Annotated in this window: 51 protein-coding genes and 2 pseudogenes (1 of these 53 running past the window's edge); 23 read left to right on the forward strand and 30 right to left on the reverse strand. The window is 71.0% G+C overall.

Features of this window, described 5'->3' with window-relative positions:
• Positions 1-261: 261 nt before the first annotated feature.
• From B4N89_RS00010 to B4N89_RS50580, 4 genes are all read right to left on the reverse strand, one after another.
• The gene (locus B4N89_RS00010; protein WP_235618395.1) at positions 262-474 is read right to left on the reverse strand and encodes a hypothetical protein; all 213 of its coding nucleotides are present in this window, start codon (positions 472-474) and stop codon (positions 262-264) included.
• A gap of 35 nt (positions 475-509) precedes the next feature.
• The gene (locus B4N89_RS00015) at positions 510-866 is read right to left on the reverse strand and encodes a hypothetical protein (protein WP_078973811.1); all 357 of its coding nucleotides are present in this window, start codon (positions 864-866) and stop codon (positions 510-512) included.
• Entirely contained in the window at positions 863-1315 is a 453-nt protein-coding gene (locus B4N89_RS52500; RefSeq protein WP_078973812.1) for a hypothetical protein, read from the reverse strand. The genes B4N89_RS00015 and B4N89_RS52500 overlap by 4 nt, the downstream gene beginning before the upstream one ends.
• Positions 1316-2518: 1203 nt before the next feature.
• Positions 2519-3967, reverse strand: coding sequence for a hypothetical protein (locus B4N89_RS50580; RefSeq protein WP_078973813.1), 1449 nt, complete (start codon positions 3965-3967; stop codon positions 2519-2521).
• A 937-nt stretch (positions 3968-4904) separates the two neighbouring features.
• Here B4N89_RS50580 and B4N89_RS00030 point away from each other — a divergent pair.
• Positions 4905-5870 carry an ATP-binding protein gene (locus B4N89_RS00030; protein ID WP_078973814.1) on the forward strand — a complete coding sequence of 322 codons (966 nt, stop codon included), beginning with the start codon at positions 4905-4907 and terminating at the stop codon, positions 5868-5870.
• 421 nt (positions 5871-6291) lie between these two features.
• Here B4N89_RS00030 and B4N89_RS00035 read toward each other — a convergent pair whose 3' ends face one another.
• The 8 genes from B4N89_RS00035 to speB all read right to left on the reverse strand — a co-directional run bounded on the left by B4N89_RS00035 (position 6292) and on the right by speB (position 13641).
• Positions 6292-6507 carry a GNAT family N-acetyltransferase gene (locus B4N89_RS00035; protein ID WP_321170720.1) on the reverse strand — a complete coding sequence of 72 codons (216 nt, stop codon included), beginning with the start codon at positions 6505-6507 and terminating at the stop codon, positions 6292-6294.
• A gap of 42 nt (positions 6508-6549) precedes the next feature.
• Positions 6550-7128 (reverse strand): SDR family oxidoreductase, encoded by a 579-nt coding sequence (locus B4N89_RS00040; RefSeq protein WP_078973815.1) that lies wholly within the window; start codon positions 7126-7128, stop codon positions 6550-6552.
• Positions 7128-7847, reverse strand: a complete 720-nt coding sequence (locus B4N89_RS00045) for an SDR family NAD(P)-dependent oxidoreductase (protein ID WP_078973816.1) — start codon at positions 7845-7847, stop codon at positions 7128-7130. Before B4N89_RS00045 ends, B4N89_RS00040 begins: the two co-directional genes overlap by 1 nt.
• Positions 7844-8620 (reverse strand): creatininase, encoded by a 777-nt coding sequence (locus tag B4N89_RS00050; protein WP_078973817.1) that lies wholly within the window; start codon positions 8618-8620, stop codon positions 7844-7846. Before B4N89_RS00050 ends, B4N89_RS00045 begins: the two co-directional genes overlap by 4 nt.
• Positions 8617-9513, reverse strand: coding sequence for an NAD-dependent epimerase/dehydratase family protein (locus tag B4N89_RS00055; protein ID WP_078973818.1), 897 nt, complete (start codon positions 9511-9513; stop codon positions 8617-8619). Before B4N89_RS00055 ends, B4N89_RS00050 begins: the two co-directional genes overlap by 4 nt.
• A complete protein-coding gene (locus B4N89_RS00060) occupies positions 9510-10949 on the reverse strand; it encodes an APC family permease (RefSeq protein WP_161500570.1) in 1440 nt (479 codons plus the stop codon). Before B4N89_RS00060 ends, B4N89_RS00055 begins: the two co-directional genes overlap by 4 nt.
• Positions 10950-11020: 71 nt before the next feature.
• A complete protein-coding gene (locus B4N89_RS00065) occupies positions 11021-12682 on the reverse strand; it encodes a thiamine pyrophosphate-binding protein (RefSeq protein WP_078973820.1) in 1662 nt (553 codons plus the stop codon).
• The gene (gene speB / locus B4N89_RS00070) at positions 12679-13641 is read right to left on the reverse strand and encodes an agmatinase (protein WP_078973821.1); all 963 of its coding nucleotides are present in this window, start codon (positions 13639-13641) and stop codon (positions 12679-12681) included. Before speB ends, B4N89_RS00065 begins: the two co-directional genes overlap by 4 nt.
• 262 nt (positions 13642-13903) lie before the next feature.
• Between speB and B4N89_RS00075 the strand changes: the two genes are divergently transcribed.
• The 3 genes from B4N89_RS00075 to B4N89_RS00090 all read left to right on the forward strand — a co-directional run bounded on the left by B4N89_RS00075 (position 13904) and on the right by B4N89_RS00090 (position 18287).
• Positions 13904-15571 carry a PucR family transcriptional regulator gene (locus B4N89_RS00075; RefSeq protein ID WP_078973822.1) on the forward strand — a complete coding sequence of 556 codons (1668 nt, stop codon included), beginning with the start codon at positions 13904-13906 and terminating at the stop codon, positions 15569-15571.
• A gap of 1244 nt (positions 15572-16815) precedes the next feature.
• Entirely contained in the window at positions 16816-17502 is a 687-nt protein-coding gene (locus B4N89_RS50585; RefSeq protein ID WP_201261027.1) for a hypothetical protein, read from the forward strand.
• 230 nt (positions 17503-17732) lie between these two features.
• Complete coding sequence (locus B4N89_RS00090) at positions 17733-18287, forward strand: hypothetical protein (protein ID WP_235618397.1); 555 nt, start codon at positions 17733-17735, stop codon at positions 18285-18287.
• Between the two features lie 76 nt (positions 18288-18363).
• Here B4N89_RS00090 and B4N89_RS00095 read toward each other — a convergent pair whose 3' ends face one another.
• From B4N89_RS00095 to B4N89_RS00105, 3 genes are read right to left on the reverse strand one after another with little or no spacing between them, the layout of a single operon-like run.
• The gene (locus B4N89_RS00095) at positions 18364-19164 is read right to left on the reverse strand and encodes a hypothetical protein (protein WP_235618398.1); all 801 of its coding nucleotides are present in this window, start codon (positions 19162-19164) and stop codon (positions 18364-18366) included.
• A 2-nt stretch (positions 19165-19166) separates the two neighbouring features.
• Positions 19167-20141 (reverse strand): hypothetical protein, encoded by a 975-nt coding sequence (locus B4N89_RS00100; protein ID WP_078973825.1) that lies wholly within the window; start codon positions 20139-20141, stop codon positions 19167-19169.
• Positions 20141-20356 carry a hypothetical protein gene (locus B4N89_RS00105; RefSeq protein ID WP_078973826.1) on the reverse strand — a complete coding sequence of 72 codons (216 nt, stop codon included), beginning with the start codon at positions 20354-20356 and terminating at the stop codon, positions 20141-20143. The genes B4N89_RS00100 and B4N89_RS00105 overlap by 1 nt, the downstream gene beginning before the upstream one ends.
• A gap of 172 nt (positions 20357-20528) precedes the next feature.
• Here B4N89_RS00105 and B4N89_RS00110 point away from each other — a divergent pair, with 172 nt between their 5' ends.
• The 4 genes and pseudogenes from B4N89_RS00110 (at position 20529) to B4N89_RS00125 (ending at position 23814) form a co-directional block, all read left to right on the forward strand.
• A complete protein-coding gene (locus B4N89_RS00110; RefSeq protein ID WP_235618399.1) occupies positions 20529-21179 on the forward strand; it encodes a hypothetical protein in 651 nt (216 codons plus the stop codon).
• A 550-nt stretch (positions 21180-21729) separates the two neighbouring features.
• A complete protein-coding gene (locus tag B4N89_RS00115) occupies positions 21730-22449 on the forward strand; it encodes a hypothetical protein (RefSeq protein ID WP_143657785.1) in 720 nt (239 codons plus the stop codon).
• Between the two features lie 302 nt (positions 22450-22751).
• Positions 22752-23006, forward strand: a pseudogene (locus B4N89_RS00120) (BRCT domain-containing protein); the annotation flags it as partial.
• Positions 23007-23214: 208 nt separating this feature from the next.
• Positions 23215-23814 carry a hypothetical protein gene (locus B4N89_RS00125; RefSeq protein WP_078973828.1) on the forward strand — a complete coding sequence of 200 codons (600 nt, stop codon included), beginning with the start codon at positions 23215-23217 and terminating at the stop codon, positions 23812-23814.
• Between the two features lie 191 nt (positions 23815-24005).
• Here the strand turns inward: B4N89_RS00125 and B4N89_RS00130 are convergent, their stop codons facing one another.
• The gene (locus tag B4N89_RS00130) at positions 24006-24512 is read right to left on the reverse strand and encodes an NUDIX domain-containing protein (RefSeq protein ID WP_078973829.1); all 507 of its coding nucleotides are present in this window, start codon (positions 24510-24512) and stop codon (positions 24006-24008) included.
• Between the two features lie 370 nt (positions 24513-24882).
• Between B4N89_RS00130 and B4N89_RS00140 the strand changes: the two genes are divergently transcribed.
• Positions 24883-25116 carry a hypothetical protein gene (locus B4N89_RS00140; protein ID WP_414646346.1) on the forward strand — a complete coding sequence of 78 codons (234 nt, stop codon included), beginning with the start codon at positions 24883-24885 and terminating at the stop codon, positions 25114-25116.
• 490 nt (positions 25117-25606) lie between these two features.
• On the opposite strand, the gene B4N89_RS00150 is transcribed toward B4N89_RS00140, so the two are convergent.
• The 3 genes from B4N89_RS00150 to B4N89_RS49495 form a co-directional block, all read right to left on the reverse strand.
• Positions 25607-26482: a S8 family serine peptidase gene (locus B4N89_RS00150; RefSeq protein WP_078973832.1), complete on the reverse strand. Its 876-nt coding sequence runs from the start codon at positions 26480-26482 to the stop codon at positions 25607-25609.
• A 458-nt stretch (positions 26483-26940) separates the two neighbouring features.
• Positions 26941-27978, reverse strand: coding sequence for a hypothetical protein (locus B4N89_RS48830; RefSeq protein WP_143657786.1), 1038 nt, complete (start codon positions 27976-27978; stop codon positions 26941-26943).
• Between the two features lie 117 nt (positions 27979-28095).
• Complete coding sequence (locus B4N89_RS49495) at positions 28096-29013, reverse strand: hypothetical protein (protein WP_161500572.1); 918 nt, start codon at positions 29011-29013, stop codon at positions 28096-28098.
• A 1974-nt stretch (positions 29014-30987) separates the two neighbouring features.
• Here B4N89_RS49495 and B4N89_RS00165 point away from each other — a divergent pair.
• A complete protein-coding gene (locus tag B4N89_RS00165) occupies positions 30988-31554 on the forward strand; it encodes a hypothetical protein (protein WP_078973835.1) in 567 nt (188 codons plus the stop codon).
• A gap of 315 nt (positions 31555-31869) precedes the next feature.
• Here the strand turns inward: B4N89_RS00165 and B4N89_RS51090 are convergent, their stop codons facing one another.
• Positions 31870-32139, reverse strand: a complete 270-nt coding sequence (locus tag B4N89_RS51090) for a hypothetical protein (protein WP_235618400.1) — start codon at positions 32137-32139, stop codon at positions 31870-31872.
• 309 nt (positions 32140-32448) lie between these two features.
• A pseudogene (locus B4N89_RS53280) lies at positions 32449-32787 on the reverse strand (hypothetical protein); the annotation flags it as partial.
• A 206-nt stretch (positions 32788-32993) separates the two neighbouring features.
• Here B4N89_RS53280 and B4N89_RS00175 point away from each other — a divergent pair.
• Both B4N89_RS00175 and B4N89_RS00180 read left to right on the forward strand, forming a co-directional pair.
• The gene (locus B4N89_RS00175) at positions 32994-33734 is read left to right on the forward strand and encodes a helix-turn-helix transcriptional regulator (protein ID WP_078973837.1); all 741 of its coding nucleotides are present in this window, start codon (positions 32994-32996) and stop codon (positions 33732-33734) included.
• Between the two features lie 260 nt (positions 33735-33994).
• A complete protein-coding gene (locus tag B4N89_RS00180) occupies positions 33995-35005 on the forward strand; it encodes an aldo/keto reductase (RefSeq protein WP_078973838.1) in 1011 nt (336 codons plus the stop codon).
• Positions 35006-36659: 1654 nt separating this feature from the next.
• Here the strand turns inward: B4N89_RS00180 and B4N89_RS00190 are convergent.
• Complete coding sequence (locus tag B4N89_RS00190) at positions 36660-37427, reverse strand: MerR family transcriptional regulator (RefSeq protein ID WP_235618401.1); 768 nt, start codon at positions 37425-37427, stop codon at positions 36660-36662.
• Between the two features lie 644 nt (positions 37428-38071).
• On the opposite strand from B4N89_RS00190, the gene B4N89_RS00195 reads away from it, so the two are divergent.
• Positions 38072-38242 (forward strand): DUF5670 family protein, encoded by a 171-nt coding sequence (locus B4N89_RS00195; protein ID WP_078973839.1) that lies wholly within the window; start codon positions 38072-38074, stop codon positions 38240-38242.
• A gap of 578 nt (positions 38243-38820) precedes the next feature.
• Positions 38821-40104, forward strand: a complete 1284-nt coding sequence (locus B4N89_RS00200; protein ID WP_078973840.1) for a hypothetical protein — start codon at positions 38821-38823, stop codon at positions 40102-40104.
• 359 nt (positions 40105-40463) lie between these two features.
• Here the strand turns inward: B4N89_RS00200 and B4N89_RS00205 are convergent, their stop codons facing one another.
• Positions 40464-41213: a hypothetical protein gene (locus B4N89_RS00205; RefSeq protein WP_143657788.1), complete on the reverse strand. Its 750-nt coding sequence runs from the start codon at positions 41211-41213 to the stop codon at positions 40464-40466.
• A 626-nt stretch (positions 41214-41839) separates the two neighbouring features.
• Here B4N89_RS00205 and B4N89_RS00215 point away from each other — a divergent pair.
• The 3 genes from B4N89_RS00215 to B4N89_RS51095 all read left to right on the forward strand — a co-directional run bounded on the left by B4N89_RS00215 (position 41840) and on the right by B4N89_RS51095 (position 44573).
• Entirely contained in the window at positions 41840-43078 is a 1239-nt protein-coding gene (locus tag B4N89_RS00215) for an ATP-binding protein (RefSeq protein ID WP_078973843.1), read from the forward strand.
• An 85-nt stretch (positions 43079-43163) separates the two neighbouring features.
• Positions 43164-43319 carry a hypothetical protein gene (locus B4N89_RS49500; RefSeq protein ID WP_161500573.1) on the forward strand — a complete coding sequence of 52 codons (156 nt, stop codon included), beginning with the start codon at positions 43164-43166 and terminating at the stop codon, positions 43317-43319.
• Between the two features lie 204 nt (positions 43320-43523).
• Complete coding sequence (locus B4N89_RS51095) at positions 43524-44573, forward strand: tryptophan-rich sensory protein (protein ID WP_235618402.1); 1050 nt, start codon at positions 43524-43526, stop codon at positions 44571-44573.
• A 170-nt stretch (positions 44574-44743) separates the two neighbouring features.
• Here the strand turns inward: B4N89_RS51095 and B4N89_RS00230 are convergent, their stop codons facing one another.
• The 3 genes from B4N89_RS00230 to B4N89_RS00240 all read right to left on the reverse strand — a co-directional run bounded on the left by B4N89_RS00230 (position 44744) and on the right by B4N89_RS00240 (position 49304).
• Entirely contained in the window at positions 44744-46735 is a 1992-nt protein-coding gene (locus B4N89_RS00230; protein WP_143657789.1) for a hypothetical protein, read from the reverse strand.
• 205 nt (positions 46736-46940) lie between these two features.
• The gene (locus tag B4N89_RS00235) at positions 46941-47600 is read right to left on the reverse strand and encodes a hypothetical protein (protein WP_235618403.1); all 660 of its coding nucleotides are present in this window, start codon (positions 47598-47600) and stop codon (positions 46941-46943) included.
• A gap of 483 nt (positions 47601-48083) precedes the next feature.
• On the reverse strand, positions 48084-49304 hold the full coding sequence (locus B4N89_RS00240) for an MFS transporter (RefSeq protein ID WP_235618404.1): 1221 nt from the start codon (positions 49302-49304) through the stop codon (positions 48084-48086).
• A 71-nt stretch (positions 49305-49375) separates the two neighbouring features.
• Here B4N89_RS00240 and B4N89_RS00245 point away from each other — a divergent pair, with 71 nt between their 5' ends.
• On the forward strand, positions 49376-50404 hold the full coding sequence (locus B4N89_RS00245; protein WP_078973848.1) for a helix-turn-helix domain-containing protein: 1029 nt from the start codon (positions 49376-49378) through the stop codon (positions 50402-50404).
• Positions 50405-50636: 232 nt separating this feature from the next.
• On the opposite strand, the gene B4N89_RS00250 is transcribed toward B4N89_RS00245, so the two are convergent.
• A complete protein-coding gene (locus tag B4N89_RS00250; RefSeq protein WP_078973849.1) occupies positions 50637-51590 on the reverse strand; it encodes a LysR family transcriptional regulator in 954 nt (317 codons plus the stop codon).
• A 102-nt stretch (positions 51591-51692) separates the two neighbouring features.
• On the opposite strand from B4N89_RS00250, the gene B4N89_RS00255 reads away from it, so the two are divergent.
• Positions 51693-52721 carry an MDR family NADP-dependent oxidoreductase gene (locus B4N89_RS00255; RefSeq protein WP_078973850.1) on the forward strand — a complete coding sequence of 343 codons (1029 nt, stop codon included), beginning with the start codon at positions 51693-51695 and terminating at the stop codon, positions 52719-52721.
• Positions 52722-53114: 393 nt separating this feature from the next.
• Here B4N89_RS00255 and B4N89_RS00260 read toward each other — a convergent pair whose 3' ends face one another.
• The gene (locus tag B4N89_RS00260; protein ID WP_078979013.1) at positions 53115-53573 is read right to left on the reverse strand and encodes an NUDIX hydrolase; all 459 of its coding nucleotides are present in this window, start codon (positions 53571-53573) and stop codon (positions 53115-53117) included.
• 222 nt (positions 53574-53795) lie between these two features.
• The gene (locus B4N89_RS00265) at positions 53796-54203 is read right to left on the reverse strand and encodes a hypothetical protein (RefSeq protein ID WP_143657790.1); all 408 of its coding nucleotides are present in this window, start codon (positions 54201-54203) and stop codon (positions 53796-53798) included.
• A 279-nt stretch (positions 54204-54482) separates the two neighbouring features.
• Here B4N89_RS00265 and B4N89_RS49505 point away from each other — a divergent pair, with 279 nt between their 5' ends.
• Positions 54483-54638, forward strand: coding sequence for a hypothetical protein (locus B4N89_RS49505; RefSeq protein WP_161500574.1), 156 nt, complete (start codon positions 54483-54485; stop codon positions 54636-54638).
• Entirely contained in the window at positions 54635-54805 is a 171-nt protein-coding gene (locus tag B4N89_RS49510; RefSeq protein WP_161500575.1) for a hypothetical protein, read from the forward strand. The genes B4N89_RS49505 and B4N89_RS49510 overlap by 4 nt, the downstream gene beginning before the upstream one ends.
• A 226-nt stretch (positions 54806-55031) precedes the next feature.
• Here the strand turns inward: B4N89_RS49510 and B4N89_RS00270 are convergent, their stop codons facing one another.
• On the reverse strand, positions 55032-55718 hold the full coding sequence (locus B4N89_RS00270) for a hypothetical protein (RefSeq protein ID WP_078973852.1): 687 nt from the start codon (positions 55716-55718) through the stop codon (positions 55032-55034).
• Positions 55719-56452: 734 nt separating this feature from the next.
• Between B4N89_RS00270 and B4N89_RS00275 the strand changes: the two genes are divergently transcribed.
• Together B4N89_RS00275 and B4N89_RS00280 are read left to right on the forward strand one after the other, a co-directional pair.
• Positions 56453-57286, forward strand: a complete 834-nt coding sequence (locus tag B4N89_RS00275; RefSeq protein ID WP_078973853.1) for a hypothetical protein — start codon at positions 56453-56455, stop codon at positions 57284-57286.
• 325 nt (positions 57287-57611) lie between these two features.
• Positions 57612-57671, forward strand: partial view of a dihydrofolate reductase family protein gene (locus B4N89_RS00280; protein WP_078973854.1) — the 5' portion only. 546 nt of this gene lie beyond the right edge of the window; 60 of the gene's 606 nt are visible here — the first part of the coding sequence; it begins with the start codon at positions 57612-57614; its stop codon lies off the right edge, out of view.

Here is a 57671-nt window from a genome sequence, read left to right on the forward strand (position 1 = left end):
GCGGACGCGCTGCTGGATCCGGTCATGGCGCAGCGGTTGTGGCGCGACGGCGGTGCCGGGCGGCCTGGGATGTTGCGGGCGGACGGAGAGTTTGGCCGCGAGCTCGGGGTACGGGTCGGGCGGCCGTGGCTGGGGTCGGTGATCGCGGTCGAGGACGGCGGGCCCTTGATCGCGTGGATGGGCGCCGTCATCCGCAGGCGGCGTGGGGACGCGGGTGCGGGTCCCGCTCGGTCCGGGTGTGAACTTGAGTGGTGGTGGGTGTTACCAGGAGGTGATTTGGAGGATGTAGACGCGTTCGTGGCGTGGGACGACCTGGTAGACGAACATGCCGTTCGCGACCAGGGCCGTGCCGCCCTGGGGTGATAGTCCCTCGTAGGTCTCGCCGCGGAGGTAGAGCGCTTCGGCGGCGCGGACGAGTTCGGCGGCCTTGTCCTCGACCTGGACGATCAGGACCGGTGGGGCGTCGGCGGTCACGTACGCCTCGTCGGGTTCGTATTCCCAGGCCCAGGTCACGCGGTGGCCTCGCGGGCCTCGGTGAGGACGGCGAGGAGTTCCGCGCGGGCGGCCTGCCAGGCGGGGTCGTGGCGTTGCAGGGTTTGCAGGGTTTGTTCGGCCGTGTGGCGGCGGGTGAGGAGGTCGGGGCGGCGTTCGATCTCGACCTCGCCCGCCCACACCGTCAGCCAGCCCTGGATCGGGCCCAGGTGTGCGGTCTGGGCGGCGAGTTGGAAGGCTTCGTTCTTCTGGCGTTCCATCTCGGGCAGGCGGTGCGGTGCGACGCGTGCGAGGGCTACGCGCAGGGCGTCGGGAGTGCGCTCGGGGCGGGGCAGGCGTGCACCGTTCGGTAGGGGGGTGGTGGGCTCGCTCATGCCGCGTCGTCCTCTCGGTGGGTGCGGGGTACGTGGCCGGTCGCGGTCAGCGTGGTGGTCAGGTGTGCGTCGACGTAGCCGCCGAGGAGCAGTTCGCACAGGACCGGCATGGACTTCACGCCCGCCGCCGCGCGACGGCGGTCGGCGCGCGACCACACCCGGTGGGACAGCGGGCCCGTGCGGCATCCCGTGCGGGGAGTTCCGTCGCGTGTGGGGCCCAGGGAGCGACCCGGGGGTGGGGTCACCGTCACCCGGCCGTCGGCGAAGGCGTCCAGGAGGGCCTCGAGGACCGGGGTCAGGTCCAAGGCGTCGCCGGCCGCGCGGGCGCGGGCCCGGCGCCATACGGCGACGTCCATCCACAGCAGGCGCTCACGCGCACCGTCCGCGGGGTCTTCGACCGTCCTGCGAGGCACATGGGCGTGGGTGGCGGGGTCGGCGGCTTCCGGCATGACATCATCTCCCCTCTCGCGGCGGGCTCCCTCTCGAACCGATCACAATCCTAGATGCGCCACATCAAGCCCCGTAAACCCCTGCGGCATCGACTCTTCCTGTCTCCTGCGGGGGTCATTCGGCCGGAACGCCCCACCTTCCACGGCTGCGAGCTGCCTCGTTCGCGATGTCGACCATCACACGTACGAGATCCGTCCGACTCCTGACGTGAGAGAAGGAGCGTTGCGGAGCGTGCTACGCGCCTGCATCCGACCCGCTCCCGTCCGCAGGGAGTTTGGTACAGGGCGGGCGGGACTCGGCACGGTCCATCATCCACCGCTCCAAAACGGGAGACACACGGCCGACCAACGCCGTGCCGTCCGCGAGGACTTGTATTCCGCACCAGGCGTTCGACCACGACACCCGCGAGTCGCTCACCCCGGTACCACAGATGCAGACCGCGCTCCGGATTCAGGCCCTCCCCGACTGTGTAGACGTTCGCGTCCACCGGACGACTGCGTCTGTACCGCTCGGTTTCCGCCGTGGCCTCGCTCGTCGCGGCCGCCAACTCGTCGGGGTCCATCCCGCAGCGCAGGGGCCCAATCCTTACGAACAGCTCCGGGCATCCGGGTCCGCCGCTCGTCGTCCGCTGACACACGCCATCCCACCCCCCGAACACGATCACGGCTCGTACAGGCTTCCGCGGACACCGCCGCGATGCCGTGGACCCGCCGTCCCCGACGGTTCCAGGATGCGGCTCGCCGACGACCTCCGACTCGGCCTCGAAACCGACCCTGTCGTCCGCCGCCACCGAGGCGTCCCTCCTGTCCGGGCCGGGCGGGCGTGGGCGCGAGGCCCGCCGGTGGGGCCGGTCCGGTCCCGTCGTGGTTTCCGGCGGGCACCCCTTCCGCGCCGCACGCCCGCGTGCGGACAGCCCCCGGGAAACGTCCCCTCGCCGAACCGTCCGGCGCTTGGCGCCGTTCCGGGAGCATCCATGTGCAACACCCGGGGCGGACGCCAACGGGCACGAGGTCGTACTCGTTCGGCTGATGGTGAACCACGCGAATACCGCGACCGACGCCTTGGACCATCTGCACAACCGGCGCGCCCACGTGGCCCCCACCTCGTTCACCGACCGCGATGCCGCCTCGGATGGCCCGTTCATCCCTGACATCGCCCCTGCCGGCCACATCCCGCACCCTCACATCGGCGCTGCGGGGGTCTCAGCGTCGGAAGCCGCGGCCGGGGTCGCGCGCCGGGGTGTTCCCGAAGGGCTCGAACCAGTTGTTCCGGCGAAGGTCTCCGATGCCGAAATGTTGGTTCACCTCGCCCGCAGGATCCTCGATGCCGTCGAAGCGGGCGTTGAAGAGCATGAGGACGTCATGGTCCTGGAAGAACAGGTCCGAGCACATGTCCCAGTCGTAGTCGTCCTCGTGCTCGGGCAAGCGGCCATGAGCGTCGTTCGACTCGTCGATGTCGTCCAGGTAGGAGGGTGCGTCCTCGATCGCGAGATGGAGCGCCATCTCCTCAGCGGTACAGGAGGGTTGAGGCCACGTGCCTCGCTCCAGATCGTCGGCGAGGTCGTCGAAGGCTCGGGCCATGCGGCGACGCCACTCGCGGTTCGCGGCGAAGGTCAACGGGGGCAGGCGCATGAACGTCTCCCAGTTGCCGGTGTCGTGATCGGATACCGGTCGGTCGCCGAGCTCCTCGGCGTCGTCGTACGCCTGATCGGCCAAAACGCTCAGCGCGGTCAGCAGCAAGTCGACCGTACGCGGCGTGAATTGCCAGCAGCCTTCCTCGCAGCCCTCACCACCGCAGTCGCACTCCCTGACGGGGAACAGCGCGACCAGGTCCGGCGTCTCCTCGTCGGGGGTGGGTGTCGACGCCTCGGGATCGATTGCCGCTTCTTCGTGCTCCCGCCCGAGCCGCCACCCGTGGGTGAAGTCGGTGCGGATGGGCCGTGCGCTCCAGTCCGCGAGTTCGTCGCCGTCCTGGACGCGCAGAAGACGCGCGCTGCTCTGATCCGTCAGCGTTTCCGCGCCGGCGATCCAGCTGTCGCTGTCGCTGAGCGTCATCACCGCGCCGACCAGGTCACGGGGATCGTCCTCCGTCAAATCCGACGCGGGGAGCGGTTCCCAACCCTGGCTCATGGCCTCTCGCACGAGTGTGTCCTCGTCCGTGATGTGGAATTCCCGCAGGTGCGCGATACGTACGACGCTGCCGGCGAGGTCCTTCAGTCGTGCCTCGTCGGGCGACGCAGCCGCCGAGGTGTCGTCCGGCTCGTCGGACGCCCCGGCGTCTTCCCGCCCTTCGAGCTCTTCGTCTTGGGCGCCCGCCTCCGGCACCGGAACATACAGAATGCCGGTGCCGGCGGGCCATGTCCCGGTTGCGGCGTGGGCGACGGCCTGTCTGAGTGAACTCCCCGGCGCGTCCGGCAGCGCGGCGACCAGTGTGCGCAGGCTCTCTGCTCCCTCCGTGGCATCGCGGGCCGCGAGTACGCGTCGCAGCATGCGCTGTGCCGCGTGGGCGTGCGCCTTGTCCTTGCAGGTCAACACGGCGGCGAGGGAACGAGGGATGTCGAAGGTCCCGATCAGGGCCATGACACGACTTTTGCTGGGGGTGTGCTCACAGAGGAAGTCGAACAGGCGGACCTGCTCGAAACCGGCATTCATGCGGGAACTCCAATGACACAGCGGCACTCGAAGGAGCGCGAAGGGTGGAAGGTTCCGCTGGTGGGCACGCTGCGCACGCGCCCCCGAACGAGAGTCGAGATCGACGGCTACGGCTGGTTCCCCCGGTGTGAGCGGCGGTCCGGACCGTGCGCAAGAACGGTAGCGCATACCACCGACCCGCAGGCGCGAAATCGTACCGTCGGGATTCGCGACGATCGGTCGGGTGTCGTTCTTGCAGCACCCGGAACGTGGAGGACCGTGGCCTGAGTTCACGGGTTCGTCCGAACAGTCGCGACCGGGTACGGACGAATCCGGCGCAGCGGTGTGTGCGGTCCCGGGTCACCAGTCGGAAACGAGTGCCACGGACTCGGCGGGCACGGTCGCGGTGTGCACGATCAGTACCACTCCACCCACGTGCCGAGCACGCACGTCTTCCGAGTACCGCCGAACGCCGGTCGAGTCTTCGGTCGGTGTCCGTGCCGTCCACGTACGTACTCGACAGTGCGCCGCTCCTCGCCGCAGAGAAGGCCCGCAAGACCCGCGCGTGATCATCCTGCACGCCGGCATCGTCGAGACACCGGCCCTCGGAGACACGAATCCGGACCTGCCTGCTCGCCGACAACACGGTCCGCCCCGGCGCCCACCCGGTCGTCCCCGCGCTGTGCCCGACGCGGGCACGAAGAGCTGGAGCAGGACCCCGGCGACACCGTCCCGGGGAAGGGCGAGGAGAGCCTCGACGAACTCGACGACGGTCCCGACGAGTCACCGCTCCCGGGCCCGGACGCCGCCGAAGAAGACCCCGGCTCCCCCGCACCGCCGTACACGGGGTACGGGCTCTACGACGCACACGAGGAGGCCCTGAAATGGTGAGCCCCGGTGCGCAATCGGGCGACGACGCGAGGGGCGTCGTGCGCAGACGACGGAACAGTCCCGGCCGATGACCACCTGGCAGGGCTGGCAGGACTTCGTCGCCGCAGCACCACCCGCGCCACCGGAACCCGATGCACCGCCCCGCGGCCGGGAAGAACGCCTGGCCTACCACTCCGCGTTCGTGACCATCCGCACCCCGGCCATCGACACCCTAGCCACGAACATACGCACGCTGATGATCCTGGGCCGCCACCAACGGACCACCGCCCGACCGGCGTTGATCGCCGGCGGCCCCGCCGCGGCCGGGAAAACCACCGCGCTGCTCCACGTCGGACGCGCCTGCCACCTCACGGAGGCCGCCCGACGCGGCGGGAGGGCGGAGGGCGTGTCGGTGGCGTACGTCCTCGTACCGCCCGGCGCGACCGCCAAGGCCCTCGCCGCCGAGTTCGCCCGCTACCTCGGCATCCCCGTCACGGCCCGGATGACGCAGGCACAGATCACCGAAGCCGTCTGCCACACCTACAACCGGGCAGGCGTCCACCTCGTCCTCATCGACGAGATCCACCGCCTCAACCCCCGCACCACCACCGGTGCGGAGACCGCCGACCTGTTGAAGGACCTCACCGAACGCATCGGGGCGACCTTCGTGTACGCGGGCATCGACGTGACCGCCACACCGTTGTTCGGCGGGGTACGCGGAGCGCAACTCGCCGGTCGGGCCTCGTTGGTCGAGTGCGGGGCGTTCCCCGCGCGGCTCGGCACACGCGAACCGTTCAAAGAATTGATCGCCGGAGTGGAAGCCGCCCTCGACCTGCACGCACACCGCGCGGGGACACTCCCCCGCCTCGCGCCCTATCTCCACAGGCGCACCGCCGGCCGGATCGGCAGCCTCACCCGCCTCATCCGCCAAGCCGCGATCACCGCGATCGTGGACGGCACCGAACGCATCACCAGAACCAGCCTCGACCGGATCCGCTTGGACCATCTCGCCGAAACCCGGCACCAGCCGCGATCACCCACGTCCGGACGGTAGACCGCCCTGCGACCCACGCCAAAACGCTGTGACCAGCACAAACACGATCCGGGCCTTTAGACGCACCCGGCTATGTGCAACACATCCGCGCATTCTCAACAAAAACGCGAAACCCCCAGGTCAGACCCCCACAGCCTCCACCCGGACAGCCCCGAAACGTTCTCAACCCACCTGCAACACCCCAGCCCACACCACCACCCACACACCAACCACCACCCCCGGAATCACAACGAGCCGAGAAGGCCGGACACCGCCTCGACCGGGAACCCGCGCCGGGACGTATGGCGACCGCGCCGGTTGCCGGACCGAATCAGGGCGCTGCCGGCCCGGTCCGGGGCGCGGTGTGCCGCTCCGCGGTGGGCACCTTCTCGGCGTTCGGTGGGTCCGTTCTGTGAAGCGGGCGGGCGGACAGGGCCTAGACCTACCCGGCCGAGTCCGGTGAGACGACGTCCCAGGTCCCGAATCGAGTCAGGCCGGCTGCTCCGGCCGCCGCCACCGAGGCGTGGTTGTCGAGTTGGCAGCGGTACTGCGGCTGGTACCCCCGGGCGAGGGCGTGCCGGGAGATCGCGCGCACGAGGCGGCGAGCGTGGCCCTTGCCGCGGTACGGGGGCAGCGTCAGGACGCCGAGGTCGGCCAGCGGCGCGGATCACTGCGGGGGCGTGACGCGGGACGTCCGAGCCTATGCGCGGGTGCGGACGGTGCCGCCTGTACAGGGGACGATCTGGCCGGTCAGGGACGGGAGGTCGGGGTCGCCGAGGAAGGCGATGGTCTGGGCAACGTGGTGCGGTGTGGGTTCGGTGAACCCGCCCTGGGGCGAAGCCGAAACCGCCACCGCGTTGACCGCGACGCCCACCGGACCCAGTTCGCGGGCCAGGGATTTGGTCAGCGCGATCGCCGCCGAACCGACCGTCGCGTCGACGGTGGCGCCCGCTTCCCCCGCCAGACCGCGCGCGTCGAGCACGAGTACGATTCGTCCCCCGCCCGCGGCGGCCAGGTCCCGACCCGCCGCCTGGGCCAGGGCGAACAGCGCGGACAGCCGCCGCTCGACGGCGGCCCACCAGTTCACCGGGTCGGTGTCGGCGAAGTCCGCGGCCGGCCCCGGCTCGGTGGTCCCGATCACGAACAGATCGGGCGCGGGCACGTCCACGTCGGCGGGCGACGTCACCCGTCCGCCGCGCGCGCTCAGCACCTGCGTCGCGGCCCGGCCGACCTCGGCCGGCAGGCCGACGAGTACAGCGTGGTGGGAGAGCGACTGCATCAGATCACCGTTCCTGCGTTGGGGGACACGACCTGCCCCGTGAGCGCGCCGCGGCCGGACAGCAGGAAGGCCGCGGTGATCGCGATTTCCTCCGGCCGGACCAGCGCACCGGTGGGCAAAGTGGCCAGGTACGTCGGGTCGCGCCAGATCGTGCCGGCGGCCAGCATCGCGGTGTCTGTGGGGCCGGGGGCCACCACGTTCACCAGGACCCCGGTCGGCGCCTGCTCGGCGGCCAACGCCCGGGTCAGGCCCAGCAGTGCCCCCTTGGCGGTCACGTAGTGGGCGGCGTCCTCGCCACCGGTGATCGCCAGTTCGGAGGCCACCGCGACGATCGCGCCGGCGCCTCGATCCACCATGGCCGGCAGGGTGGCGCGGGTAAGGTTGTGCAGGCCGCCGAGGTGCACGCCGAGCATCCGGCGGAAGGCCGCCGGTGAGATTTCGGCGAGCGGGATCTCCTCCACGTATCCGGCCGCGCTCAACACGCCTGTGGGCGAGCCGAGTTCGGCGGTGACCCGAGCCACGAAGCGCGCGACGGCCGCCGGATCGGCGACGTCCACCACCGCGTCGAGGTCCGCCTCGCCGCCGGCTCGCAGGTCGCATCCGGCCACCAGCCAACCCTGTCGCCGCAGTTCGCGGACACAGGCCAGGCCGATCCCGGCGGCCGCGCCGCTGACCACGGCCACCTTGGCCGGCTTGCCGCCGTCCGTACCCATGCTCATCGCTCCACTCCCCCGGCCACGCCGAACTCGGTCCGCACCACCGCGGCGATCGCGTCGGCGGCGCCCTCGAAGATCGCCTCGCCGATCGCCGCCGAGCTGCCATGCGCGGTGCGCAGCACGCCGGAGGGGTCGACCAGGCCCGGCCGTTCCGGCAGCACCGTGTACGGCGGCGGGGTGATCTCGACGGTCAGCGGGCTGATCGCGTCGGTGTGGACCCGGGTCGGGTCCAGGTGCATCATCAGCGATGTCTCGACGATCCCGGCGTGCTCGGCCTCCCAGCCGGGGAAGTCGCCGGCGAAGATTCGGTCGAGCGCGTCGGCGCCGATCACCTCCCACCAGTTCACCATCAACACCCGTGCGTCGGCCCCGCGTTCGAGGGCCAGGTCGACTCCCTCGACGGCCGGCGCGGTGTTCTCGAAGTGGCCGTTGACCAGCACGATCCGCCGATGCCCGTGCCGGGCGTAGTTGACCACCAGGTCATTCACGAGCGCGCTGTGTGTGGCGGCGCTCAGCGAAACCGTGCCGGGGAACCGCTCGCCGCCGCCGCTGATCGGCCGCGATCGCGAGCCGTAGGCGTACCCCGGGGCAACCAGTCCGCCGACGCGGGCGCAGACAGCCGCGGCGAAGCGCTCGGCGATGTGCGTGTCGGTGTCCACCGGCAGGTGCGGGCCGTGTTGTTCGATCGAGCCGAGCGGCAGGAACAGCACCTCGTGCGCCGCTCGGGCGGCGATCTCGGGGCCGGTGAGGTCGCGCAGCCGGGTCCGGTCGGTCATGGGGTCCTCCGGTGAAGGTCGTGGCGATGCCGGGTGAGGAGGTCGGTGAACCGCCCGCGCGGTTCCCAACCGAGGCCGGCGCGCGCCCCGTCGGCGCAGACCGCGCCGGCGTGTGGGTCGCGGGTGAATCGGTCCCGGTCGAGGTCGGCGGGTACCTCGCCCACCTCACGGGCGTACCAGTCCAGCGTCGGGTCCGGGTGGGCGCAGTCCGCCGCGGCGAGCAGGTACGGCCCGAAGGTCGGCGCGGTGGTTTCCACGGCGGCTCGGAAGGCCCGCGCGACGTCCTCCGCCGTGACGTAGTCGTGCAGCGTGCGCGGGCCGGCTCCCGGTGCCGGGTCGACGAAGGTGTGCAGGTTCTCCGGGAAGACCACCGCGCAGGGGCGCAGGCACACCACTTCCACATCGCCCGCGTCGGCGAAGCCGCGCGCGGTCACCTCGACGATCGCCTTGCTGATGCCGTACGCGTCCACCGGCCGGCTCGGGTGCGTGTCGTCCACGGGCAGCCGGGTCGGGGTCCATCCGGCGCGCAGCTCGTGCAGTCCGGTAGCCGCGACGCTGGAGCACACCACGACCCGCGCGACGCCTTGTTCGCGGGCCGCCTGGAGCACGTTCCAGCAGCCGAGGGTGTTCACCCTGACGCAGTCCCGCGGGTCGGTCGCCCAGTCGTAGTCGATCCCGGCGAGGTGGACCACCACGTCGGCCCCGGCGAACGAGGAGGCCAGGGTTGCGGGTTCGAGGATGTCCGTGCGGCGGAAGGCGACATCGGGGCCGTCCTTCCCAGGGGCCAGGTCGGCGTTCAGCACGTCGTGCGCGTCCGCGAGTTCGGCCAGTACGTACCGGCCCACCCGACCGGAACCACCGGTGACTACGACCCGCTTGCCCGAGGCGCTCATCGGACCGGCGCCTCGGTCGCGCCCGGACGCGCGGCCTCGGGCGGCTCGTCGTCGAGCCCGCGCCTGCGGACGAGCAGCAGGACCAGGCCGCCGACCATCCACACGACGACCACCGGCAGTGCCCACACGAACGGGCTTTCCGGAAGCGGGTCGAGTGATTCGTAGGCCACCAGGATCAGCGCGGCGCTGCCGAGGAACGGCACCACGGCGTGCTTGACCCAGTTGAACTCGTGCCGGGCCATGGTCCGGTACATCCGCCACACCGCGACGCTGCCCATCACGTACACCACGGCGAGGGCGAAGGTGAACATCAGCCCGGTGAACGAGTAGACGTTGTACAGCCCGACCGTGCCGATCATCGCCAGTCCGACCACCACGTTGATCACCGTCTGCACTCCGATCGCCGCGACCGGCGTCTGATGCCGACTCAGCCGGGCGAGCGGCCCGGGCAGCGCACCGGATCGGGCCATGCCGTACATGAACCGGGCCGACGCGTTCATGCACGCGATGGCGCCGCCGACGATCGAGTTGAGCAGCGCCAGCAAGGCCAGGAACCACAGTGGGCCCCAGTATTTGTGCGCGAGCACGAACACCGGGAGCTGCTCGGAGTCGACGAAGCCCTGGATGTCGCGGGTTCCCCAGCCCGCCAGTTGCCCCCATGTGGTCAGCACGACGAACACGCCCAGGATGACGATCGAGCCGAGCACCGCCTTGGGGATGTTCCGGCGTGGGTTCGCGGTCTCCTCTCCGAGTGACGCCGCCGCGTCCCAGCCGGTGTAGGTGTAGATGCTGAACACGAAACCGAGGAAGAAGCCGTTGCCGGTGGGCGCCCCGCTCCCGGTGAGCCAGTTGAGACTGGTCCCGCCGTCACCGGGCTGGAGCAGGCCCCAGACGGAGAGCGCGACCATCACCAGGATCTCGAACACGCCCAGCGCCACGGTCACGCCCACGGCCAGTTCGACACCTCGGTAGGCCAGTGCGGCGACGGCCACCAAAAGCAGCATCATCGGCGCCCACCACGGCACGTCCCAGCCGTATTCGCTCAGCAGCACCCGGTGCGTCGTCGAGCCGAACAGTCCGCACAGCATCGCGGTGGCGACCGGATAGAACAGCAAGTATGCCCACGCGGCGAGGAATCCCCAGCGCGGACCGAGCAGTCGGCTGACGAAGCTGTGGTAGGTGCCCGCGGAGGTTATGTGTCGGGTGAGTTGGGCGAGCGAGTAGCCGAGCAGGTAGGACACCACGGCGGCGAGCAGCACCACCAGCGGGCTCGCCACGCCGGCGGTGCCGGCCAGGAACGGCACGGTGAAGGCGACCGTGATGGCCGGCGACATCGTGGTCACCGACTGCATGAGGGCGCCCGGGAGCCCGATGGCGTTCGCCTTCAAGCCGGCCGCGGGCGGCTGCCCCGCCGAGACTCGGTCGTCGGTTCTCATCGTCGTGCTCCTCGCGTGGGCCGGGATGGGGTCGGAGTGGGCGGGACGGGCGTCGCTGCCCGAAGGCGTGGTCATCTGCCGTCGGTCCGTTCCGCGTGGGTGGGCGCGAACATCCGCAGCAGGGCCGAGAGGACGACCACCCGAGGACCGGGCGCGGTCAGGGCCGCGGCGAGATCGCTTCTCAGCGTGGCGGGTGTGGCGCGTGTGGCCGGGACGCCGAAGGATTCGGCGAGCCGGACGAAGTCGGGGCGGGCCAGTTCGGTCCCGGTCGCCTCACCGAAGGTGTCCGTCATGTACTCGCGCAATATCCCGTAGCCGCCGTCGTCGACGATCAGCCACGTGACGTCCAGGTTCTCCTGGCGGGCGGTGGCCAGTTCGGCGATCGAGTACATCGCGCCGCCGTCACCGGAGACCGCGAGCACCGGACGTGCCGGGTCGGCGGTCGCCGCGCCGAGCGCTGCGGGGTAGCCGTAGCCCAGCCCGCCCGCGCCCTGTGCGGAGTGCATCGCGCCGGGCCGTCGAGCGTCCCAGGCGGACCAGGCCCAGTAGCCGAGGATGGTCATGTCGAAGAAGACCGGCGAGTCGTCGGGCAACGCCGCCCGCACCGCGGCGAGCACGGCCTGTTCGAGATCGAGCCCTTGGTCCGCGATCCGCGCGCCGACCCGCTCGCGGAGGGTACGGGCGATCGTCGCGCCCCGGCCGGGCGGTCGCGGCGAGACCGAGTCGCCGAGAACGGCGAGCGCGGTGCGCGCGTCGGCGTGGATGCCGAACGCGGGATGGACGGACTCCAGCTTGCTCGGGTCGGCCTCGATCTGGATGATCCGGCCTCGCGGGGCCAGCGTGTGGTAGTTGGTGGAGAGTTCGCCCAGTCCGGAGCCGACCACGAGCAACACGTCTGCGTCGTCCAGGAGTTCGGTGGTGTGCCGATCCTCCAACCACGACTGGAGCGAGAGCGGGTGCGTCCATGGGAAGGCGCCCTTGGCGCCGAACGTGCAGGCGACCGGCGCGTCCAGGATGTGCGCCAGGCGCAGCAGTTCCGCGCTCGCGCCGGCGCGGACCACGCCGCCGCCGGCCAGGATCACCGGCCGTTCGGCGGCGACCAGCAGCGCTGCCGCCTCGGCGAGCAGTTCGGGTCGGGCGAGCGGCACGCGAGGGCGCGCCCGCAGCCCGGTCACCCGGGGCACCTCGGTGGTGGCGAGCAGCACGTCCTGGGGGATCTCCACCCACACCGGGCCGTACGGCGGGGTGAGCGCGGACTCCCACGCCGCCGCGAGCACCGAGGGGATCTGCGAGGCCGCCCCCACCAGGTGCACGGACTTGACCACGTCGCGAAAGCTCGCCTGTTGGTCCACCAGTTCGTGCAGGTAGCCGCGTCGTCGACCGCCGAGGCCGGCCGAGGGAATCTGGCTGGAGACGGCCAGGACCGGCACCGAGGCGGCGGCCGATTCCTGGAGCGCCGGCAACGCGGTCAGTGCGCCGGGGCCGGTGGACAGCAGCAGCGGGGCCACCGTGTCGGCGCTGCGCGCGTAGCCGTCCGCGGCGAAGCCCGCGTTGTTCTCCACCCGCAGTCCCGTGTAGCGCAGCGACGAGCGGCGCAGCGCGTCGAACAGGCCGAGCGCGTGTTGACCGGGCACCCCGAAGACGCGGTCCGCGCCCAGGTTGACGAGCGATTCGACGACCAGGTCGCCGCCGTTGCGGGTCGCGGGCGCTTTGGGTTCGCGGTCGGGATTCATGCCCGCTCACCGGCGATCCGGCGCGCCATCAGCGTGGTCAGCTCGTAGGCGACATGCGCGGCGGCCACCGAGGTGATCTCGGCGTGGTCGTAGGCGGGGGCGACCTCGACCACGTCGGCGGAGACCACGTTGCACGCGGCCAGGCCGCGCAGGATCTCCAGGAGCTCGCGCGAGGTGAGGCCGCCGGCCTCGGGGGTGCCGGTGCCCGGGGCGTGGGCGGGGTCCAGGACGTCGATGTCGATCGAGATGTACAGGGGGCGGTCGCCGATCCGCTCGCGCAGTTGCGCGGCGACCTCGTCGACGCCGCGGCGCATGACGTCGGCCGACGTGACGATGCCGAAGCCCATCTTCTGGTCGTCGGTCAGGTCCCCTTTGCCGTACAGCGGGCCGCGGGTGCCCACGTGGGAAAGCGCCTCGGTGTCGAGGATGCCTTCCTCGACGGCGCGCCGGAACGGGGTGCCGTGGGTGTACTCGGCGCCGAAGTAGGTGTCCCAGGTGTCCAGGTGGGCGTCGAAGTGCAGGAGGGCGACCGGTCCGTGTCGGCGGGCGACCGCGCGCAGCAGGGGCAGCGCGATGGTGTGGTCGCCGCCGAGGGTCATCAGCCGGGTGCCGGACCTGAGCAGTTCCTCGGCCGCGGCCTCGACGGTGGCGACGGCCTCGTGGATGTCGAAGGGATTGGCCGCGATGTCGCCGGCGTCGGCGACCTGGGCGAGGGCGAACGGCAAAGCGTCCTGAGCCGCGTTGTACGGGCGTAGCAGTCGAGACGCCTCGCGGATCGCGTTTCCGCCGAAGCGCGCGCCGGGCCGGTAGGAGACGCCCGAGTCGAAGGGCACCCCGACCACCGCGATGTCGGTGTGCGGGACTTCGTCCGTACGGGGCAGGCGAGCGAAGGTGGCGGGGCCCGCGTAGCGCGGGATGCGGGAGGAGTCGACGGGGCCGCGGGCGGCGGTGGAACTCATGGCGGAGGACCTCGCAAGGACAGCAGGAATCGCCTGCGGAAGGGGAATGTCGGGGCGCCCCGGAAAGCGCGGGCGCTGCCTGGAGCCGGGGCCGGAGCCCGAAGCGGCGGGGTCGGCGGTGGTTGTCGTACCGGGGGCGGCGCGGCAACCGCTCGCCTTGTGGGTATGAACCTACGTCCGGCCGGCGGCACCGGTGAAGTGGCTTTTCTGTCCATTACGATGAGTCAGGATAGATGAATCGTCCTGAACGGAAGGTGCCGCCATGCCGTCGGCCGACGTGCCTCCTCCGACCGGCCCAGCCCAGGACGGACCAGGGCTCGACCTCGCCAACGACCCGAGCGTTCCGAGTGTCCCGCTGAGCGTGCTGCTCGCCGACCCGGCGCTGGGGCTGCGGCAGATTGCCGGCCCGCGCGAGGACCGGCCGATCTCCTCGACCGGGGTCACCGAGTTGGAGGATCCGACTCCGTACCTGATCGGCGGCGAACTCTTGCTCACCGCCGGGGTGCCGTTGCCCAAGACGCCCGAGGGCATCGACGCGTACGCGGGTCGGATCGCGCGGGCGGGCGCCGGCGCTTTGGGCTTCGGCCTGGTGCCGGTGTACGACGACGTGCCGAGCGCGCTGATCGAGGCATGCGACCGGCACGGGCTGCCTTTGTTGCGGGTGCCCGACGGCACGCCGTTCGTCGCGGTCAGCCAGGCCGCGCACGCCGCGATGACCGAGTCGCGTTATCGGGACCTGCGCCGGATCAGTCGGGCACAGGGCGCGTTGGTCACGGCCGCGGTCCGCGCCGACGCGCTGCGGTCCGTGCTCGATCGGCTCACGGTGCAACTCGACGCGTGGACCGTGCTGCTCGATCCGGCCGGCAACGAACTGGTGGCGTCGGGCGTACGGCCGGATTCGGGGGCGGTGGAGCGGTTGCGCGCATTGATGGCGCGCACCATCGCGCTGTCGCGCCACGGCGAGGCCGGTCGGGATCGGGTCGCACCCTCGACCGCCGCGGACCACCACGGCGGGCTGCACCTGACCGTGCACGCTTTGCCGGGCGGGGACGCCGGCGGCGTGCCGCCGGCGATCGGGGTCGTCGCGGGTACCGCACCGACGGCGGTACAACACTCGGTGACCGCGGTGGCGGCCGTGCTGTTGTCCCTGCTGACCAGCCCGCGGCACGCCCTCGGCGGCGACAGCCGCAGCTCGGCCGCGCTGGTGCGGCTGATGCTCGGCGGGTCACCGCAGGATGTGGCATCGCTGTTGATGCCGTCGACGCCGGGGGCCGGTTGGATCGTGGTCCGCGGTCGGCTCGGCGGGCAGCGACCGGGCCCGGGGCCCGATTCGGGAGACTACCCGGTGCAACTGGCCGCGTTGGGGACCGCTTTGGCCACGCCGTATCTGGACCTGCGCGAGCGCGAAGTCCACGCGTTGGTGCCCACCGCGCCCGGCTCGCCGGCCCCCGACCCCGCGGCGGCGAATCGGCTCGGGTGGACGCTCGGCTTCAGCGCGCCGTCGGCCACGGTCGACCTCGCGGTGGCTGCCAATCAGGCCGAGCGCGCGTTGCGGTACGCGCTCGCGGCGGGGGTCCCGAACCGGCGGCATCGACATCAGGACCTGAGCATGCACTCGCTCGTTTCGGCGGCCGACGCGGCCGCCCTGGCACACGCCCGATTCGCGGCGCTGGCCGATGCGCCCTCGCCCGGCTACGACGTACTGCTCGAAACCCTGCGCACCTGGCTCGCCCATCACGGGAGCTGGGACCGCACCGCGACCGCGCTCGGACTGCACCGCAACACCGTGCGCCAGCGCGTCGTCAGGATCGGCGATCTGCTGGACCTGAATCTGCACGACCCGGACGTTCGGATGGAATTGTGGTTCGCCCTGCGCTGGCTGCCGGGCGAACGGCCGAGCACCGAGCGGGCGGGCACCGGCCCCGAGTAGCGCGGCGCGGGTTGGATGTCGCGAGCCGGCACCGCTTGCTCGGCTCGCGGACCGGACCGGAGTCCGGGCTGTGATCCGAGTGATCCGGTGGGGTTGCTCACCTACTCCGGGGAGTCCAACGCGAAAGCGGTGCACCTCGAACCCGGCGGCACGAGCCCGCAGTTGGTGTTCGCCGACGCGCCAAGCCGCGAGAACCGCAGCCTGGGCGATCACCTTCAACGCGGGCCAGATGTGCACGGCGGGCTCCCGGCTCCTGGTCCAGGACACCATTGCCGAGCGGTTCGTCGCCGACGTGATCGCCGAGCACCTGGCCGAACCGCGCCGCACCACCGTCCTGAACCGGGCCCTCGATACCGCCCTCGCGCTCACCCACGAGCGCGACCGGGCCTGGGCGCTCGCGAACGTCGTACCGCACCTGCCCGAGCCGCAACGCGCGAGCGTCCTGGCTCAGGCCCTCGGCACGCTCCGCGCGCTCCCGCACGAACTCCCGTATATGCACGCTCGGGAACACGCGCTGACACACCTCGCATGCCACCTTCCCGAGGCGGAGCTGGGTCACGTCCTCGACGCGGGCCTCGCGCTCACCGACGAGAGCCGCCGGTTCTCGGTGGTCGAGCAGATCGGGGCGCGTCTGTCCGGGCCGCAAGGCGCCGCCGTCCTGGCCCAATCCCTCGACATGGCCCTCGCACTCGACGACGACGGCAACCGGGCCCGGGCGCTCGCGGACATCTCGACCCGCCTACCTGAGCCGCAACGCACCACCCTCCTGACCGAAGCCCTCGACACAGCACGCACACTCGACGACGCGCGCGACCGCGCCTGGGCGCTCACGCGCGTCGCGGCGCATCTGCCCGGGCCGCAGTGCACTGTCGTCCTGGCCCAAGCCCTCGACTCGGCCCTCGCCCTCCACGACGCGAACGACCGGGCACCGGCGCTCGGGGGTATCGTGCCGCGTCTGTCCGAGCCACAACGCACCACCGTCCTGACCCGACTCCTCGACGGCACCCCCTCACCCACCCACGCGGCGTGCCGGGCACTGGCGCTCGTGGGCCTCGTGCCGCACCTCTCCGAGTCGGAATCGGGGCGGGCCTTCGACGCGGCCCTGGAGTTCACCGAGGAGATCCACCGGGCGCAAGCGCTCGTGGGCCTCGCTCCGTGCCTGTCCGAGTCGCAGATACGCAGAGCGCTCGACGCGGCTGGAGTTCACCGAGGAGATCCACCGGGCCTGGGTACCCCTGGGCCTGGTGCCGTACCTGTCCGCTTCGCAGCTCTCCCGAGCGCTCGACATGGTGCCCACGTTCACCAACGAGAACGACCGGTTCAGGTTGTTCGAGCGTGTCGTGTCGCGTGTGTCCGGGGCGCAGCGTGCCAGGGTCCTGGCCCTGGCCCTGGACACGGCCCGCGCGCTCGCCCGCCCGGGCCCCCGGTCGCGGGCACTCGCGGGCATCGTGCCGCATCTGTCCGAGCCGCAGCGTGCGGAGGTCGTCGTCCAGGCTCTCGACACCGCGCTCGTGGTCACCAACGACTTCGACCGGGCCCGGGCACTCGCCGGCCTCGTACCGTACCTGTCCGCGTCACAGGTGAGCCGGGCTCTCGACGCCACCCTCGCGCTGGCCTACGACCACGAGCGCGTCCAGGTGTTCGAGGTCATCGCGCCGCTCCTGACGGAAGCGGACCTGCACTGCGTCCTCGCCCGGGGTGAGGAGATCACGAAGGCGTTCCTCGGAACCTCCTTGGGGCCGCGGCAGCTCGCGCGCCTGTCTCGGGACGCCGTCCTGCACGTGTTCCGGTCGGGCGTCGACCACGGGGCCAGGGCGGACGTCCTGGGCCACCTCGTGGCATGTCTACCCGCCCTGCGAGCCCACGGTGTGGACATGGAGGCCGACGATGTGTGTCGCGTCCTCGACGACGTCGTACGGATCTGGCCCTGAACACGTCGGACCCGGCGGCGCAGTCGGAACCATCCCCGGCCGGGCACTGTGCGCGGGTGACACGCCCATGCCGGAACCCGTCAGTGCGCCGCTCCGCTCCCGGTATCGCTCGCGTGTTCCGGGTCCGGGGCCGACGGCCCGGCACGGCGAACGATGCCGTCGCACGGATGGTTGCCACGGCGTCGACCGCAGCGCGGGCCGGGAATCCGTGAGCGGTCGGGGGTTTCGGGGTGGCGGGTGTGTGGGACGTGGTCGAGGAGTCGCGGCGCGAGGTGTGGTCGTTCACACCGTTCGAGCACGTGGGCCCGTTGAGGTTCGGCATGACCCACGAGCGGGCGGCGGCCGCGGTCGACGGGGTCCTGAAGACCATCGTTTCGCAGGGGGACGGCACCGGGTGGGTGTCACAGGCCGACATGTGGCCCGTCCACTACGGCGCGGGGGCGGGGGTGCACCTGTACTACGACCGGGCGATCGGGCTGGCCGCGATCGCGATCGACGCGCGGATGGGTCCGCAGGTGGACCTGGACGGGATCCCGCTGGTGGGCCGGGTGCCGTCCCTCCTGGAGGACGCGTTGATCGACCATCTCACCGCACACTCCATCGAACCGGCGTTCTCCCTGGAGGCGAACCCGTGCGCGCCCGACATCGGTGTCGTGATGCGCGTCCAACGCGCCGGGGACCGCGTCCCGACCCGGCCGGTCCTCGTCGCCCGGGACTGGGCACCCCGATGCTCGGACGCATCCGAGGGCCGCATCCCCGACGACGAATGGCGCAGGTTCTCCTGAGCACACGCCCGATTCCGGGCGAAGGGATCGGCATCTCCGGTCCGACGCGCCCTCTCCCACGCCCTGGTACCCGAAGTCAGTCGGGTGCACTGGTGGCGTGTGCGATGAGGGCTTCGAGTTCCGGGGCCGGCCACGGGCGGGCCTGGGCGAGGGAAACGTGGTGTCGGCCGGTGGCGATGTCCTCGAGGAGGTCGTCGAGGGTGACGCCCGGCCCGACGTCCCGGGTGGTCTGGGGGGTGGTTCCGGTCCAGGCCCAGCGCAGGGCGGCGGCGAGGGCGTGGCGTTCGTCGGCGGGGGTGAGTCGGATGTGGGTGTCGGGTGCGCTGTGCAGGAGTCGTTGGGCGACGCCGGGTGTGGTGGCGTGGTCCATGCCACCGCGGTACGGGGCCGCCGGTGGCAACAGGTCGGGGTGATGGGTGTATTCGTGGTCGACGAACACGGGCTCGTCGGTGGGGCCGATCAGGATGTTCCAGGGTTGGAGGTCACCATGGCGCCATCCGGCGCCGTTCAGGTGTTCCAACGCCGTGAACGCGCGGTGGGCGACGGTGAGCAGGCGGGGTGCGAAGTCGGGTGGCGGGTCGGGGGCTCGGCCCGGGGCGCACCACTGCCACAGGTCGACGCCGGGTAGGAACTCCACCGCAGTCCAGATCCCGTCGCCGACGCGCCCGTGTTCGGCGTGCGCGGGATGCAGGCCCTGCGCGTGCAGCAGCCGCACCGCGCGGGCCTCGTGCAGGAGCAGGACCGCAGCCGCGGGGTCGGCCGTGGACTTGATCTTCCAGCGGCCGGCGCGCCAGGCGTGGGTGTGGTGTGTGGTCAGGGCGCGGGGCTCGTCGGTGACATCGAGGGCGGCGACAGCGGCGGCGAGCAGCGGGTCCATCGTCACATCCTCGCGCGAATGGGCACCACGCGGTGTCGGGTGGCGGTCGTGCGGGTGTGGTGGGTGAGGAGTCGGGCGATCTCGGTGGAGATCGGCAGGCCGGCCAGGGCTTCGATCCAGCCGAATTCGCCCGCGCAGTTGGTCTCCAGGTAGGTCCAGCCGTCGGCGGTGACGACGAAGTCCAACGCGGCGTAGCGCAGGCCCAGGTCGCGTACGTGCTCCCGGCAGGCGCGTTCGACGTCGGCGGGTGGAGTGATCGGGGCGTGCCGGCAGTCCGCGGCGAGGACGGTGCGCCAGTCGAGGGCGCCGGGGGTGGTGATGGAGGCGGCGAAAACGCGGTCGCCGACCACGGTCACCCGGGCATCGAAGAGGCGGTTCTCGACGAGGGCTTGGAGGTAGTGGAGGGTGCCGGCAATGGCGTCGAGGTCGTCGGACGCGCGCAGGCGGGTGGTGGGGACGAAGGTTGTGTGGCGTTGGGTCAGGGCCTTGACCACGACCTTGTCGTGGTGGTCGGTCACGAACGCGCGGGCTCGGGCCGGGTCGCTCGTGAACAGCGTGTCGGGTACGCGCATGCCGTGACTGGCGGCGGACGCGAGTTGGGCGGGTTTGTGCTCGGCGGCGTCCACCACGACCGGATCGTTGACCCACAGCACCGGTTGGGCGCGCAGCAGTCCCAGGAGGGCGATGGTGTTCTCCTCGGCGCGCCATCGGTCGTCCGGGTCGGGGTGTGTGTCGGGATGGGTGGGTTTGCGCCAGTACACCGCGCATCCGGGGCCGATCCTCGCGGTGCGCCAAACGTCGTCGACGACGGTGGTCCAGGCACCGGCGGCGAACCGGCCGCCGACGGTGAGGCTTTCGTGGAGGCGGCCGGGGTCCATGCGGACGAACGCGTCGCGGTCGAGGCGACTCACCACCAGGTCGGCGGTGAAATCGCTCTCGGCCGCGACGACGATCACGCGGGCTTCGCGAAGGCGCATTACTTGGGGTCGTCCTTGCGGCGCACGCCGCCCTGGTCCTGGGTGCTGGTGTAGTTCGCCACCGTCGCGGGATCGACCGCCTTCACCAGCAGGCGACCGTCCGCGACCACGTTCGCGCCGACCAGCGGGTCATAGTGGTGGTCGGGAAGCGGGGACGCATCGCGGGTCGGTGCGGGGGCCGCGAGGCGGCGGGTCAGGAGCAGCGGTGTGGCCATGGGGGAAGCCCTTTCAGGTGTCGGGTCGCCTTGGCGGGTGGTGTGAACTGCTGTGCGTTTCCAGGAGAGCGCGTCGTCCCTGGCGTGGGAAGGGTGTGTGCGGATCGTGCAATCGGTGTGCGTGTCGTGCACACGGCGTCGACGCAGGGTGATTCACCTGCACAATGCGGTCATGGTCGAAGACGAGCACAGTGGCGCAGAACCGCGTTCCTTCTCGGCATGCGTGTCGGAGGTGGCTCGGCTGCTGGGCGTCGTAGACGTCGCCACGAAGTCGAACGATCAGGTCCGTCGCCTCGCCCTCGCGGTGCGCCGGCCCCTGCTCGAACGCGCAAGTCTGCCGGACGAATTGTTCGCTCCGCTAATGGCGGCGGCTGTCCACGACCCGGATCCCAGTTTCTGCCGCTGGTTCGTCGAGCCGGCCGTCTACGCGTTCGGGCGCCGCCGCGTGATGGCGGCACTGGTCGAGTACCTGCGGGTCGGCACGGATGCCGAGCGTGCGGGTGCCGTGCGGGCCTGGTACATGGCCCATGTTCCTTTGCGTGCGGATCGGTCTCCGGCCTACGGACCCGGCGGGGTGCGCGATCCCGCCCTGGACGAGTCACAGCAGGCCCGGACCGCGTGGCTCGAGGCATCCATGCGCGTGTTCGCGAACGCCACCGACCTGCAGATGCGCCACCGTGTCCTGGTGAATCTGCCCACGTCCCCCACGGCGTACCCGCCATCTCTGCACGAACTATGCGAACACACACTCGCATCCGCCCGGGCCCACCCCGATCCACACGTCCGCCACTGGGCAGCGACAGCGGACCGCGAGCGAGCCTGAGCCCGATTCCCACAGGCCCCGACAGTTACGGGACAACCCGTCGAGAGCCGGACACCGGAGCGCGGGATCCGTACCGCCCCGACCACCCCGTGTCACCACGAACGGCCCGCCGGCCCGGCGAACCAGGTGGGGCCGGTGTCATTGCGCGGCGACCACGTGGACGCGCAGGTCGCCGGTGATCGCGGGGACGGACGCGCCCCGTGGGCGTCCAGACGGGTCCGACAGAGGGTCGTGGCGCCGGATCCGGCACGGGAGACGAACAGCACGGTGTACGGCGGACACCGGAGTGGCGGCCGGCTCGATACCGAGAGCGCCGAGGCGGCGGGTCTCGCTGATCGGCTCTGTACCAAAGCCGGCGGCCTGCAATCGAGTTGTCGTCGGTAACGGCCTCGACCGTGCCCACCGGGCCCGGCCGGGCGTCACGTGCCGGGGCGGGGTCGTGCCGGAGCGAAGGCTTGCCGCGTCGTGGCGCACCAAGCGGCGTGGCGGGGCGGGTTGCGAGTGCGCAACGACCGCCGATGCGGGCGCGGTTGCGGGCCACGATGGGGGCATGTCTTCGCGTCCCGATACGCGGCCGATGGGTGGTTGCCTGTTGTGGCTCGGCCGGTTCGTCCTGGCCGTGATCACCCTGGCCTTCGTGACCGTCCTCGGCGGACTGTACGCGTGCCACCGGCAGTTCGCTGCGGACGAAAGGGAAGGGGAGGCACACGAGAGGCATCGCGCGGAGGAACGGCGTGCCCGGGACGATGTGGAGGTGCCTTTCCGGGTGTTCGGCCGGCCGACGAATGCGGAGTTCGAGCGCTTCGTCTTCGACCGGTGTTGGCGCGACACCGCGCCCCGGACGAAGCCGCAGGCGGGCATGATGGGCGTGATCTGCACCTCCACGGTCGTGTACTTCTACGGTGCGGACGATCCCACGACGTCGACGGCCGAGTTCGAGCGCGAGGCGCGAAGGCTCGGGTCGACACCGGACACGGCAACCTGGGCGAGACCACAACCGGTTCCGGACCTGCGCCCCCCGGACCCGACGCCCCCACCGGGCGCGGGCGAGCAATATAGCCCGCTCGGAGGGAGTTGGAGCAGCCCGTACGCCGAACCCGTGCGTTGGCAACACGCCTACACCGAGCACCCGTTCGTCGTCCGCGCATCCGTGACGATCCACTACCGGACCGAACGCACCAGGCCGAAACCCACCCCGCCCCACACCCCGATGTTCCCCCAACCATCCGCGACCTGCGCAGGCGGCAACCGCCCGTGGAGCTGCCTGTGACCCACGACGGCCTCTCCTCGCGCCCGCCCGCGCGGGCATGTGCACAACCGAACTCGGTGACCATCTCGACGGGGCGCATCCCGTGGTCCGCCGCAGATCACCAGGCTCAGGCAGCCAAGCCGCGGTCGACGGCGAGGGATGCGCTGTGCCCATGGGCAGCGGCAGAGGGAGAGGACCTCGGAGGGCATCATGCCTCGGCACCGGGTCAGGTCGAGTCGACCGTTGGTGTCGCCCGGGAGCGGCCGGGCCAGGACGGGTCCCCGTGGTGATCGAGTCGGGCGTGGACATGTCCGTCTCAGTTGCCGTTGGCAGGCCAAGCAGTGGTCGTCACGGGCGCCATGGTCGGGCCCCTGGCCGCGCTCTCCCGCAACGAGATGAACGAACTCGTCGAACGCGCCGGCGGGGGCGCCGCCTCGAGCGTCTCCGCCAAGACGACCCTTGTCGTGGCCGGCGACAAGGCCGGATCCAAACGAGCCAAGGCCGAAGGCTTGGGCATCCGCATCGTGACCCCGGAGGAGTTCACGACGCTGGTGGCGCCGCTCCTGGAGGGTCGTTGACGAGTCGGGCTCGGCCGGCCGTGTGAGGTCCGTCTTCGCCGCGATGGTTGCCCGGGGTGGCTGTCACATCGCCGGCACGCGATCCTCGGGCCGGCGTCGGGATCGACAGGGTTTCCGGGCACCGGACGGCGGTTGCGCGTTGTCGGGGCCGGTGGGGTGGTACGCCGGGTGTGCACGACGATGTTCCGGGGAGGTTGACGTGTGGTGGATGGAGCAGTGGGCCGTGATCGCCGAGGGCGAGCGCGCGCACTGGGACTACGTGCCGTTCGAGCGGGTCGGGCCGCTGCGTTTCGGTATGACCCGCGAGGGCGCGGGGGTGGTGATGCGGGAGGCGGGTTTCGTCGCCGAGTTCGAGGCGATCGACCGGCGCGGTCCCCACGGGCAACAGCGGGGCACCTTCCGCAGGCACAGGACCGACCCCTGGGCACCTTCCTACGACGTCCTCGCGTACTTCGTGGACACGATCGGTCTGGCATGCGTCGTCGTCGGTGCCCGCAGTGGTCCCCAGGTGGTGATGGACGGAATCCGGCTCATCGGCCGCCCACCCTCCGACGTGGCGAGCGAACTTGTTGCGTACCTCGAACAGCGGAACATGCTCATCCAGTTCATGCCGAGCGGGGACGTCGGCTCGACGGACCTGGGATTCTTCCCGGACGCCCAACGAGGCGGTGACACCCTCGTCTCCTGCGCGCTGTTCGGCCGACCCAACGCGCGGGCCCTCAGCGTGTGGGACAGCATTCCGAACGACGCCTGGGATTGGATCCGACCCGCCGCCGGGCGGAACGTGCCGGCGGTGGGACACCGGTGACGACGCCGCGGACCGGACGACCGGAGTGTCGTACTCCCGGCGACGCCGGCGCGGTCCTACTACCTCGCGCGTACGTAGGGGGTGTCTGTGATGTCGTCTCCGTGAAGGTGGGGTGGGTGTCGGCGATGGGGATGGCGGGGTGCACGGGGGTCCTTCCGGGTCGGGTGCGCCGACCCGGAAGGTTGTCCGGGTCAGCGGTCGTCGGGTGTGGGGGTGTTGCCGTGGTGGAGGTAGGCGGTGGTGCCGGTGGCGAGGGCGTGGGCGCAGGCGTGGAGGCGGCGGGCCATGTGGGGGGCCATCAGCCGGTCCCACTCGGCCGGTTCGGCCAGGTGCCAGGAGGAAAGCTCGTCGTCGGCGAGGTGCAGGTGTCGTTCGGCGTCGGCGCGGGTGAGGGTGCCGCCGTCGAACAGGTGGTTCGCGAGCGCGGGGCGGCCGTCGGGCTGTGGGGGGACCCGGTCGACGACGAGGAGTCGGCCGGGTAGCAGGTCGAGTCCGAGTTCCTCTTTGACTTCGCGGCGGGCGGTGTCCCAGGGGTATTCGCCCTCGTCCATGGCGCCGCCGGGGATCTCCCAGTGGCCGTCGCCGTAGGCGGGTTCGACCAGGAGGATCCGGCCGTGGGGGTCGTGGAGGATCGCTCCGGCGCCGCCGATGTGCTTGGGCAGCGTGCCGTAGTACTCGGCGGGAGGAAGGTGGGTCATGCCCGGGGACGGTAGTGCCGTGCCGCCGCCGGGGTGAGGCGGCACGGCGGGTTGCGACGAGCGTGTGTTGTCAGTCCGCATTGGCGGTCTCCTCGCGTTGGTTCTGGCCGTCCTCCAGCTCGCTGATCCTGCGCTTGGGGTTGTCGGCGACCTGCTGGTTCATCTCGGCGACGCGGGCGTGGCCGCAGCCGGTGGCGTTGTCGATCAGTGTCTGGGTTCGGGTTCGTTGGTCGCGGAGTTGGGGCAGGAACTCGGGTCCGGTGAGGAAGACAGGGCAGGTCGAGCAGGCTTCTCTGAACTTGGCCCGGATCTCGATGCATGTCGTTGTAGGCGACAGCCCGCTTGTCGGTCCTGAAGGTCATTGCCGGACTTGATGCAATGGATCGGCGGCTACTCGGCCGCGCTGACGGTGCATGGCTTGGACGAGGGCTTCGAACTTGGCATAGCCGGTCCGTTCACGAACTGGTTGAGCTGGAACTATGGCACATCGCTTTCCGGCGGGTGGGTTGCTGCTGTTGAGCAACTGGCCCAGGAAGGTGAATCGTCAGTCGAGGCGTTCTTTCAACTACTGGACGCCTACCGTGCCGAGTCCGCAGCCATCTGACCCACGCTTCGGGCCCGACTCAGGCGGCCTTTTCGGCAGCCGCTCAGATGCGGCTGGGTGCGGCGACGGGACCGGCCCATCCCGCGCCTCACGCACTTGCGGAACTGGTCGCGGATCTGTCCGCGGTCCACCGCCGTCCTGGGCTCGTCCTCGTCCCCGCCCGCGGCAGGTGCCTCCCCTCATCCGTCACGGGGCCATGGTGTCACGGTCGGGCATGAGGAGCACCTGAACGCGGACGACGTGGGCGGTCGTCGTGGACCCGGGTGGGCACGTCAGCGAGGTCGCCCTCGCCGGAGTCGGAGGGCGCCCCAGACCGAACCCGCGAGGATCACGGCCGATACGCCGATCAATACGATCGGGGAAACGGTGTTGTCCGGTTCGTCGAGCGCCACGCGAACGGGTGCGGGCGGCGCGAAGGGAGCCGGCGGTGTCGAGGGATCCGGCGGAGGGGTGGACGGTGTGCTCTTCGCGGTGTGGCCGATGAAGGAGTTCACGTCGGGGGACCGGGATCGGCGGTGGACTGCAGCGCCTGACGCGGCCGCACGACGCCGTATCCGACGAAGTCGTTCGGAGTGGTGCTGTCCGGCAGTTGCACCGCCGTGTCCACAAGACGCCGGATCGCCTGGTTGTCGGTCCAGTCGGGATGCTTCGACCAGACCAGGGCGGCGGTACCCGCCACGATCGGCGAGGAGAACGACGTGCCGTTCGTGACGCAGCAGCGCGACGCGTGCTGCGTGGGCAGGCACGCAACAGGAATGGCTTCCACCGGCGCGGCCAGGGACACCTGGGGTCCGCGGGTCGCCCGGTCCCACAGTTCCGCGCGGGTGGTTCCGTCCTTCGTGCTCTTGACACCCGCGACCGCGAGTACCCCCGGATAAGCGGCCGAATATCCGACGGCGGTGTTGGCCAAGACCTCGTTTCCTCTGGAGGCCACGATCAACCTGCCTTTTCCCAGGGCGTATCGGACGGCTTCCTCTTCCTGGCGCCACGGCGTTCCCGAGAGGGAGATGTTGTTGATTTTCGCCTCGGAGTCCGCCGCGGCGCGAATCGCGGTGGGTTCGATCGCGTGCGACCCGAACGGGTTGTCCCTGTCGTGCGCCTTGATCGGCAGGATCCGGGCGTCCGGAGCGATGCCGATCACGCCGGGTGTCGAGCCGTGCCCGGCGCCGGTGCCGGCGATGACGCTGGACACGGACGTTACGTGGCCGTCGACGTCGCTCTGGCCGGTGTCGACACGGCCGGTCCTGAAGCCGGTCACGACGTCGATTCCCGGCAGGACCCGCCCCCGCAGATCCGGATGGCCTCCGTCGACGCCCGTGTCGATGACGGCCACGGTCACTCCCGCGCCGCGTGAGATGGTCCACACCTCGTCTTCGGGTCCGACCTACTGTCAGGCCATACGGCGGCGGTCTGCGGCGCAAGGCCGTCGTCGGTGAACTCGACGAGGTCGTCGATCACCTGTGCAACCCCGCCCCGCGCACATCCTGGCGACCATGGCTTCACGGCCGCCGAATTCGCCGGGACCATAGCGTGCGACCACCGCGGTCTCGCCGTCCACGAGCGGGGGCAACTCGCCCGCTCCGCGGACCGCTTCGAACGATCACCGGCTCGCAGTCGGTCAAGGCCGCCGCAACGGTGGGCAAGGAGGGAGAGGCTGCCTCAGCACAGCACGGCTTCGATCACGTGGGCCGCCATCACCCTGACGACGAGGAGCTTGGCCCGGCTCGATCAAGGATCGTTCCCGTTGTGCCGACGCTCCTCATGCCGCGTGAAGATCGCGACCGGGGCGATCACGAGGAGGCGGATGGTTGCTGCAGATCGTCCCTACGTTCTCGAACTGCTTACGGGGGCGCCCTGGCGGAGCCGCCTCGGGGCAGGTGCCTTCCGGCGGGCGGCCGCGAGGATGAACATCGTCACTGCAGTGAGCCCGGGACCGTAGGCACCGAAGGTCACATACCTGGGGATTTCGTCTGCGCGGAAGCCGCTTCCGTCCGGGGTGGTGCATGTGAGGTCGAACGGCAGGATGCTTCCTTCGATGCCGTTGACATGCATCGACTTGTCCGCTCCGCCCGCGTTGATGCAGGCCCGGGGCGGGCTGGAGTTCGTGCCGCCGTCGGTGGAATCCAGGATCGCGAATCCGACCGCCAGGAAGCCCAAGGTGAAGAACACCGCTGCGACGGCGCCTATGACGGAGGCGGCACCGAAGAGCACATCTCGCCTTCCGGGTCTTCCGGCGGTATGACGGATAAGAGCGGAAAGTCCCGTGACGGCAAGAATGAGGGAGATGCAGGCAGCGATGAGTGCGAGAAGCAGATAGCCCGTCAGCTGCACCGCACCGGCGCCGGCGCCGACAATTCCATGTTCACCATGAAGCGATGCTAGGGGACCTTGCCATCCGCAGTTTCCCGCGCGACGGGAACTTCCGCTTCCGTTCCGGAAGTTCGTACAAGCGGATACCTCAACGGGAACCGATACATACACGCCGCCGTCGACGACCGCACCACTGCCGCCGCACACGCCGCCCTCGACCCCGAGCTCTTGGCCCACGAACACGGCCGATGGGACGCGAGTCGCGGACGGGCGTCGATCAACGCGGCCGACCCCTGCGGGACATGAACCGGGCACCACGTCGTAGCGGGCGGCAGCAACTCGGGGCAGAAACGCTGGTAAGGGGGAGTTTGCGCGCCGCGCCCCGTGCACGGTCCTGTACGCCGGGAGCAGGTGCTTCACCCGGATGCAGACGATCCGCTCGTCGTCGCTCATCCCCGCCGGAACCCGGGCGCGCAACCTCGCGGTGCCGGCGAACGCGTCCGCCTCCGGCACGCTCACGTCCACGTCGACACTGTCGACGGAGAAGGACACGACTCAGCGTCCCGTGCCGAACGGTGTGCTCTCGCGACCCAACGGCTGCGCGCCCGCCCGGACGAGCGTGTGCACCGTCGTCACCGCGCCGTCCCGACCGCCGACGCGCTTTTGCGCTCAGGCGTTGTCGACCCGTCGGAGCAGCGCGGACGTGAGTGGGTTCGGCTCGACCTGGAGTTGCAGTGGTGGAGCCATGTCGCCGAAGGAGTCGCTGAACTCGCTCGGCGATCGGGCCGCTTCCAGCAGCAGCCGGTCCGCTGCGTCGTCGCCGACAAGGTCGGGCGCCAGCGCTGCGCAGGTTCTGACTCCGATGTTCGGATCTGTCAGCCAGGGGCGTGTGTCACCGCCGAGGTGGCCGATGGCGATCAGAATCGTCGCGATGTGGTGCGCGGAGTCGGCGGCGCCGGCCGTCGACGTCAACTGGTCCAGCAGTGCCGGGCGTTGCGTCGATGCCGAGGGGTGTCGGGCGAGTGTCCCGATGGCTGCGGCTGCGCACGATCTGCGGCTGCCGTGTGCCGACGAAAGGTGCGGCAGTGCCCGCTGGAGCAGCGAGGGAGCCAGGTCGAAACAGGCGAGCACCGCCTGGTCGAGAACGAGTTCGCCCAGACTCGTGCCGTCCTGCCACATCCGGCCCCGGGTGTCGTCATCGGCTGCCAGGTAGTCGCCGGTCCACTCCCGCATCTGCGATGCGCGGTCCTCGACGCGGGTGCGGATCTCCGCGGCTCGGGTGGTGCCGAGATCGGCGGCTGTGCCGACCGCGTACAGGTAGGCGAGCATCGCGTCCGGCATCGAGGGGTCGTCACGCCCGAGCCGCAGATCGTCCAGGAGTTCGGCGACGATCAACGCGGTCGGAGCCGTGGCGGGCCAGGCCTTCCCTTGGCGGCGAAGCGTCGTCGACCAAAGGTGTGAGTAGCCGGCGACGAATGCCCCCGCGTCGTCGCGGAGGAGTGCCGCCAGGTGCTGCGGCGTATCGGTGGCGGGCCCCAGAGCGTGGAACAGTCCGGACCAGTCCACGTCATCCAGGCGATCAATCACAGCAGGGATGGTGGCACCACGCACCGACAGGCTTCCACCGGCCAGATCCGACATCCCAGCCCGTGTCCATGGGGGACGAGGCGATCGAATCCGGCGACGTGCGCCTGCTTGAGTCCGCGAACGGCGGTCGCAGCGGGTGTCATTCCTCGCCCACTCGGCCCCGCGCGTGGCGGGCCTCGCACCGCCAGGTGCCCGTGCGTCGTGCACCTGGGCCGACGGGCGCCACCTCGTCACCGTCGACGCCGAGAACGCGGACATCGCGACCGTCCACGCCATACGAACCGGAACCCCCGTCACCGCGCGCCACTGACCCCGCGGCCGCTGCGCGGGCGTGGAGAGCCGGCCGTCGGGTCGTTCGGCCCGACGCGCGACCGGCGAGCGGGACTCGTCCGTCGTCGCGACGTCGTCGGCCCGGTTTCGTTCGACGTTCCCCGTGTGCCCACCGCAGTCGGACGGGGGACGCGCGGGCATGTCGATCTCCTCCGTATGTACGTGTGAACTCGGCTGCGCGGCGCTGGACCGCAGGGCCCGGAGGCGTTGTTCCAGTGCCTGACCCGACGCGAGGAGAAGAACAGCGCCGCCATCGCCCCCAACGAGTCGTTCGGCGAAGCGCACTTGTTCCGGCGAACCCGTGCCGGGCGGCGCCGAATGTCCACAGGTTCAACCAGGAGGTTCGGCACCGCCGACAACTGCGGCCGCCGTGAGAAAGAACCGATGCGTCGGGTCACGTCCATTTCCCGGGCAATGTCGCGAACGCGCGGGAGAAGTCGGTGGCGAACATCCTGCTCCGGTTCGGCGCATGCTCCACGACGCGGGAGCGGCACTCGGCCGCAAAGGACTCCTCGTCCGTGTCGCGGGTGCCGTCGAAGAGGGAGTCCCTTGGTCAAGGCGCCCCTGTGCGTCATTGACGGCCGTGTACGCGGGATGCGATCGGCCCTGTTCCTTGTACAGGCGGGGGTCGCAGAGGGCGTCGAGGCAGTCGACGGTGATCAGGGCCGCGTCCGGATCGATGTGCCGCAGCCGTGCGAGGTTGGCATCCATGATCCACGCATACAGGCCCCGACGAACACCGAGAGACACGGCGGTGGTTGTGGGACGTCCTCCTCGCCACCACGGCCCGCGCACTCGCGCCACAGGACAGTGAGAGCAAGCCCCAGGCACACCTGGCCGCGCACAAGGGCATCGGCCGGCGCATGTTCGACGGCCGCCGGATCGCGGTCCTCACCCGCGCCACAACCGGCGACCGGCCGGAGCCCTCGAACAGTGTGCACCACAGTGCCCGGCGAGCCGTGGGAACAAGCCGTCACCGCCTGCCTCGCCACGCTCTGCCGGCCGAAGGACCCGGCCGCCGAACTCCCGCTCTATCGGGCGGCCGTCGAACCCCGTCTCCCGGGACTGGGCGTCTTCCGCTGCCGCCTCGGTCTGGCCGTCGTCGACGCTTTCTCCCCACAGCACGCCGTCCCGGCCCGCACGGTCGCCCACGACCTCGTCCGGCACGTCACCGCCGAGCCGACGGATACACCGCCCGCGACCTCCTCGCACACCCCATGTCCACCACATTCCTCGCCGCCACCCGGACACGACGACTCGCCACCATCGTCCGCACCTGCGCACTCGGCATCGCCACCCTGCCCCGCTGCGGTACGCACCGAACTCGACACCACACTCGCGGTCGCGAAAACCGTGGTCGCGAACCCCGCGAACCCGTATCGGCCCGCACCACCGGAACGCAACGCCGAAGCAACCGCGAATGCCCGGCCACGACGCAACCGACATCGCAACGCGCCGAACCGGGTCCTCGGAGCTCCAGGCGCAGCGGGCCGGCATCGCAGGGGTGTGAAGGGTGTCGGTGGTCCTGCCTTTCGGCTCTGTTCGGGACCTGGTGATGCCGCACGACCCGGAGTATTGGACCACCCACCTTTGGAACGGCCGGGCAGGTCGTTCTGTACCGTTGCGGCCTCGTCCCTTGATGCCATGGGCGATACAAACGTGAGGGGACGGGTCGAGTTGACACACGAGGATATCCACGCCGGTGAGCACGGTGCCCGCGCGCGGTGTCTGCCCGAGCCGTGGATGTGCGAGGTCTTCTACCTTGACGGCAGCCTGAGGGACATCCGGGTCCTCGACACGACCCGCGCCGAGTGGATAGCGGTCCTCGAACGCCTGCGTATCGTGGCCGACGAGACCGAGGTAGAGCATCCCTACCCCCGGCTCGATCCCGTGCATCCCGACCTCGCCGACCTCTTCCGCGCCTGGGCAGACGACCCGGAGGGCCAAGGGACGAGCTTCGCCTTCCGGGCCCGCTTCGGCGCCGTGTGGTTCTTCGCTCTGCCCTACGACGAGGAGGAGATCGAGTTCTCCGTCTGGCCCGAGGACGTCCTCGACGGGGCCGGGGTGGCCGCCGTGCTGCGGTTCCTTGTCGAAGTAGCGACGGCCAGTCGACGACGGGCCCTGCTGACCGCTGAGGTCGTCCGGTATGCCCCGGGGCTACCGACGCTGATCTCCCACGACCCTGATACCGGCCTCACTTCCCACATCTGAAGAATGTTGTGGACGTCCGAAGTGCGTGACCGTCCACACTCGCTTGACTTGGTGCAGAGAAGGTTTTTCTGAGCTGTGGCGGCGGCGATGGCTTGGCGTTCGTCGGCTGGTACCTGGCGCCGAACCTCTACCCGGCCGAGCAGACCGCCGAGCAGGCACGCGAGCTGGGTCTGGAGGTCACCGACGACCCGCAGTCGCACCGGTTCACCGTACACATCGCTCGACCGCGACCACTCGCGAAGTCCGGGTCGGCACGGCCCGATCGCCGCGCGGAACAAGGCTGCTCCGGAAACCGCAGGACGCTGCCTCGGTCACTCACGCCCTCGCGTGCACCGCTGGGCCCGACCACCAGGTGGGACCGGACGGCGAGTCCAACCAGACACGTTGACGGCCGTCGGATTCCACCGCCAGGCCGAAGCGCTCCGGTTCCGGACGGCCCCGGGCCGTCCAACGGGCGTGGACGTCCTCGATGTCGGCCCACACGTCGCGGTCGCCGTGCACAGTGACCGCGAACGGGCCCTGGTCGGCGCCGCGTTCGTGGTCCACGTCCGCCCAATTCGCTCCGGTGGCGTCGACCACCCGCAACGTGCAACACCACCCGCCCGGCGCGGGATCCTCGGCGCGGGCGGGTGAGGAAACGGTACCCGGGCAGCGTCGCCCCGACGACGAACGACGCCTCGGCCTCCTCCGGTTGCACCGCCCACGGCGCCAGAGCGGACACCCGCTCGCAAACGAGCGCGTCGTGGTCCACGGTCGGCGGGCTCTCGTCGTAGCCGGCCGCGGCCGCCCGCAGCGGCATGAACGAACCCAGCGGGACGAACGGGCCCACCGCCCCCCGTCGTGATCGCGGGTCAGGCGGGCGATGCCGTAGGACACCCACGGCGACGTCCACGGGACCGGGAGTACCCCGCCGGGTCGCGTCTGCGCGATCCACGCGGGCGGCACGGTATTCACCGAGCTCGTCGCGACCACAGCCGCGTACGGGGCGCCGGCCGGGTACCCGAGAGTGCCGTCGGCGGTGACTATCTGCGGGTGGCGGCGACGGCGCCGGGGCCGCCCCGGCGCCGAGGCGCGGGCGGGGCGCGTGGGGGACGGCGTTCGCCGCGGCCGTCGCCTACCGCCAACGCGAAGGGGACCTCGAAGTACCCCGCGCGCACGTCGAGATCCGCCGGCCCGCCTAGCCGATCCATCGGGCTGCGGAGGCGAGATCCTCACCGGTGAAAGGTGGTGCACTGCGGGGGAATACGGCTGAGTGGGCCCTTGCTGTGTGGTCTCGTGGGTAACGCCGAGGTGGTCGAGGGTCCGGGGCGGGCGGCCGCGATGTGTCGGGAGATCCTGGGGGCGGGTCGGGAACCAGACGTCCTCTGGCCAAGGATTCGTCCCTCGACATTGTCGAGATCATCTGTTGTGACGATCGGCGGTCGTTTCGTCCGCCGATCTTGGTTTCCGAGCCCGAGGCCGGGGTCACGCGGATGCTGTTGGTCCGCTCCGGCGGGTTCTTGGCGCGGGTCAACGGCCGTGAGGAGTTCATCGACCCGGTCTCGGGATTTGTGCTCCGCCCGGGCGATGAAGTGGCCTTCGCCCACCCGGCCCACACCCGCGACGTCAGCACGCTGCTCGATCTCGGTCAGGACGCCTACGGTGACCTCCTCCTGCCACCGGCCCGGAATCCCGTCGTACCGGTTACCGCCGCGCTCGACTTGGCCCATCGGCGGCTGGTCTGCGCCTGCCGGGCCGGGATCGACCGCTTCGAGGTCGCCGAGCGGGTGCATCACCTGCTCACCACAGCCCCCACCGCGCAGACTCCGGCACGAACCGGGCGGCGCGCCGCGACTGTCCTGGCGCACCGCAGGCTGGTCGAACACACGCGGGCGGTGCTGATCGATGGGCCGCTGACGGTGAGCCTGGAGGAACTCGGCCGCCAGGTGGGCTGCTCCCCCTTCCACCTCAGCAGGGTGTTCCATCGGGTCACCGGGCAGACCCTCAACCACTACCGCAACCAGCTACGGGTCCGCGCCGTGGCCGAAGACCTCGCCGAGGGCGACTCCTCACTGCGGACGCTGGCGGCCACGTACGGCTTCGCCGACCAGGCCCACCTGACCCGCGTGTTCCGGCAGCACACGGGCCAGGTACCCAGCGCGGTCCGGGCGATGCTGAGGCCGGCCGGCCCGGGTCGGTGAATGTGCACAAGAATCTTCTACGACGCCGCGGTACGGCTCCGTGATGATCATCGACATGAAAGCCGCTGCGTTCTCCGGCCTTCCAACCGGATCCATGCGCTGTCGCGTACAGAGGGCTGTTCAGGACTCCGGTTCGGGCGGCCCGGGGCGCGGTCGACCTCTTTGGAGATCGGCGTCGGAGCGATTCGTCAGCGCCCGGGACGCGTTGCGGAGCTGCTGTCTGCGCGGCCACTGGCCAGGCTGAATGAGAGGGAACTCCCGTGAAATACCGCACCATCGGCGCCGACCCGGCGACGCGGCGCGAGGTGAGCGTGCTCAGTCTGGGCGCGATGTTGTTCGGCACGACCATCGACGAGGAGACGTCGTTCGCGATTCTCGATCGCTATGTCGAGGCCGGCGGCACGTTCATCGACACCGCGAACAACTACGCGTACTGGAACACCGGCAGTCAAGGCGGGGAAAGCGAGGCGCTGCTCGGTCGCTGGCGGCGCAGCCGCGGCGTCGGCGAGGAGATCACCATCGCCACCAAGCTCGGCGGCCGGCCGATCGCCACCACCGAGCCGACGGGCTCCACGAGCAGGCTGGTTCCCTCGGACGGCGTGGAGGGGGTGAACGCCAAGGTGATCCGCGAGGCCTCGGCCGCCAGCCGCGAGCGGCTCGGCGTGGAGAGGCTGGACCTGTTGTATGCGCACATCGGGTTCCCCGACGCACCGTGGGAGGAGATCGTCGAGGCTTTCGGCACACTGGTCGCAGACGGCACGGTGGGTCTGCTGGGCGCCAGCAACCACTGGGCGTGGAGTGTGGAGCGGGCCCGGAACCTGGCCGCCGCTGCGGGCCTGCCCGGCTACGAGGTTCTCCAGTACCACCACAGCTACCTGCGGCGGCGGGGGGATCTGCCCGGCAGGCGCTCCCCGGACGGGGAGATCGGCACGGTCTCCGGTGATCTGCTCAGCTACGTGCGGGCCGAGCCCGGTCTCGCGCTGGTCGCCTACTCCCCGCTGTTGGGCGGCGCCTACGTACGCCGGGACAAGCCCCTGGACGCCGGCTTCGATCACGCGGGCACGCCCGCCCGCCTCGCGGCGCTGCACCAGGTGGCCGACGAAACCGGTGCAACCTTGAACCAGGTGGTGCTGTCCTGGCTCATCGGCGGCGAGGTACCGGTCATCCCCCTGGTCGGCGCGTCCTCGGTGGCGCAACTGGAGGAGAGCCTGGCGGCCGTGGACTTGGAGCTGACCGTGGAGCAGCGCACCAAACTGGACGCCGCACACTGAGCCCAAGGCGTCGGTGTGGACAACGACGTCGAGAAGCGGTTCTTTTTCGTGCGGTTCGTGACCGGCAACGGCCTCGCCCTGTCGGCCGACGTCGTCGAACTGCGCGTCATCGACCCCGAACGTCGGGACTGGCGCCGGGGCTGCCCGGCCGCCGGCGCGCCACCCACGGCGACCTGCGCGTCCCTCGGGACGCCGTTCGAATATGGCCCCGACTCGGGAACCTCGCACCCCGTCGGGGCGCGGATCGCCGAACAACGACGCGCACGAACCGGCGGTGTGATGCACCCACACCGGATCGAACTGCCGGACGAACCGGGCGTGGGGTGGAACGCCGACGACGACGCTTCCGAGAACGGGCCGGCGATGTGCCGCGGCTACCACGGCCATGTACGGCCGCCTCGCCGCGCCCGAGGCCGCGGCCGTCAACGCTTACCCCGTCGGCCAGTTCCTCGCGAACTGTCGACGCCCCCTGGGCCACCAGGAACGATCTCGACCGATGGCGCACCCTCCGGGAGCGAATCGCCGGATCGACCCCGGATGGAACCCGACCGGATGGCCACTGACGTGGCAACGCGTGCTCTCCCTGATCCGACTGCACCTCGAACAAGGCGGCACCTCGACGAACTCGCCCCCGGACACGCCTTGGACGGCAGCGACGTTGGTACCCGGCCCGACCGACAACGACGCGAGTGGCGACGAGCACAGCGTGAAATTGGGTGTGGCGCTCACCAACGCACGCCGACGGCGGTTCATGGGCGCGGGAGCGCGTGGTGGCGACCGGCTCGGCGTGCGAGGCTTCACCAGCGAGCGAAGCGCGGGGAACAGGGGTGCGATCTCGCTCCGGGGCACGGGAGTTCCCGGGAATTCCACGACGATCTCCCCCGGCTCGAGGGACGGGATCGACACGGTGGAGCGCGGATCCGACGAGCGCGGGCGAAGCTCGTCCGACAGGCGGGCAGGCGTCGCGCCGAATCACGCTCGCAGAGCTTCGGCGTCGACTCCGCGCCCGATACCTGTGCTGAGCCCGGTGACCCGCATGGCCGATCGTCAGGCCGCCTGCCCGCCCGCACTTGCCGCCGCATCCGGCCCCGGATAAGGCGGGCACCGGCTACCGCAGGACGTACTCGGCCGAGCACGTCCGGGTACTCGGACATCGGGGCATCCGCGCCCGCGTCGCGACGGCTCCCGGTAGGGCCACACATCCACCGCCCGGGACCGTCGCGGCGCGGGCGCGGTGGATGCCGCGGTCGGACCAACGAGCAGGCGGACGTGCGAAACCGTGCAGAGGGCGCTGTAGCCGCGAAAGAGGACGAGGCCACCGGCCACTGCGGCTGGCCCTGAAAGCCGGTGATCGACGCCATCATGAGGGCGGGAGACTACGTCTGCTCGGAGGCCGGGCGGTCGGAGCGGGTCTTCGTCAGCCTCTGATCCAAGTGGGAGAAGTTGACAGCGGCTTGGACCACGAGCACCACAGGCAGGGCGACGAGCAGGGACCACGGGACCGCGCCGAGCGCGGCCAAGAGGCAAATGACGGGAAGAGTGAGGAGAGTGGGGATCGTCGAGGTCAGAGCGATACGCATACGGATCCGTCGGTTTATCGGCAGACTCCTCGGGGCGAATGTGAATGCGGGGGCGACCACGCGGCGGGCGCAGGTCAGGCGGAGCCGTGGCGAGCACGGTCCAGATACTCGGCCAGATCTCGCCAGTCGTCGGCCGGTGCATCGGGGTCTGCCGACATGGCGGCCGGATCATCGTGCCAGGCAGCCCTCACGCCGGCGGAGATACCCGCATCGCCGCCGGTGAACAACGCGCTCAGTTCATCCATCCGGGCCACCAGTCGGCGGACCGCCTGATCGGTGGCAGGAGTGCCGGCCGCACGGTGTCGTTCGGCTCTTCGGTACAACCCGGGCCATTCGACTTCGAGCAGGTAATGCGTCGCGGGCCCCAGAGCAGCGGCACGGGTCCGTAGGACCTCTATCTCGTCGGCCTCCAAATGGCACCCCAGCGTACGCTCGCCCTCCGGACCGGTGCCGCCGATCGCCCGCAGCGCATCGAGCAGAGCCGTGGCCGCCGGAGCCTCGTCGCCCGACAACTCCTCACCGAGTCGCACGAGCCGCTCGCGCAGGACGCCGAGCGCTTCGATGGACGCCTCCACACCCGCCAAGTGATCCCGGACCAGCCGCAGCGGGTCGATACCCGCATCGAGACAGGCCGCGATGGAGTCCAGCGCCAGCCCCAGACTACGCAGCGCCAACACCTGATAGAGACGGACGAGGTCGTCCTCGGTGTATTCCCTGTGTCCCCCCGGGGTGCGTTGTGAGGGTCTGAGCAGACCGATCGTGTCCCAGTGGTGCAGCGTGCGCACGGTCAGACCGCTGGACTCCGCGAGCCGGCCTACTTTCCAGGTTGCAGAAGTGGTCATGGAGCCACGATGCATCCTCACACCACGTGAGGTTCAAGCCATGGCGGCGCCCTTCCCACCGCGACGCCTCGGGATGCGCGAAAGACGGCGACGGCGAGTTGACCGGCAACCGGCAATATGTCCATACCTGAAGACGAGGATGCTCAGGTTTCCGCAGGGCCGCCACGGTCGACTGCGCCGGTGCGGTTCGTATGTTGCGCTGCGGTTTAGGAAGGCTCGGCGTCGGCCGACGACCGTGCGGCGTGCGTGTTCCGGTCGCAGCACCGCACCCCCGTGTCGTCGCCGCGCGGGGTGCCCGGCAGCGGTTGGAGGGCCCATGCCGTCCGGTTGAGCCGACGCCGCCCGTTCGACGAGCTCCGGGAAGGGCTGCCCGGGTCCGACGCCGGCACGGTCGTCGTCGGAGCGCCCTCGAGGTCTCCGTCGGTGGCCGCCGACGTGCCGGAAGCGGCGGAGTCGTGACGGCGCGAGCATGGTCGGGCCGTGGGCCTGTCCGCCGGCCGGCGAGGCCGATGGGCCGATGGGCCGATGGGCCGATGGGCCGATGGGCCGATGGCGGATTCTGTCCGAAAAAGCAGGCACGAAACGCGGCCTTTTCAGTGAATGCTCTCCCGGGGGCGGGGCAGACGTGGGTCGGAGGTAAAACAATGATTCCCCTTCTGGTTGTTCTTCTGCTCGCTCTGATCCTTTTCGGCGCCGGTTTCGCGCTCAAGGCCCTGTGGTGGATTGCCGTCATCGTTCTGGTCGTGTGGGCGTTGGGCTTCGTGTTCCGCTCTGCCGGCACGGGTGGCCGGCGTGGCCGGTGGTACCGCTGGTAGATGCCACCGTCGGCACCGCCGGCGCTCCGACGTGATCCGTGCCGCACCGAAAGGGGCGCGGTGGGCGCGATCCCGAGACACACGGGATCGCGCCCACCGCGCCCCTTTTTGGTCGCGCGCCCATTTGGGGATTCCCGAAAGCACGCCCGGTGTTTGCCGAAGTGAAATCCGACTTTCCGGGTAGGGGTGAATCAAGCCGGGGCGACCGTGAAATGCAGGGGATCATCTGCACCTCCAACCGGCCGCCCCGGCTCCGCCCGAACGGCAATGGGCCCTGTGAACGCGCGAACAGGTGAAAGCAACACCGAGATCCTTCACCGCGGGTCCGTCGCCGAGAGGCGTGCGTCACCGCCGCATATTGCCTTCCTCGGCCGGCGGGTGCGCAGTCCGCAGCTTTCGCGCGAATGGACGACGGGGCCGATCCCCTCGCGGGATAAGGACCGTTGGGCCGGATGGAAGATGTCCACAACGGGGCCTCGTCCACGTCGCGGCCCGCGCCGGTCCTCACGCTTGCATCCCGTGGACTGAGAAGACACGCCCCTGAACAACCCTTCTCAGGCGCCCTCTAGGGTCGCCGCATGACAACTCCCATACCCGAATGGGCCCCCCGTGACGCGCGCGGGGTATGTCCGCATCTCACCGCGGACGACGCGTCGTTCCTGCGGGTCTTCCGTCCGGGCCGGCGCACGTTCGACTACCTCTGCGAGCCCTGCGCGGAGCGCGCGCCCGCGGCGGAAAACCGTGCCGGCACGGATCTCGCCCTCGCCTCGGCCGAGGACGTCGAACGCCTGGAACGCGAGGGCTCCTGGGAAGGCGTCGTGGGATTCCCCGGGGCGATCGACGGCCCGGACCGGCTCGCGCTGCTGCGCCGCCCGGCGGATGTTCGCCTCGACGGGTTTCGGGCCGCGGTCCCGGTCGTCGACGCCCCCGGCGAACGCTGGATCGTCGCGTGTGACGACATGCTGCTGGAGTTGGACGGGCGGACGGGACTCACGCGTGAGATCACCGCGATCCCCCTGGACTCGCAGGACAAGGGCGCGAACGCCGAACTCGTCGTCGCCTGCGACCGTGCCGGACGTTTCGTCGCCGTCGCACAGGCGAAGGGCCGACACGGAGCAGTCCTGGAAACCGCGTCCGGACGAGTCTCGATGCGACTCGATCGCGGTGACTATCGCGTGCGCAACTGCGAGTTCCCCGTCGCCTTCGCCGACGTCGCCGGACGCACCGTGCTCGTGCACGCCACCGCGTGGAACCGGCTCGACTGCTCCGACCCGTCGACGGGCGCCAACCTCACCCACCGCGCATCCCCCGGCCCGCGACGCGAGATGCCCGTCGACGAGCACTACCTCGACTACTTCTTCTGCGGCCTGAGCGTCTCGCCCACCGGCCGCCGCATCGTGTCGGACGGATGGATGTGGTCCCCGTGCGGCGTCCTCGCGACGTGGGACCTCCAGGCCTGGCTGACCGACAACCCCTACGAATCCGAGGACGGCCCCACCCGCCGTGAACTCGGCCCCAGAATCGACTTCTGGGACGCCCCGCGAGTCTGGCTCGACGACCGACGACTGGCGGTCTGGGGATTCGGCGTGGACGATCGAATGCACGACGGCGTACGGATCTTCGACACGGAATCCGGGACGGAGACCGATTGGTTCCCCGGACCGGTCGCCAACCTCGCCACCGACGGCACCCTCCTGTACTCCCTCCGCCCCCACCTGGCCGTCTACGAGATCGCCACCGGCCTGCGACTCCTCGCCGAACCGGACTTCGCGGCCCGGGCCCGCCACCCCCGCACCGGACGCCTGCTCGCGATCGACGACACCGGACGCGTCGAATTCGCCGAGGTGACCGACCCCCGGTAGACCCGCAGCCGGAGATCCTCGAGGCCGACCCCATCTTCGGCGAAGCACGCGTCGTCGCCCCGGCCGCGCACGCGGCGGACGTAGCCGACCTGCGCAGACACGCGGCGGATCTCTACCACAATCTCGGTTCCGGCCGGCCGCCGATCAGTTCGAGGTACCCGCAGGTGGATCCCGGCCCGGTCGCACGCCCGACGGGGTGGTGTGCGGCGGCACCGGCGCGTTCGTCGGAGCCGATCTCTTCGACGGGTTGTCGAACGGGGCCCGTCCGGTGGCGGTTTCGTCGCGTCCGGCGCGCCGCCGCGTCCCGTCGGTCGTGTGGTCGACCGTCCCGTCGGCGTGGGTGATGGCGGCGCACGGCGTCAGTTGGTGCAGGGACCGTTGCCCGGGTACTCCTCGGCGGGGAGCGAGTCCCATTCGGTGTTCGCGCCGTCGCGCGTGACCATGAACAACGGACGTGACCGCATGACGGATCCAATGGGCTGCTCGCACATCACGAGCCCGGAAACGTCCGGCCCCGCGTAGCCCGTGACCGAGTAGCAAAGGTCCACGCCCCTTGCCTTGACGTACGCGATCACGTCGCGCTCCAGCCCCGCCCGGTCCCTGCCCACCAACGCGAGTCCGTCGAAGGAGACCCGGGGGCCGTGCACGGCGTCGACGGCAAGGCAGAACAGCCCTACGGCCCGACTGACGTACGCCGTGACCGCGAGCGGCGAAGCGGCCGGTTCGTGGCGGCGGACCTCGATCCTCCACGTCCGGGAGAAGATCGCGTGGCTCGGCGCGCAATCGCCGACGCTCGTCCGGCCGGGTATGCCGGCCGCGGCCTCGAGCACTTCGCCGACGGTCATACCGAACCGGAACGGTCCGACGCCCACAGCCGGCGCATACGACCACTCGTCCCATCCGGCGGCCCCGATCCCGGACACCGCGGTCAGCCCCGTGCAGGCCCCCGCGACCGGGGCATCGTCCGGCACCCGGGTCGGTGGCCCCTCCCACTCGCCCGCACCCGCCGGCGCGGCCGGGACCGGCGGGTGCGGGGGCCGGTCGGCGAGGACCTCCTCGAGGTGTTCGTGCTCGTACCGCTCGATCGCGTACGCCAAAGCCCGGTACACGTCGTCGGCCGGTCGAGGCTCCGTGCCCGTGCCGCGGGCGTCGTCCGCCGCAGGACGGCGGCGACCGCCCCGGTGTACGCGTCGAAATCGGCGAGAGGGGCGTCGGGCGCCGGAATGTCGGTCACGGAAGCGATCATCACCGACGGCCCCGACACCGGGCGCACGACTCCATCGGCGCGGCGCCGTGTCGTGGGGCTGTGGTTGGCGCCCTGCGGCAGGAGGAAAATCGTGTCGGGGGTGGCCTGTTCGAGTCGGGTCGCGAGGTGGCGGGGAAGCGTCGGCTCTGCGGGTGGGGCCTCGCGGCGCGTGGCCGGTCGGGCTTCTGCTGAATCCTCGCTGTCAGCGTTCGCCACAACGCCGGCCACGAGCCTCTGCCCTCGGGAGCGCTTTTGCCCGTCCGGGCGCGTGGGTGCTCGATGGGGAGCCGAATCGGCTCCGTGTGCAGCGGTCCGCCGTGGTGTTCGGGGCGGGCCTGCAACACATCGAAACCGGGGACCTCGGGGCTGGTGGGAACGGCGCCGTACGCGGTCTCGGCGGGCCCGCGGCCGCGTTGCGCGGGCAGGTCACGACCCTGGGGCCGACCGCCGTCGGGCAGGCGTTCACACACTCGTCCACGCTTTCGGCACATGGGCTCTGACCTGGTGTTTTCTTGGGATTCGCCTAGGCTGGGGCTTTCGCCGCACACCCTCGGAGGGGACATCGTGAGTGGGGAATCGATTGGGTACGGTGCCGGCGACATCCGGGTGTTGGAGGGGTGGGAGGCCGTTCGGAAGCGACCCGGGATGTATATCGGCTCTACCGGCGAACGCGGCCTGCACCAGTTGGTGTTCGACGTCGCCGACCGGGCGGTGACCGAGGTCCTGACCGGCCGCACGAACCGTGTCGACGTCGCTGTCACGCCCGACGGCGGCGTGCGTGTCGCCGACGACGGGCCGGGTATCCCCGTCGAGGACGGCGGGGATACCGGCGGTCCCGGTCTCGAAGCCCTGCTGACCCGCCAACTCGTGGGGCCGAGGCCCGGTGGCCGCCACGACGTGACGCTCGGCTGGTTCGGCGCGGGGCTCTTCGAGGCCAATGCCCTGTCGAGTCGGACGACGGCCGAGGTGCGGCGCGAGGGGTTCCGTTGGGTGCAGGAGTACGCGCGCGGCGTCGCGGTCACACCGCTCAGCAACGCGGGGCCGGCATCCGGGAGCGGGACCACCATCACCTTTTGGCCGGATGCCGAGATCTTCGGCACGGCGCAGTGCTCGTTCGACACTCTGGCGGAGCGTTTTAGGGAACTGGCTTTTCTGAACCGGGACTTGGAGATTTCGCTGACGGACCGGCGTCGCCCGGACCAGTCGCGGTCGGAGCGGTTCCGGTCCCCGGGCGGAGCGCGGGACTTCGTCGCCTTCCTCGACGCACAGGCGGCGGCGCCCGTTCACCCGGACGTCATCGGCTTCGACCGCGAGGACCCGCGCATGGCCGGGACGATGGAGGTGGCGTTGCGGTGGCGTGACTCCGGTATGGAGCGGCTCCGCAGTTTCGCCAACAGCAGGCCCACATCCGGCGGCACCCACGAGGCGGGCCTGCGCGACGGGATGGCCGACGTAATCAACGCGTACGCGCGCAAACGGCGGCTGCTGAGGGCCACGGACCCCGATCTCGGCGCGGACCGCATCGGCGAGGGCCTGACGGCGGTCGTGTCGGTGAAACTGGACCGCCCGGAATTCCAGGGCTCCACACGCGAAGTGCTGGGCAACCCCGAAGTAGCCACCTGCGTCCGGCAGGCCGTCCGGGAACATCTGGGCACCTGGCTGGAGGAGCACCCGGAGTCGGCCACGGCCGTGATCGACCGGATCGTCCGGAGTGGCCGCCGGGACTGACCGGCAACGGACCACCGCGCCTGATCCCGCGTCCGGGACCGAAGGAGCGGCCGTCGGCACACGGACACCCGGCCGGGCGATCGCCTTGTCCTTCTTCTTCGCGATCAGCGCGAACGAGGGGATCGTCTTCCAGGCCGCGTGCTTCGCGGGCTGCCCGCATCCCTCGATGGCGATCGGCCGCTGCGAGGCGGCCATCGCCGCGGCGGTCTTCGCAGGGACGTCGGCGGCGAACGCGCCGTGAACCAGCACCACGGTCGGCTTGGGCGCCGTGGTGCTCGGACGCGGGGGACGGGGCCACGGAGGCTATCGTGGCGGCGAGCGCGGCGGCGGTGCCGAGGGCGTGCTTGGGGGCGTTCATGGGGTGTCCTCCATGGAGTCGGGTGCGGCGAGTGGCCGCGGTGCGAGCACCGGGCGGGGTGTGTGCCGCACTCCGGAGGCCGGCCGCGTGACCCGGCGATCGAGGAGGCCATCCTGCGGGCGACCCGCGCCCGCCTGGCCTCGGACGGGGTACTCGCGTACGACCGTCGCCGATGCCGGCGTCACCCGCCCGACCCTGTACCGGCGCCGGCCCGGCAAGCACGAGCTCGTCGCGGACGCCATCCGCTACGGCCTGCGCGAACAGCGCGACGCCCATCCGCCGCTCGACACGGACGCGATGACCCCGCGCGAGGCGTTCACCGAAGCCGTCCGCCGCCTGGATCCGCGCCACCACAACCCGCGCGCCGTGCAGCTGCACGGCAACTTCATGGGTGAGGCCGAACGCGAACCGGATCTGTTCACCCTTATCCGTGACGACGGCAACCGGCCCCGGTGCGACGAACTCCTGGACACGCTGCGACGCCTCCAGAACCGCGGCGCCGTCCGCGCCGACGTCGATCTGGTCACCTCCGGCCCGAGGCAAGCGGCGACGTTGACCGCATACGCGTCGGGGCAGCCTCCCGTCATGAGACTTCTCCGAAACGGTGACTCCGCCCGGGCGGCGGTGAGCGTGCGCCCGTACGTCGCGGCGGCGATGGCCGTGGCGGCGACCGCGGTGATCGGGGCACGCGCGGTCGACCCCGACGACGCCTGGTACCGCCGTCTGGACAAGCCCCCGTGGCAGCCGCCCGGCTGGGCCTTCGGCGCCGTGTGGACCCCGGTGTACGCGAGCGTGGCCGCCGCAGGAGGGCGGGCCCTTCGCCGCACCGGCGGAGCGCCCCGCACCGCACTGGCCGCCGGCCTGGCAACGAACCTGGCCTTGAACGCCGCCTGGAATTGGATGTTCTTCCGCCTGCGCAGCCCCATCGCGGGCCTGGTCGGCACCCTCGCGCTCGACGCGTCGAACGCGCACCTGATCCGACTCACCGCACGGGCCGACCCCACCGCCGCCGCGCTCCTGGCCCCCTACACCGCCTGGTGCGCGTTCGCCACCGTCCTGAACGCGGACATCGCACGGCGCAACACACGCGCGCCACGCCGCCGGAACCTCCACCGGTCGAGCGTGCCGTCGCAATAGGGCCGGTCCCCGCCGAACAGGCTCGTCGGCCACGCGGCCGGCATGCGTGTTGTGCGGTTCCGGGCCGTTCTCGTTCGTCGCGCGGTCCTTCGAAGGAGGGGAAGGACCGGTTGCCGGCGGCCGGGCCCATCCCCTCGCGCCGGCCTGGCTCCCCCTGTCGGGCAGCCGGTTCAGTCCCGGGTCCAGCCGGGTCCGTCTCCGCGCTCGACCAAGTCCCAGGCGTGGGCGAACAGTTCGGGTAGGGTCAGCCGCCAGGTGAGGTCGCCCCAGATGTGTTTGCGGCCGTGCAGCGGTATGCCGAGCAGGTCCGCCTTCCACGTCTCCATCGGCCACTGCGGCTTGTGGGCCTTGGCCCAGACGCAGGGGAGGAAGAGTTCGCGGCCGGCGTGCGGCCGTTTGCCGGTGATCACCACGCCGGCCGCCACGAGTGCGGCGGCGGCCTGTCGGTGGCGGGCGATGTTCCAGCCGTTCCACCGGCGGACCCGGCGATCGGCCGGCCGTGGCAGCGCGAGCAGTTGCAGGTACAGCGCGGCGGCGTCGGCGCTCACTCCGAGCGCCTGCTCGACGCGCGTGACGGTCTCGGGGGCACTGAGCGCGGGATTGCTCTCGTACCCGCCCACCGGCAGCGTGTCGTCGGCGACCCGCTCCAGCACGCGTGTGCACCAGTCGCCGCGCAGCACGTCCACGGCGTGGCGAACGGCCGATGGCTCGGGGACGACCTCGCGCAGCAACGCCGAACGCTCGTCGTCCCCGTAGTGGGCGGGACGGAAATGCACGCGTGCGGCGGTGCGCGAAGAGCGCTCGGTGGGTTCCTCGATGGTGGCGACGGTCAATCCGTCGTCGAAACTCGCCGCGGTGAGCGGGACCGGGCCCGCGTACGGCCGTTTGCCGAACGCACCCCGCAGCCGATCGAGGTCCCGGTGGAGGTACGGGGTGTGATCGGCGGGCAACAGCAGTCGCGGATGGTCGAGTCGGGCGCGCAACGCGGCCACGGTCGCGGGCAGCCCGGCGCGGACGGGATCCCCGGCGGGCAGCTCGGCGTAGACGACGGGCAGCGTCCCGGCCATCACGACCAGAAACCTCTTGAAGCGGAGGTGGTTTTCGTCCTCGCCGCTGCAGCGCACTCCGTCGACAGCCTCCGTCAGCCACGTGTCGTGGTCCCGGCCGGCCAGGGGGTGCGTCTGCGGGGACAGGAAGGCGGAGCAGACATCCGCTGCCGATATGGCCCAGTCGACGGGGGCGAGTTCGGCCACCACGGCCAGGCTCGCCTCGGGGGCCGGGTCCGAGCGGCCGTACCGGGTCCGCCAGGCTGCGCCGATCCGGTCGGCGAGCACGGTGGGGCCGGCCGGCTCCCACAACTCGGCCGGGTCCTCGGGCAACACCCGCGCGAGCAGATCCAGCCGGTCGAAGTTCCCCGTCCACCCCAACTCGTCGTACCCGGCCTCTGTTTCGGCCGGTTTGAGCCCGAGCAACCTGCACTGATCGCGATCGAGTGGTTCCGTGAAACGCATCCCGCCGGCGTCGCCGATCAGCAGCAGTGCCGCCCCGGCTCGGGACACGCCGGTCTGCTTGCTCAACCGTCCCGCCGCCCCCGGATCCCAGGCCATGGGCCCGCGTTCGCGTACCAGCGCGACCAGGCGGCGCAGTTGCTCCCGGTCGCCCCAACCCCGCTCCACCTCGACCCAGCCGGTCGGCTCACCGAACTCGGGCGGATCGGCCTCCCCGAAACGCGCCTGGAGCACGACACACCGGTCGCCGTACGGCCGCCCGGTCGCGATGGTGGCGCCCGCCTCGCCGCGCACCGCCCCGGCTTCGGCACGCGCACCACCCGTACGCAGCCGGACCGTCGGGTCGGCCAACGGCGTGCCCGCCCACACCTCGAGGAGCCCGAGCAGCGCCTCGCGATGCTCGTCCCGCGTCGAGGCGGCCGCCGCCCGCAGCGCGACCGCGCCCATGCGGCCGATCAACGCCGTCCAGGACCCGTCGCCCACGACGGGCGGCCCGTCCGACCCGGCCGGAGGGTCCCAGGTGCCGCAGAGGTAGCCGCCAACCTGTTCGAGGCCCGTCAACGCCTCCGGATGACCGAGTTCGTCGTCGAGGATCAGACCCCGCAACGCGGAGGACAGACACGCACTCGGGGAATCCACCTGCCTGGATGTCATGAGACATCCCTACCGTGCCGCACCGACGTCCACGCCGGGACCCCGAGGGTCGCCCGCTCGCCCCGGGGGCCCGAATTCGGAGCCGGGTAAATCAACGTGGCCCACCCCGTTGTGATGGTGCCCGGCTTCGCCCTGTTCCTCGCCTCCATGGCGGCGGGAACGAACCGGCGACGCCGCGTCCGCTTCGGGGAGTCGGTGCCACCGGTCATTGCGCCCAGTCGAAGACATCCGATTCGAGGTCGATCTGTGCGTTGCCGCCGCCGAAGTCGGCGCCGCCGACGCCGTCTTCGAGTTCGAACACGTATGGGGTCAGCCCCTCCGGTACGGCCTGGCAGGGCAACACCGTCCCGCCGAGATGGGAGCGGCCCATGGCGGCGGTCCAGAACTCCTGCAACTGCGGATCGTTCGAGGACCAGGCCCCGACGTAGTCGCCGTCGTCGTCCTCCGACGGGGCGATGCCGGTGTTCATGTCGCCGACGCGCTCGCCGATCCAGACCGTGCTTTCGGGAACGCTGTCGTCCCAGGCGTTGCAACCCAGGTTGTCGAAGCGGCCGGTGGGTCGTATCTCGGCCGGGGGTGCGATGCGGGGCGCGCCGAACTCCGCCGCGGTGAGCCGGATCAGCGCGTGTGTCCCGCCGATGAAATCCTCCAGGTCCCGTTGATGGGGATGGCGTGCCGCGGCTGCGGCCGCCAGGGCGACGAAGAACGGATCGCGGGCCTGCTCGGCCGTGAGTGGGGAGCCCCCCAACGCGTCGGCGGCTCCGGCGACGTCGACGGCCACGTGATCGTCGGCCTGGAAGAAGGCGATCGCAACCAGGCCCGGGCCCTTGCGCCGGTATTCCAGGGGCAGTTCGATCGTGATCACGTGCACCATCGGCAGGCCGGTGATCGGGCTCCGAGGCCAACTCGCCGTCCCGATGCCGGGCCCACGACCGCCACACCACCCGGCAACCCGGGCGCCGGGCAAATCGATGACGCTGCCCGCCCCCGGTCGCGCCCGCAGCGCATCCGCCGACTCCCCGAAACCCGAATCGTATGCCCGCACTTCGCCTCCATTCGACGATGGCCGTGTGGAACCTACGCGAGAGCGCCGACAGGACGACAGACGAAGAACAAAGGACGAAGGACGAAGAGGCCGATGGATGCCTACGGGAACCGAGGGCCGCCGTGCGTCACTCCGCTACCCGCGACGGTGACCGCGGCGATGGGCCGATCATTCCCACCGCGAATGCCGGGGCGAAAGCCCGCGCAACGCAGGCGTCCGCCGCGCGCTCTCGGGGTCGACCCGCGCCGCCCTCGACCGGTGGTTCCGTGGTCCCCGGCCGCCGGAAGCGGTGGTTTCGAGCGATCAATGCTCCGGACCGCGAAGGGCGCCAATGGGCGAACCCTGATCGGGACGGGCGCGGGCGGCCCGCCGGCTCGTCCACCACAGGGTGCCCGCGGCGAGGGCGGCGAGGATCGACAGGGACCGGCCCGGGGCGAGTACGGGTTCGGCCGCCGCGAGCACGAACGGAACGGCGAAGCCGAGGTAGGTGACCGCCTGGTAGACGGCGGTCAGCCCGGCCAACTCGTCGGCGGCGGCGATGCGTTGCACCTCGGCGAAGCCGGCCACCTGACAGCAGCCGTAGCCCGCACCGAGCACCGCCGCCGCCGCGAGCACCAGAGCCGGCTCGGTACTCGCCGCAGCCGTCGCGGCGGCGAGTACGCCCAGGGCCACGAGGGTGAGCGAGACCCGGATCGGCCGGCCGGCGCCGGCTTGCTCCAGGCGACGGGCCAGTGGCTGCACGGCGATCCCCGCGCCCGCGGTCAATCCGGCGTTGCCGGCGCTGAACACGACGGCGTGGCCGGCCACCCGGTCGGCGACCAGTCCCGGCAGGTAGGACAGCGCGATCGACGCGGACGCGAACACCCAGGGGGCCAGGGGCAGGACCACGGTACGAAAGCGATGGTCGTGGGTGCCGGTCGGCCGCAGTTGCCGCCACAGACCGCCGGCGGGTCGGGCGTGTCGGATCTCGGGGGTGCGCAGCGCCGCGCCGATCGCGGCCGCGGTCAGGGCCAGGTGCGGGAGGTAGGGCACCACGGTGGGTGCGGGGGCCCACTGGGCCAGGACGCCGGCCACGAGGGGGCCGGCCGCGAAGCCGACGGTCATCGCCACGGTCGCCCGGCGGGGGCCGCGTCGGGCACCGGTCGGCGATCCCGCGGCGGACAACTCCTTGATCCAGGCCGCGCCGGAGGCAAAGGCCGCACCACTGGCCACGCCCGCGATCAGCCGGCCGGCGTAGAGGCCGCCGCAGGTGCCGGCGCTCAGCAAAGTGGTGGCGAGCAGGGACGTGGCCAGCGCGAGCAGGGCGACCCGGCGGCGGCCGTGGCGGTCCGAAATGGGGCCGCCGAGCAGGAGGCCCGGGACGAGACCGAGGGCGTACAGGCCGAAGAGCGCCTGAAGGGTGGCTGTGGAGAGGTCGAGGCGGTCCCGGTAGAGGAGCAGCAGCGGAACGAACTGGTTCGCGCCCCAGCCGACCGCCGCCACCGCGAGCGCGGCGCCCCACCAGGCACGGGGTGTCGTAGTCACGGCATCCAGCGTGGTGTCGAAGGACGGCGATCACGAGTGACGGGAACGACAGCGTGCGTACACTTTGCGCCATGGCCACTGTTGCCCTCGCCGTGACCGAGGGCGTCACCATCTTCGAAGTCGCGCTGCCGTGCGAGGTGTTCGGCGTGAACCGGTCGGACATCGTCGATCCCTGGTACGACTTCACCGTCTGCGCGCCGGGCGCGGTGCGCTTCGGCGACTGGTTCCGGACCGACACCGCCCACGGTCTGGATGCGCTGGTCGCCGCCGACACCGTGGTGGTGCCGGCCTGTCGCAGCGTGCACACCGAGCCGCCGCCCGATCTGGTCGACGCGGTCCGGGCCGCGCACGAGGCCGGCGCGCGGGTGGCCTCGATCTGCTCGGGGGCGTTCATACTGGCCGAGGCGGGGCTGCTGGACGGGCGGCGGGCCACCACGCACTGGATGCATGCGGCGCAACTGGCCGCCCGATACCCCCGGGTCCGGGTCGACCCGGACGTGCTGTACATCGACGATGGCAGCATCCTGACCTCGGCCGGCAAGGCGGCCGGTCTCGACCTGTGCCTGCACATCGTCCGGACCGACCACGGCGCCGCCGCCGCCAACGCACTCGCCCGGCGCCTCGTGGTCCCCCCGCATCGCCCGGGCGGGCAGGCCCAGTTCGTCACCGCGCCGGTGCCCTCCGACGGCGACCACCGCCTCGCCGAACTGCTCGACTGGATCCTCGCCAACCTCGAACGACCTCTGGCGGTAAGGGATTTGGCCCGCCGGGCGAACGTGAGCACGCGCACCCTCGATCGGCGCTTCCACGCGGTGACCGGCACCACTCCGCTGCGCTGGCTGCTGAACCAGCGCATCCGCCGGGCCCAGGAACTGCTCGAGATGACCGACGACAGCGTGGAGCGGATCGCGGTGCGGACGGGGATGGGGACGGCGACCACGCTGCGCCGGCACTTCAATCGGACGGTGGGCGTGCCGCCGGACGCCTACCGACGCACGTTCCGCGGGGACGCGCGGCAGGACGGCGGCCGACCGGCCGATGCCGTGACTTGGAATGGCTCCCCGGTCCAAGGTGTCCGTCTTCCGGCTGAAGCCACCTGACGGAGCGGAGCCACCGCATCCTGTCCGGTGCGCCACGGGCGGGATCGGCGGGGCGGATCGGGGACCGAAGCGGCTTCGTATCCGGTACGGAACACAAACAGGGTACGCAACGGTCGCCCCGAGGGTTTTGCCGCGCGCTCCCGTCCTCGCCCCGAGGGATTGCCCAGGCCCGGGGTCTACCGACAACCGTCGGTCGCCACCGGATCGAAGCCGGTGTTCCCCGCGACGAAGGTCAATCGCGCGGAACGGCCTCCGGCGCGTCCCCGGTATGCCACGTCGGCGGCACGACGGCGCCGGTGTGGGCGAGGCGGAGTTCGCGGACGAGCGCGCGCACGGCGGCGGACGCGGCGAGTTCGGGTGTGCTCACGTAGCCCACCGAGCGGGTCGGGCGTCCGGGGCCGAGATCGGTGATCCGCACGGTGGACGGTGCGGCGGCGAGGGAGAGCGCGGGCATGATCGCCATGCCGAAGCCGCCGGCCACCATGGCCAAGACGGCTCCGTCGTCCTCCGCCTCGATCGTCGCCCGGGGGATCCAGTCCTGGCTCGCCCACCACTCGCGGGTGTACGAGGAACAGTTCTCGGTCCAGTCGACCAGCGGCAGCGAGCGGGGCGCGGGGTGTCCGGCCGGGTGCACCAGGGCGTAGGGCTCCTCCACAAGCACGCCGGCGACCAGCCCCGGAGGAGTCGGCGTCGCGGTCCCCAGGGTGGCGATGCCCACGTCCGCGCGTCCCGCGATCACTTCTCCGGCGGTGCCGGGGCCGACTTCGCGCACGATCCGCACTCGTGGCTCGATGCCGGGCCGGCGGGCGGTGAGGCGTCCCAGTACGGGCGGCAGCAAGTGGAGGGCGGCGCTGCGGAAGGCGGCGATGTGCAGCGGGCCGTCGGCGGCCTCGTCGGCGCCTGTGCCGCGGGCCGCCGCACGGGCGTCGACGGCCAGGACGTCCAGCATCCGCAGGACGCGTCGTGCGTGCGCCGCGGCCGTCGTTCCCGCCGCGGTGGGCCGGGCACCGGTTCGACCGCGTGCGAACAGGACGGCGCCGACCTTGCGTTCGATGCCGCGTACGGCGTGGGAGACGCCCGATTGTGTGGTGCCCAGCGTCGCGGCGGCCGCCGAGAAACTTCCCGAATCGGCGATGGCGACCAGGATCCGAAGCTCCTGGGGGGAAAGATCGGCGGGGTCGGTCATCGGGGCTCCCACCTGCGGGCATGAGGGCTGCTCTTGGATACGACGCGGTCATGAGGGCAACCTTCTGCCCCGCCCCGGCATTCCTGCCTACGGTGGCGTGTCATGAACGCGCTTCTGCCGAACACCACGGCGGTCACCGTCCACCAGATCGCCCGCCCCGACGGCGTCCCTACGGCCGCGCACTTCCGGTTCGTCGAGACGCCGCCGCCCGAGCCGGTGCGAGGCACGGCGTTGGTGGAGAACCTGTACTGGTCGGTGGATCCGTACCACCGCGAAATGATGGACGCCGAGTTCGCCCTCGACGCCCCGCTGGAGGGCCGTACGCTCGGCCGGGTCGTCGCCTCCCGCGCTGCGGGACTGCCCGAGGGCGCCGTGGTCCTCCACCGCCGAGGATGGCGTACGCACGCGGTGGTCGGCCCCGAGGAGGCGCACGTGCTTGCGGACCTGCCGGGCGTACCCCTGTCCGCGCATCTGGGCCTGCTCGGCGGTACGGGGCTGACCGCGTACGTCGCCCTCACCCGTATCGCGCCGCTGCGCGGGGGCGAGGACGTGTTCGTCTCGGGCGCGGCGGGCGGTGTCGGTACCGCCGTCGGGCGTTTCGCCCGCCTGATGGGCGCCGGGCGGCTCGTGGGCAGCACGGGAACGGCGGCCAAGGCCGCGTACCTGACCGAACAGGTCGGCTACGACGAGGTCTTCGATTATCGGGAGGGCCCGGTGGCCGGCCTCCTCGCGCGGGCCGCCCCGGACGGCATCGACGTGTTCGTCGACAACGTCGGCGGCGACCACCTCGCGGCTGCGGTCGGCGCCCTGCGGGAACGCGGGCGCATCGTGCGGGTCGGCACGATCAGCCAGTACAACCGGCCGGACACCCCGCCCGTGCGCTTCGACCACGCGGACTTCGTGGAGAAGAGCCTGCGCATGGAGGGCTTCCTCGTTCGCGACCACACGCACGTACGGGACGAGTTGTACGCGTTCGCGGCGCCCCTCCTGCGCGACGGGCGCCTGGTGTCGGACGAGACGATCGTCGTGGGCTTCGAACGCGTTGTGGAGGCGTTCGTGTCCATGCTGCGCGGCGCCAACATCGGAAAGATGATCGTCGCGGCCGCGACGCAAACACACACGAGAACGTGATGCTCACACCACGGAGACGGGACGGCGTGAGTACCGACGTCGCGTTCGCCTGCGAACGATTCGCCGCGGACGGTACCCACGCCGTCGCCCTGGTGTCGGTACCGCGCGCCGCTCAGGAGACGTACATCGCAGTCCACGGCGGCCGACTCCCGTCCGCCGAGTGGGAGATCGGGGCGCTGCTCGTGGCCGTGGCCCATGACGGCAAGGGGGGTTGCGTCGTCTCGGCGAACCTCGAAGTCGTGCCTTGGTACGGTGCGCGTGCGGCGGGTGAGTCGCCTCCGGGACACCGTCAGGGTCGGGCGTCGACCCGAGGGGTATGGGACGACATGTTGGAGCAAGGAGGTTGGCGGCGCTTCGGCGACGACCTGCCGGCCCGGTCCCTCCGGATGCTGATCACCGAGCGTCGCCGGCCACGGTGGTCCAGCGCGGATCGACGTGGCCCAGCCATGTGTCCTGGTCGTCGGCCAGTGGTTGCTTCAGGGGAAGGGGGAGGAACCGGCAGGCGAAGGTGAGGCCGGCGTCGTCTCCGTCGCCGTGGACGTGGTGGACCCACGCATCCGAGGTGTCCGCCGGTGCTCGGAGGAGGAAGAAGCTGGTTCGTCGTGGCCGACCCGTGTCGGGATGGGGCTTGTCCTCCACGGCGATCCGCCGGACCACCGTGGCTCTCGACAGACCGGTCTCCTCGGCAACCTCTCGAAGGACCGCTTCCTCCAGCCCTTCGCCCGACTCGACTCCTCCCGCGGGGACTTGGGTACCGGCCTCCGGCATACCGATGTGGTCGAACACCAGAACTTCGGGGACCGCTCGATCCCGAACTACGTATGCGGCGACGCGGATTCCGGGTGAGGTCACCCCGGCATTGTCGATCACCAGGGGCGTATCGGCTCCATGTCGTGCGAGGTGCCGGGCACCGGGTGGGTGTCCGGGCGGGTGGGTGTCTGCTTGCCGTGGCGCGAGGTTTGGCCGTCCCACAGCAGCCGCATCATCGTCCGCGGGGCCTCGATCGAATCGGAACCCCGGACGCCACGCCGACACGGCGGGCCGGGTGCCGAGCCCGGCCCGCCGTGGCGACGGCTAGGAAATGGCCTTGCAGCCGGCGGGGAGGCCCACCTCGCACAGGAAGATCCGGACGTCGGCAACGTTGGACTCGCGACCGGAAGCGGCGATCTTGTGGAATTTCCCGTCATTGATCCAGGAACTGCCGGTCCACCTGGAGTACTTCCTGTAGAGGCTCACAGGGTGAGTGTTGGTGGAACACGTGTCGCTGAGGTCGAAATCCCAGTCGATCTTGAAGGACGGCTTGCCGTTGTAGACGGTGGAGTCTTTCCAGTGGTACGTGCCGCTGGCATCGCCGCAGTCGTTGTCGAGGTGGGCGCTGTAGTGGCCGCCGCCGGGAGCGGCTTGGGCGGAGCCGACAAGGGACAGGACGAGGCCGACGCCCGCAGCAGCGACGGCGATCGTACGGGAGATTCTGGATGCCACGACAAACTCCTTGTCGATCAAGGTGTGGAAACGCGACGAGTACCTCGACGCGAACGGATTTCCGAGCAGCCCGAATGATCGATTCCTTGGGCTTTCCTCGCCGCCAACGTCACTCAGCCACCTGGGAAAAACGTTCGCGGAAGCCGGTGGCACGGGCAGCGCACAGGACCGAGAGTCGACGTCTTGGACCCTGTTCGGCAACCTTTTGCCCTGTCCGGGACATGTCCCGGACAGGCTTCGGAACGTCGACTGCGCGCCAATCGCCTCGGATGATGTGCCATGTCCGGGGTGGGAAACGGGTCGGACGATCACCGCCCGACCGTGCCGGCGGCCGTCGCCGCGCTGCTCGCGGCCGCGGAACCGTTCGCCAACCTCACCCAGGCCGTGGCGCCCCCGAACCGGCGCCCCGCGCCGCCGCTGGACGGGCTCCGGTGAACCGGGCGAGCGGCACCTCGTACAACACCCCGCGCTGTGGGGTGAGCACCACGCCCGGCCGGCCGAACGCACGGACCACGCCCGGCACACCGGTCGGGTTCGTGCGCCGGCTCGACCAAGTCGCCGTCGCCGCGCCGCACTCGGTCGAGCGCCGGATCACCGGGTGACGGTCACCGCCCGCCGGCTCGGCGCCGAAGTCCCCAAGGCCGCGACCCTGGCCGGCCGGGCGGCGCTCAAGCCGCTGCTGCTCGATCCGGAACGTCTCGCCCGGGGCCGGGCGGTCGCGGCCACCTCGGCACACCTGCGCGCGACGGCCGGCGCCGACCCGGCGGTACCGCCACGGCCCGACGCCAAGAGGTCGAAGGTGCCGTACGCGACCCTGACCGACCGTCCTCAGCGCTCGCCGCTCCTGGTGAGGGGAAGGCCGGCGAGGACACGTTCGCGAAGGACGGCTCCGCGAACGCCGATGTCGGCGAAATCGTCGGTTTCCGGCGTACCGTCGACCAGGAGTTCGGGGACCAGGAGGTCGGCGAGCGGGATTTCGGGTGCCGGGTCGACGAGGCCACCGATGTTCTCGGCGGCGAGATCCATGTAGGCGGGGGCCAGGGTCCTGCCGTACAGGGTGCCGCCGATCAGGTCGGGGCAGAACTCGTTGCGGAAGATCGACACGGTCGCGCGCAGGTCGCCGTGGACCATGACCAGCTTGTCGGTCATGTCGCCGAAGACGGCGTCGGCCGTCACATCACCGAGAACCAGCAGTTTCGTGTCACCCGCCAGGTAGATGTCCCTCGCCCGCAGATTGCCCAGGACGATCAGTGCGGCGTCACCGTTGTCGATGTCCACTATGGCGCCGTCGACGGTCAAGTCGCCGTCGATGATGTATCCGGTCGCCGCGTCGGGGGCACCCTTGGCCCACGGCGTGCGTTCGTGCTCGTCCAGCGGGAGTTCCCCGGTCACCGAAGCCGGGCCCGTCACCAGGATGTACTCCTCCTCGTACAAATTCTCGTACATGCTCGCCGGCAGCCCTCGGCGCTCGAACAGGGCCACCGCGTCGTCCCATTCCAGGTATTCGCATCGCATGTGCCGGACCGTAGTACCCGATTCCGACACCCGTCCCACGGGCCCGGGTGCCGAAGCCGTGGGTGGACGACCGGGCAAGGGAGAGGTGCACTGGGCCGGGCCTCCCGGTACGCGAGCCCGGATCGCTGGAGCCCCGGTATATAACCGGGGCGGCGCAATACACAAACGTGTTGTCGATGCGCCGGCAACGGCCGTTGCCGCTACCGCTGCACTCCACGCCTGACCGAGGCTCGTCGCCGACACCGACGGAAACGAGCATCGGATGCACCGTGTCGAACACCGATCCGGGCTCCATGGGGCTCAGCGTGCAGGTGGCGGCCGACCTTCGGGTCCGCCGGGGATCGCAACGGCGACTGTGCGGGCACGTGGTTCGTGTCTACAGGCGTGTCGACCGGACTTCGGGTCGGTCGGGGATCGTGCCCCTCGCCTCGCTGAAGTCGCACGCGCCCGCGCGCGTCGGGCCGGCGGATCGGGCGCAGCCGTCCGATCGCCGCCCACCGACGACATGCGGGATCGGATCGATTCGCGGGCGTCGGCCGATCCGGTCTACTCCGGATCACTCCGACTCGTTTTGGTGCACTTTGATCTATTTTGGTCGACCTCGCCCGACCTCGGCGTTTCCGGTCTGTTGCGGTCCAATCCGATCCGCCGGTCGCCGGCCCGCGCCGGGCGCGCTTTCCGGGGCCGTCGGTCGCGTGGTACACCTCGGGGCACGCCACGCAGAGAGACCGCCCATGCGCCTGCACCGCCTGCTTCCCGCGACCGTCGTCGCCATTGTGACCTGCTGCGCGTCGATCGTCGCGGCGCCGGTGGTCTCGGCCGATCCGGAACGGGTGTGCGCGTCGCCGCCGACCTCCGAAGTCGTCGGGCTTCCGGACGAGTTCATCGCCGGCGGTGAGGCGCAAAGCTTCAAGGTGTCGATCACCAACACCACCCCGGGCGAGCTTCCCTTCGCGCACTATGTCGAGGTCACGGACTGGGCCCACGGCGAGGAGCCGGCCCGCCACGCGACGCTGGACTACCGCAGTCCGGAGACCGGGGACTGGCTCCCGATGCCCGTGGCATCCCTGGGCTTCGAGATCCTGATCCCGAAACCGGACGACACCGCTGCCGACCCCGGTCGGCGGTCCGCCCCGTGGAACCTGGCGAGCGGCGCGACCCTCACCCTCGACGTACGCCTGGCGTTCGACGCGGGGGCGAAGTTCCCGCCGGGCGGCGTCCTGGTGGATTACTGGGCCCATATCGCCGCCGGCGAGTGGACCTGGCAAACGAAGACCCCGCCCTGTGATCTGACGGTCGTGCCCATCGACGAGCCGACGCCGAGCCCGGGAACGGACACCGGCCCCGATCCGTCGGCGGCCGTCGGTCCGGACGCGCAGTCGCGCACCCCGTCCTCGGCACCGTCCGCCGGATCCACCCGACCCTCCGGGGCCTCGCCCTCCCCGGACAGCACGGCCGACGGCGGCGGCGACACCGCGAAGATCGCCGCCGGGGTCGGCATCGCGGCCCTGGCCATCGGCGCCGTCGCCGCGCTCGTACTCCTCCGCCGACGCCGCGCCTCGCCCTGACCCCCCTCACCGTCCGGCCCGAGGCGGTCGACCCCCATCCGCTCCGCCGGATGCCCCCAACGACCCGTTGCTCCCCCTCCACCGGCGTCAACGCCGACAGCGGCTGCCCCGCCCGGGTCCGGCGGGACGCCCTCTCCGGATAGCGGTCCACCGTCGGCCGGGTGGCGAGGATCCGCGCCCGGCGCCGGCCAGGTCAGCTCGTTTCCGCTTCGTCGATGCGGGCGGCCTCGGTGTCGTGGGATTCCTGGTTGTTCTCCGGCGCGGGCGATGAGTTTGTGGCTTCCGGGCGGTCCAAGCTCGTGATACCCGAGGAAAGGACACCGTCATGTCGGAGCTTCTCGTCGACTTCATCACCTCCCTCGATGGCTATGCGTCGGGCGAGGGG

This window comes from Embleya scabrispora (genome assembly GCF_002024165.1).
Taxonomy (GTDB): Bacteria; Actinomycetota; Actinomycetes; order Streptomycetales; family Streptomycetaceae; genus Embleya; species Embleya scabrispora_A.

Coding starts and splice junctions, on each gene's coding strand:
- B4N89_RS00055 (WP_078973818.1), bottom strand. CDS start 9,513: ATGAGCGCCTCGGGCAAGCGGGTCGTAGTCACCGGTGGTTCCGGTCGG.
- B4N89_RS00255 (WP_078973850.1), top strand. CDS start 51,693: ATGAACGCGCTTCTGCCGAACACCACGGCGGTCACCGTCCACCAGATC.
- B4N89_RS00130 (WP_078973829.1), bottom strand. CDS start 24,512: ATGACCCACCTTCCTCCCGCCGAGTACTACGGCACGCTGCCCAAGCAC.
- B4N89_RS49505 (WP_161500574.1), top strand. CDS start 54,483: ATGTCCGGGGTGGGAAACGGGTCGGACGATCACCGCCCGACCGTGCCG.
- B4N89_RS00110 (WP_235618399.1), top strand. CDS start 20,529: ATGGTCGAAGACGAGCACAGTGGCGCAGAACCGCGTTCCTTCTCGGCA.
- B4N89_RS50580 (WP_078973813.1), bottom strand. CDS start 3,967: ATGAATGCCGGTTTCGAGCAGGTCCGCCTGTTCGACTTCCTCTGTGAG.
- B4N89_RS00030 (WP_078973814.1), top strand. CDS start 4,905: ATGACCACCTGGCAGGGCTGGCAGGACTTCGTCGCCGCAGCACCACCC.
- B4N89_RS00190 (WP_235618401.1), bottom strand. CDS start 37,427: ATGACCACTTCTGCAACCTGGAAAGTAGGCCGGCTCGCGGAGTCCAGC.
- B4N89_RS00045 (WP_078973816.1), bottom strand. CDS start 7,847: ATGAGCATGGGTACGGACGGCGGCAAGCCGGCCAAGGTGGCCGTGGTC.
- B4N89_RS00100 (WP_078973825.1), bottom strand. CDS start 20,141: ATGCGCCTTCGCGAAGCCCGCGTGATCGTCGTCGCGGCCGAGAGCGAT.
- B4N89_RS00200 (WP_078973840.1), top strand. CDS start 38,821: ATGACAACTCCCATACCCGAATGGGCCCCCCGTGACGCGCGCGGGGTA.
- B4N89_RS00075 (WP_078973822.1), top strand. CDS start 13,904: ATGCCGTCGGCCGACGTGCCTCCTCCGACCGGCCCAGCCCAGGACGGA.
- B4N89_RS00095 (WP_235618398.1), bottom strand. CDS start 19,164: ATGGACCCGCTGCTCGCCGCCGCTGTCGCCGCCCTCGATGTCACCGAC.
- B4N89_RS00195 (WP_078973839.1), top strand. CDS start 38,072: ATGATTCCCCTTCTGGTTGTTCTTCTGCTCGCTCTGATCCTTTTCGGC.
- B4N89_RS00270 (WP_078973852.1), bottom strand. CDS start 55,718: ATGCGATGCGAATACCTGGAATGGGACGACGCGGTGGCCCTGTTCGAG.
- B4N89_RS00060 (WP_161500570.1), bottom strand. CDS start 10,949: ATGAGAACCGACGACCGAGTCTCGGCGGGGCAGCCGCCCGCGGCCGGC.
- B4N89_RS00105 (WP_078973826.1), bottom strand. CDS start 20,356: ATGGCCACACCGCTGCTCCTGACCCGCCGCCTCGCGGCCCCCGCACCG.
- B4N89_RS00165 (WP_078973835.1), top strand. CDS start 30,988: ATGGGCGATACAAACGTGAGGGGACGGGTCGAGTTGACACACGAGGAT.
- B4N89_RS00065 (WP_078973820.1), bottom strand. CDS start 12,682: ATGAATCCCGACCGCGAACCCAAAGCGCCCGCGACCCGCAACGGCGGC.
- B4N89_RS00015 (WP_078973811.1), bottom strand. CDS start 866: ATGAGCGAGCCCACCACCCCCCTACCGAACGGTGCACGCCTGCCCCGC.
- speB (WP_078973821.1), bottom strand. CDS start 13,641: ATGAGTTCCACCGCCGCCCGCGGCCCCGTCGACTCCTCCCGCATCCCG.
- B4N89_RS00250 (WP_078973849.1), bottom strand. CDS start 51,590: ATGACCGACCCCGCCGATCTTTCCCCCCAGGAGCTTCGGATCCTGGTC.
- B4N89_RS00115 (WP_143657785.1), top strand. CDS start 21,730: ATGTCTTCGCGTCCCGATACGCGGCCGATGGGTGGTTGCCTGTTGTGG.
- B4N89_RS00050 (WP_078973817.1), bottom strand. CDS start 8,620: ATGACCGACCGGACCCGGCTGCGCGACCTCACCGGCCCCGAGATCGCC.
- B4N89_RS00230 (WP_143657789.1), bottom strand. CDS start 46,735: ATGACATCCAGGCAGGTGGATTCCCCGAGTGCGTGTCTGTCCTCCGCG.
- B4N89_RS00245 (WP_078973848.1), top strand. CDS start 49,376: ATGGCCACTGTTGCCCTCGCCGTGACCGAGGGCGTCACCATCTTCGAA.
- B4N89_RS00125 (WP_078973828.1), top strand. CDS start 23,215: ATGGAGCAGTGGGCCGTGATCGCCGAGGGCGAGCGCGCGCACTGGGAC.
- B4N89_RS52500 (WP_078973812.1), bottom strand. CDS start 1,315: ATGCCGGAAGCCGCCGACCCCGCCACCCACGCCCATGTGCCTCGCAGG.
- B4N89_RS00215 (WP_078973843.1), top strand. CDS start 41,840: ATGGGCTCTGACCTGGTGTTTTCTTGGGATTCGCCTAGGCTGGGGCTT.
- B4N89_RS00275 (WP_078973853.1), top strand. CDS start 56,453: ATGCGCCTGCACCGCCTGCTTCCCGCGACCGTCGTCGCCATTGTGACC.
- B4N89_RS00040 (WP_078973815.1), bottom strand. CDS start 7,128: ATGCAGTCGCTCTCCCACCACGCTGTACTCGTCGGCCTGCCGGCCGAG.